Genomic DNA, 43,436 nt, shown 5'->3' with positions numbered 1-43,436 from the left:
GCGGCCGCGGCCTCGCTGCGGATCGTGCGCAGGCGGGCGCGGGTCTGCGGGGTCACCTGCTCGACGGCGCGTGCGTGCAGGGCGCGCATGGCCTGGTCGAACCGCTGGTCGCGATCGGCCGCGGGGTGAAGCTGGGGGCCCGCTGTGGGTCGTGCGTTCGGGGTCGTCATCGCCATTCCTCCAATTGCCGCTGCAGGGCTTCGCGCGCGCGCGACAGATGGGTTTTCACCGCGCCTTCGCTGCACCCCATCGCCCGCGCGGTCGTGGCGACGTCGAGTTCTTCCAGGATCCGCAGGCTGAAGGCCTCGCGTTGCCTGCGCGGCAGCCCGGTCAGCGCCTCGCTCAGGCGCGCATAGGCTTCGCGGCCGTCGTGAGTGCGCTGCGGATCCGGGCCGTCGTCGGCCCAGTCCAGCGGTGCGTCGTCCTCGCGCGCGGCCGGCGCCAGCCAGCGCAGGCGGAAGGTCCGCCGGCGCTGGATGTCGACGATCCGGCTGCGCAGGATGCTCCAGAACAACGGGGTCCATTCCGAGGCCGGGCGCTCGCGGTAGGCCAGCATCTTCATCATCGCGTCCTGGACCGCGTCGAGGGCGTCCTCGCGGTGGCGCAGGCCGAGCTCGGCGAAGCGGAACGCCCGCGTGCCCAGCCCGGCGAGGAAGGCCTCGATGGTCGCCGGCAAGCGCGCGGCCGGCTCCGGCGGCCCGTCTCCGGGCAGCGGCGGCATGTCCTGGACCCGTGGATCGGCATCGATGCTCACGGTGTCCAGCATACGGGCGCCTGGCGGCTGCAACACCTGGACGGCTCCTCAGTGCGCCGCGGCCCGGGGGCGCGCGCTGGGGTCGGACGGGGTCGGCATGGGGATTCCTGTGCGGTGGAATGTGCATTGCTTACGGAATCCGGCAACGCCCCGGGGCCGGATCGGTTGACAACGCTGGCGCCGCATTCACGGGCGGTTATGATGCGGCAGACATCGCATGGGGAAAGAACGGATGAGCGACGGGTTCGTGGCGCTGTACATCTTCATGCTGGCGGGCATCGCCGGCCACGTGATCATCTCGCGGGTGCCGGTGATCCTGCACACACCGCTGATGTCGGGTTCCAACTTCATTCACGGCATCGTCCTGATCGGCGCGATCATCGTGCTGGGGCATGCCGAGACCACCCTGGAAAAGGCCATCGGCTTCGTCGCCGTGCTGCTCGGCGCCGGCAACGCGGCCGGCGGCTACGTGGTGACCGAACGCATGCTGGAGATGTTCAAGTCCAGCAAGAAGGCGGGTGGCGCATGAGCGGATGGTCGTTTGACAGCGGGATCCGCGACTCGGGGCTCGGGACTCGATATCCGAAGCCGAAGTTCCGGAGGGTCGCGGCGCCCTCGGCGCTGCTGCGAGTCCCCAGGGCCCAGTCTCTGGTTCCGGCGGAGGCGATCGCATGATCTGGCTGGGTATCTTGGTCAAGTGCAGTTACCTGGTCGCCGCCACCCTGTTCCTGCTGGGCCTGCAGCGCATGGCCTCGCCGGTCACCGCGCGCAGCGGCATCCGCTGGGCCGGCGCGGGCATGGTCATCGCGACCGTGGCGACCTTCTTCCAGCCCGACTTGCACAACATGGGGCTGATCCTGCTCGCGGTCGGCATCGGCACCGCGCTGGCCTGGGTCTCGGGCAAGAAGGTCGCGATCACCGACATGCCGCAGATGGTCGCGCTGTACAACGGCATGGGCGGCGGTTCGGCGGCGGCGATCGGCGCGGTCGAGCTGTTGCGCCTGTCGGCGCGGCTGCCGGCCGAGCCCTTGCACGCGCAGATCGAACGCGGCGTGATCGAAATGCAGACGCCGAACATCGCCCTGGTGCTGGCGGTGGTCGGCGCGGCGATCGGCGCGGTGTCGCTGTCGGGTTCGGTGATCGCCTGGGCCAAGCTCGACGGGCGCCTGGACAAGCGCGTGGTGTTCCCCGGCCAGCAGATCTTCAACGGCCTGATCGCGTTGGCGATGGTGGCCTGCGGCATCGCCGCGGTGATGACCCTCAACGTGCCGGTGATCGTCGCCTTCTTCGTCCTGGCCCTGCTGCTCGGGGTGCTGATGACCCTGCCGATCGGCGGCGCCGACATGCCGGTGGTGATCTCGCTCTATAACGCCTTCACCGGCCTGGCCGTGGCCTTCGAGGGTTACGTGCTCGGCAACGAAGCGCTGATCATCGCCGGCACCATGGTCGGCGCGGCCGGCATGCTGCTGACGCGTTTGATGGCCAAGGCGATGAACCGGCCGATCAGCGGCGTGCTGTTCTCCAACTTCGGCGGTGGCGGCCAGGCGCAGGAAATCAGCGGCACCCAGAAGCCGATCGAGGCCGGCGATGTCGCCGCGATGATGGCCTTCGCCGAACGCGTGGTGATCGTGCCGGGCTACGGCCTGGCGGTGGCGCAGGCGCAGCACAAGATCTGGGAACTGACCCAGAAGCTGACCGAGCGCGGGGTCAAGGTGAAGTTCGCGATTCATCCGGTCGCCGGCCGCATGCCCGGCCACATGAACGTGCTGCTCGCCGAAGCCGGCGTGCCCTACGACATGATCGCCGACATGGACGACATCAACCCCGAATTCGCCAACACCGACGTGTCGCTGGTGATCGGCGCCAACGACGTGGTCAACCCGGTCGCCAAGACCGACCCGTCCTCGCCGATCTACGGCATGCCGATCCTGGACGTGGTCAATTCCAGGAATACGATCGTGATCAAGCGCGGCAAGGGCACGGGTTTTGCAGGCATCGAAAACGCGTTGTTCTACGCCGACAACACCCGGATGCTGTACGGCGACGGCGCGGAAATGGCCAGTGCGCTGGTCTCGGAGCTGAAGGCGCTCGACGGCGGGCATTGAGTCCGCCGGCAGTGGCGTGGCTGATGGCCGCGGTGGCCATGCGGGTGGCTGTGCCGGGGTTTTGATCGGTTCTTCGCTCTGTTCTGCCGCTACGCTGTCTGGTTCTCGCCTCTGTAGGAGCGACGTGAGTCGCGACCGCGGGACGCGCAAAGATGACAAGGCCGCCGTCATCCACCGAAGCGGCGCGCCTTCGCCAGGGTAGGAGCGGCGCGAGCCGCGACCGCATCTCTCAACCTGCCTCGTATCCGCAAGGCCCTTGTAGGAGCGACGTAAGTCGCGACCAAGGGACTTGCAGAGGCGACAAGGCCGCCGCCGTTCGTCGAAGCGACGGACTTTCGCAGGGTAGGAGCGGCGCGAGCCGCGACTGCGCAGCTTCGGTCTCGCGGCGTTTCGTGGCCGCAGCCCTGTAGGAGCGACGTGAGTCGCGACCACGAACGCGCATAGACAACGAAGCCGTCGCTATTCGTAGAAGCGGCATGCTTTCGCCAGGGGTAGGAGCGGCGCAAGCCGCGACATCGCTGTGGCGGCCTTACGGCGCGTCGTTCATCGAACGAGATCAAGATCAAGATCAAACCCAAAGCTTCCGCCACTAAAGCGGCGGGTTACTTTCTTTTGTCATAAGCAACAAAAGAAAGGTAACCAAAGAAAATGCATTTCCTTGAATCAAGGGCCCGCGCGTTCGATGCATCCGCGGTGATTTTTCATACGGGACATCCCTGTCCCGATGAAAAACGGCGCGCATCCTTGCGCGCCGCCCTCCGGATCTTCTATGGCCGTCGCTAGCGCGAGGCGACGCACAGCAAGGCTCACGCCAAAGCCAAGCCAGAAGCCACGGTCGCGGTCGCGGTCAGAGGCTAGATCAGGGTGCAGAGACAGAGGCGAAAAGACCTTGCGGTGCCGCTGGGTGACGGCCGGTCTCGATGCGCTTCCGATTCCAACGCGCTGCTTTCAGTCCCGTCTGGCCGGCGCAGGTTCAGCCGCCGAATCCTCGCGCCAGCGGCTGAACACCTGGTCATTGTCTTTCTGGCTGGCATGGCAGGCGGCGCAACCGTCGCGCTGCGCCGTGCGCAGGCGGTCGCGGCGTTCGCCGGCGGCGAATTCGGCGTAGCCCCAGCCGCCGGTGGCGGCGAAGCGCGCGCTGTCCTTGACCATCACGTCGATATGCCGGCGCGTTCCCTGGTCGATGGTGGCGTCGCCGTTGTCGCGTGTTTCGAACAGGTCGTAGACCAGCACCGAACCGTCGGCGAAGCGCCCGCTGCGATAGCCGTCGAGCGCTATGGCATTCGCGTAGATATGGTGCAGTCCGCCGAAGCGAGGGTAGGCGGCATGGCCGGAAGTGATCAGGCCGCTCTTGATGTGGGTCCAGCGCGAATAGCCTACCGGGAACGGGAGCGCGTGCGGGTCGGGGGCCGTCGCCGCGATGCGGGCGGGATCCGCCTTGTTCGGATCGGCGCCGGCGAATCCGCCGGCGGCGAGCGCGCCGCTCGCCGCAACCAGCGCGACGGCGGCGACCCACAGCGCCGTACGGCCCGGACGCAGGGCTTCAGCGGCCACGTGCGGTGCCGCCCGGTTGCAAGGCGCGGCCCACGCACCAGGCGATCGGCCAGGCCACGAAGCAGACGTGGACCAGGATACTGAGCACGATCCACAGCACGTCCTTCGGGATGCCGCCGCCCCCGGCGCGCGACAGCGGCACGACGATGAAATTCATCGCCACGAACAGCCACAGGCCGTACAGGGTCGACGACAGCCACGGCCGGCGCAGCATCCAGCTCAACTTGGTCGCGGCATAGGCGTAGACCGCGGCCATGATCAGTGCGATCAAATAATGCAGGGTCAGCCCGAGCGCCGCGGTCGAGGCGCCGCCGGCCAACGCCGCGTCGCGCCCGATCAGGCCAGAGGCGACGCTATGCAGGATGCGTTGCGCCGGCACTCCGGCGGTGATGCCCCAGTAGGTGATGGCGTAGACGATGTCGAGCGTGGCCGCGATCAGGCCGCCGGTCAGCGTCCAGAGCGGCAACGATCGCGCGGTGCGGTGGGCAGGGGTCATTGCGCAGGGTCCTGGCGGAGTGAGCGGGTCGGCGCTGCGAAGAACGCAGCGTCCGACATCGATGCAGGGTAGCGGGCGGTGCGGCGCAGCATCGGCTGCGCCGCGTGGCGCGGCGGCTAGGCGGCGGCGCGCGCGAGTTGCCGGTCGAGGCGCCGTGCCTGCGTGGCGGTGAGGCCGAACGAATTCTTGAAGGCGCGGCAGAACGCGCTCTGACTCTCGAAGCCCAGGGCCTCGGTGATCTCGCACACCGGCATGCGGGTTTCGCGGACCATTCGCCAGGCGCGGTCCGAGCGCAGGCGCGAGGCGAATTCGGTCGGCGTTTCGTCGAACACCTCGCGATAGATCCGGATCAGGTGGCAGGGCGAGTAGTTGGCGCTGCGCGCGAGCCGGTTGAGATCGAGGCGGATCTCCGGGTGGCGCCGGATCAGGTGCTGCACGCGCAGCAGCCTCAGCAGGGTCTGCTGGCGCCGGCGCTGGGTGCGGCCGCTGCAGCGCGGCAGCCGCGTCTGCAGATCGCGCTGTTGATCGATCAGCAGCGCGCACAGCGTGCGCAACAGCGCGTCGCCATTGGCGCCGAGCGCGCTCGGCGCGCCGACTCCGGTCTCGGCGGGCTGCGCGGCGAGCCGCGCCAGCCGCACCATCAGCCGTTGCGCGTCGCGCGGCGCCGGGCCCTCCCAGGGGAACAACTCTTCGGTGGTGTTGTCGGCGCCGGTCTGCAGATAACCGCGCCAGGCGGTATCCGGGCCGCACAGGCACAACCACCAGCACGGCAGGCGCGCACTGGTGCGCAAGCGGCCGTCGCGCCAGATCTGCAGGTGGCCGGGTTCGAGTTCCCACATGCTGTCGGCGGCTTCCAGGCGCAGCGGTCCGCGCAACGGCAGCCACAGCGACAGCCAGCCGGCCGGCAGGTCGAGCTGGACGGCGCGTCCGGAGGCCCGGACCAGGTGCAGGGCCGGCCGTGCGGCCGACTGCGACAGGTCGAGATGCTCGGCGAAATGAATCCGGTGATGTTGCAGGTTCATGCGACCCTCGTCCGGGAGGCGTGGCGGGCAGGCGCCACGTTCGTTGGCTCCTAAGCTAGCCATCCCTGGCCTGCATCTGGAGGGCCAATAATCCCGGCTTCGAAGGAGCCAATCGGCGCCGCCCGCCTGCGAGCGCCAACGCCGTCACGGAACGCGTTGCGCCCAGGTAGGCGGGCGCATGTGCCGATCTGCACCAAGTCGCTGTCCGGCCCTCGCAACTGGCCCATTGGCTTGGCAATATCGGCCGCACAGGCGGCCCGAGGGGGCCAATCCGGAGCCGCGAATGTACCTGCCGCTCGATGGCCGAGGACCGTTGCACGGGCAATTGGTCCGCTCGCTCAAGGACGCGGTGATGACCGGGCGGCTGCCGTCCGGACTGCGGTTTCCACCGACCCGGCTGCTGGCCCAGCAGCTCGGGGTGTCCCGCAATACCGTGTTGGCCGCTTACGAGCAACTGCGCGCCGAAGGCTTCATGCAGGCGCGGGTCGGCTCCGGCAGTTATGTCGCCATGCCCGGCGCGCCGGTGCAGCCGCGTTCGGAACCGCCGCAGCGGGTCGCGCCGCAGAGCGCCTATGCCCGGCGCCTGCGCCGCTACCACGACCACGCCCAGATGCCGGGCCGGCGGGTGCCCGGCGCCTTGCACAGCTTCCAGTACGGGGTGCCTTTCACCAATCCGCTGCTGACCTCGGCCTGGGCGCGGGCGCTGTCGCACGCGGCGGTCTATACCCAGCCGCATTACCCGACCGCGCAGGGCCTGCCGGCCTTGCGCGCGGCGGTCTGCGAATACCTGTCGTTGCGCCGCGGCGTGCAGGCGCGGCCCGAGGACATCGTGATCGTCACCGGCACCCAGCAGGCGGTCAGCCTGACTGCGCGCGTGGTGCTCGACGAAGGCGACGAGGTGGTGATCGAAGAGCCGCAGTACTTCGCCGTGCGCGAAGCCCTGCAGATCCATGGCGCTCGGCTGCTGCCGGTGCCGGTGGACGGCGAGGGCCTGCGCACGGATCTGCTGCCGGAGCGGCCGCCGCGGCTGATCTGCGTGACCCCGTCGCACCAGTTCCCGACCGGCGCGCTGATGTCGCTGGCGCGCCGGCGCGCCTTGCTCGACTACGCCTGCCGCCACGATTGCTGGATCTTCGAGGACGATTACGACGGCGAATTCCGCTACGACGCGCAACCGCACGCGGCCCTGTGCGGCCTCGACGACAGCCGCCGGGTGATCTACACCGGCACCTTCTCGAAAGTGCTGTTTCCTTCGCTGCGCCTGGGCTACATCGTCGCGCCGCCGGGTTTGCGCGACGACCTGATCAGCGCCAAGTGGGTCGACGATTTCGGCTCGCCGGCGATCGAGCAGGCCGCACTGGCCCACTTCCTCGCCGATGGCGGGTTCGAACGCCATCTGCGCCGGACCGCGAAGACCTTGAAACAACGCCGCGACGTCCTGCTGAACGCCCTGCGCCGCCTGGCGGGCGACGCCATCGACATCGACGATTCCCACGCCGGCATGCACTTGGTCGTGTGGCTGCGCGAACGCAGCGTCGCCCAGGGCGAGGCCTTCATCGCCTATGCGCAGAGCCGGGGATTGGGGCTGTACTCGATCGTCCCGTACTACTTCCAGCCGCCCGCCTGCGCGGGCTTGCTGCTCGGCTTCGGCGCGATGTCGGTGGCCGAGATCGAAGAAGCCGCGCGCGTGTTCGCCCTGTGTTTGAGCGAGATGGATTGGGCGAGCGTGGGGTAGGGAAGTGGCCGTCCCGGTCGGCGATGCGATTGCATCCGCCGGCGTTTGTGCATCGTTTTGCCCCTTTGCCCTTTGCCCTTTGCTTTTGTCTTTGCTGTGCGTCGCCTAGCACTTGCGAAGGCAATAGAAGACCCGAAGGGCGGCGCGCAGGGATGCGCGCCGTTTTTCATCGGGACAGGGATGTCCCGTATGAAAATCCCTGCGTTGGCATCGCTCGTGCGGGCCTGTGATTCAAAACAAAAGCATTTTTCTTTGGTGACTTTCTTTTGGGGCTTTGGCCAAAAGAAAGTTACCCGCCGCTTTAGTGGCGGAAGCTCTTATCGTTTGATCTTGACCTTGCCTCTCAAGAAGCTATAAGCAAGTGCAGAGCTTCCGCCCCCTAAAGGGTGCGGGTAACTTTCTTTTGGCCAAAGCCCCAAAAGAAAGTCACCAAAGAAAAGGGCTTTTCCTTGACGAAGCTCCCCTGCGAGCACGCAGCTTGCGCTGGGATTTTCCGATAAGACGTCCCTGTCCTATCGGAAAACGCCGCACGTCCTGTGCGGCGCCCTCCGGGTCTCCACTTGACCGGCAAAGCGGCAAAGCAGATCAAAACCCCGGCAACGGCAACGGCGTCGTGGTTGAGATAGATGCCCATCCCGGCCGGCGATGGCGGCTGAACGAACGCAGTCGGCTTGTGACCGTAGGAAATCCAGTAGGACGCCGCTCCTACCCCGGTAGCGTCGCTGCTTGCTGTGGCTGTGCGTTGTTTGGCACTAGCGAAGGCAATCGAAGACCCGGAGGGCGGCGCGCAAGGATGCGCGCCGTTTTTCATCGGGACAGGGATGTCCCGTATGAAAAATCCCTGCGTCGGCATCGAACGTGCGGGCCTGTGATTCAAAGAAAAGCATTTTTCTTTGGTTACCTTTCTTTTGTTGCTTATGACAAAAGAAAGTAACCCGCCGCTTTAGTGGCGGAAGCTCTTGGCGTTTGATCTTGATCTTGATCTTGATCTTGCATGAGCGTTGCGCCGCAAGACCGAAACAACGTGGTCGCGGCTTGTGACCGTAGGAAGTCCAGTAGGACGCCGCTCCTACCCTGCGACGGCACGCTACTTCGATGAGCAACATCGGTGTTGCGTTTCTGCGCGTCCCGCGGTCGCGGCTCACGCCGCTCCTACAGTGGCGGATTCGCAACCTCTTACTTCACCCCAGGCAGAGCTGCGGCCTCGAAGGCCGAGCAGAATTCCGGTGAAAGGACGAATCCCCAGACAGCCAGGGAAGCCGAAGCTCAGCGCGAAGCCACCACCGCCACCACCGCGGCGGCGGCCAGCCAGGCCAGGTCGGTGCCGGTGTTGGCGAGCTGGATCAGGGTCCAGGCGAAGTGCGGGCCCAGCTTGGGCGCGGCCTCCAAGGGGTCGAGCCCCAGCATGGCGCCGACCTGGGACGAGGCGATGCCCCAGTTGGCCACCACCACGATCACCGCGGTCGCGGACAGGCCCAGCGCGGCCCGGCGCGCGCCAGGGCGCCAGCCGCCCAGGCGCAGCATCCAGGCGATGTCGAGCGCCCCGATCACCGCCATCCAGCTGAACTGATGGTCGTAGGCGACCGAGAACAGCACCCAGAACGCGGCGAAACCGAAGGTGCCGAGCAACAGCAGCAGCCACGAGAACGGGGTGACGCGGCGTTCGTGGCGGTCGGCCGAGGCTGGGCTGCGCTGTTCGGTCGGGTGGGCGACGGTCATGGGCGGAACACTGTGGGCGGGGCAAGCCCTACAGCATAGCGGTCCCAGGCCGGTAGAATGGTGCGACTTGTGCTGCGGCACGGCATCCCCATCTTTCCGCCATGTATTCCCGCAGCAGCGAACCCGTCCGTTTCGAGCGCGATTGCGCCGTCGTCCTGGTGCCCCAGGGCGACCAGGTCACCCTGCCCGCGGGCAGCGTCGGCTATATCACCCAGGCCCTGGGCGGCAGCTACACCGTTTTCGTCGAGGGCAACCTGTTCCGCATCGCCGGCCGCGACGCCGACGCGATCGGCAAGGAGCCGCCGGAACCGCTGGAATTGCCCGAAGGCGCCGACGACGAAGCGGTCGAGCAACTGGTCTGGCGCCAGTTGCGCACCTGCTTCGACCCGGAGATCCCGATCAACGTGGTCGAGCTCGGCCTGGTCTACGAGGCTACCGTCAAGCACCGCGACGACGGCGAGCGCATGGTCGAAGTGCGCATGACCCTGACCGCGCCGGCTTGCGGCATGGGCGACATTCTGGTCGACGACGTACGCGCCAAGCTCGAGATGATCCCGACCGTGGCCGAAGCCGATGTCGAGCTGGTGTTCGACCCGCCGTGGAACCGCAACATGATGTCCGAGGCCGCCCGGCTCGAAACCGGCATGCTCTGAGGCGGTATGCCCTGAGCCGGCATGCCCATAGCCAGAATGCCCATGGCCGGAATGCCCTGAGCGCGACGGCAGCCTGACGCTGCCGCCCGCATCGCGCGTCGCCGGCGCCCGCCGGCGCGCTTCCCGACTACCTGAATGAGCTGAACCGAACACGCTGAACCGATCGGCCGAAGTCGTCGTCGGCGTGTCTCGTCGCGTCCGTTCGCCTGGTCACCCATCGCGTGGCTGCGATCCGCGCAGGACCCGTCCGCGCTTCCGGCCGCCGGGCCGCATGCGGCGGCGCACTGTCGGAATGCGTGACAGAAGGCACGGACGGAGCCCGGTTAATTGGCTTGCGCCGGCTTGAACGCACATTTGCCCAGCGCTTAGCGTGATACCGCGGACCGAGTCACAGCGAGTCCGTACACAAACAGCGCGGACGCTGTCGCGGACAGACGAAGGAATGGGTTCGGGCAGACCACCGCGCGTTGACGCCGTCCTTCGGCACTTCGTTTTTGGGGGTTTCATCCATGTCCGATCGTTCCATGCGCGCGATGCGCAAGCACGCGCTCGCCGCCGCCACCGCGACCGCTCTGTCCTGCGTCGCGATGTCCGCCTTCGCCGCCGACCGCATCAACCTCGCCGCCCTGGCCAACGAAAGCCAGGACGAATTCATCGTCAAATACCGCGACGGCAGCGCCCAGCGCAGCAACCCCGCCACCCTGGAGCGTTCGCTGAGCAGCGCCGCGACCGGGTTCGCCGGCAAGGGCAAGGCCCTCGGCCTCAAGCACCTGCGCCGCACCGCGCTCGGTTCGGACGTGGTCCGCGCCGGCCGCAAGCTCGACCGCGTCGAAGCCGAATCGCTGATGCGCCAGATCGCCGCCGACCCGAACGTCGAATACGTCGAGCCGAACGCGCGCATGTATCCGACCGCCACCCCGAACGACACCCGTTTCGGCGAGCAGTGGGGCTACACCGATGCCGACGCCGGCATCAACGCCACCACCGCCTGGGACGTCAGCACCGGCACCGGCGTGGTCGTGGCCGTGATCGACACCGGCATCGTCAGCCACAGCGACCTCAACGCCAACATCCTGCCCGGCTACGACTTCGTCAGCGACGCCACCGCCGCGCGCGACGGCAACGGCCGCGATTCCGACCCGAGCGATCAGGGCGACTGGTTCGTCGCCGGCGAGTGCGGGCGCAACTACAACAGCAATTCGAGCTGGCACGGCACCCACGTCGCCGGCACCGTCGCCGCGGTGACCAACAACGCCAAGGGCGTGGCCGGCACGGCCTACAACGCCAAGGTCGTGCCGGTGCGCGTGCTCGCCAAGTGCGGCGGCAGCCTGGCCGACATCGCAGACGCCATCACCTGGGCCTCGGGCGGCACCGTCTCCGGCGTGCCGGCCAACGCCAATCCGGCCGAAGTCATCAACATGAGCCTCGGCGGCGCCGGCGCCTGCGGTTCGACCTACCAGGCCGCGATCAACGGCGCCGTCTCGCGCGGCACCACCGTCGTGGTCGCCGCCGGCAACAACAACGGCAATGCCGCCGACGCGCGTCCGGCCAACTGCACCGGCGTGATCACCGTCGGCGCGGTCGACAGCGCCGGCGCGCGTTCGGTGTGGAGCAGCACGCAGAAGTCGAATTACGGTTCGGTGGTCGACATCGCCGCCCCGGGTTCCAACATCCTGTCGACGCTCAACGCCGGCACGACCACCCCGGGCGCGGAAAGCTATGCGTCCTACGGCGGTACCTCGATGGCGACGCCGCACGTCGCCGGCGTGGTCGCACTGCTGCAGGCCAAGGCGACGACGCCGAAGACTCCGGCCGAGATCGAGACCCTGCTCAAGAACACCGCGCGCGCCTTCCCGCAGACGCCCGACCAGCCGATCGGCGTGGGCATCGTCAACGCCAAGGCGGCGCTGGACGCGCTGGGCGGCACCCCGAACCCGGGAACCCAGACCTACAGCAACGGCACCGACTACAACATCCCGGACAACAACACGACCGGCGTGTCGAGCAGCATCGTGGTGTCGGGCCGCACCGGCAATGCGCCGAGCAACGCCTCGGTGACGGTCAACATCGTCCACCCGTACAAGGGCGACCTGAAGGTCGACCTGATCGCGCCGGACGGCTCGGTCTACACCATCCACAACCGCAGCGGCGGCAGTGCCGACAACGTCAGCGGCACGTTTACCGTGAACCTGTCGAGCGAAGCGCTCAACGGCACCTGGAAGCTGCGTGCGGTCGATGCCGCGGCGGCCGATGTCGGCCGCATCGACACCTGGAGCATCACGTTCTGATCGACCGCCGAGGCGCGGTACCGGCCCAGGCAAATCGACCCCGGCTTCGGCCGGGGTTTTTTTTGCGTTCTCGCGCGCAGGAGGCGCACAGGCGGGTTGCGCGGCCGACGATCGCCGTGGCGCCTGTGAATCCAGCGCGACGACGCCCGGCAAGCGCAACGACACGGCCCCGCCGCGAGGCCGGGCCGGCCGTGCAACAAGATGTGTCCGCTGCCGCGTTTTCGCGCCTGGGGTAGGGGGATTTTGCGTTTCTGCGTTGTGACGCCGATTGCATAAGCGAGTAGCAAATGCGTGATTCGCTTCACTTTTATGGCGCAAATGGGCAGCGCCAAAGCCTTGTCGTCGCGTCCGCGCAATCGCTAGCGTGAGTAGACCGATCGCATCGGCTTTCGCCGGAGGCGCTTCGCGAACAAGTCCGGGTACCGCGGCGTCCTCGTCGCCGCCGCGGTCCACCGGACGACTCCGCCGCATTGCGGCCACTTCAGTTTAGGGGTTCTCAACAGATGTCCGTTCGTTCGAATCGCGTACACGCCCTTGCCGCCGCCACCGCCCTGGTGCTGGCCTCGACCGTCGCCGGGTCGGCTATCGCCGCCGAGCGCGTCAACCTCAGCGGCCTGCAGACCGCCGCCAAGTTCGACCGCTTCATCGTCAAGTTCAGCGACGGCAGCGTCGAGCGCCGCAGCGCGGCGAGCGTGCAGAGCGCGCTCAGCACCGCCGCGACCGCCTCGGCCGGCAAGGTCAAGGGCAAGGCCGCGCTCGGCCTGAAGCACCTGCGCCGCACCGCCATCGGCGCCGACGTCGTGCGCGCCGACCGTGCGCTGGACCGCGCCGAAGCCGAATCGCTGATGCGCCAGATCGCCGCCGACCCGAACGTGGAATTCGTCGAAGTCGACGTGCGCCGCCATGCCCTGCTGACCCCGAACGACACCCACTACGGCCTGCAGTACGGCTTCAACGGCACCAACGGCGGCATGCGCGTCGACCAAGCCTGGGACGTCTCCACCGGCAGCGGCGCGGTGGTTGCCGTGCTCGACACCGGCATCACCCCGCACAGCGATCTCAATGCCAACATCCTGCCGGGCTACGACTTCATCAGCGACACCTTCGTCTCGCGCGACGGCGACGGCCGCGATTCCAACCCCAACGACGAAGGCGACTGGAACAACGCCACCGAGTGCGACCAGCCCGGTTACGACGTCGACGCCAGCAATTCGAGCTGGCACGGCACCCACGTCGCCGGCACCGTCGCCGCGGTGACCAACAACGCCAAGGGTGTCGCGGGCACCGCGTTCAACGCCAAGGTCGTGCCGGTGCGCGTGCTCGGCCGCTGCGGCGGTTACGACTCCGACATCTCCGACGCCATCGTCTGGGCGTCGGGCGGCAGCGTGTCGGGCATTCCGGCCAACGCCAATCCGGCCGAGGTGATCAACCTCAGCCTCGGCGGCGGCGGCGCCTGCCCGAGCAGCTACCAGACCGCGATCAACGGTGCGGTCGGCCGCGGCACCACCATCGTGGTGGCCGCCGGCAACGAAAGCGCGAACGTCTCGACCTCGACGCCGGCCAACTGCGCCAACGTCATCGCGGTCGCCGCGACGACTTCGACCGGCGCCAAAGCGGGCTTCTCGAACTACGGCACCGGCATCGACGTGTCGGCGCCGGGCGACCAGATCGCCTCGACCCACAATGGCGGCACCACCACCCAGGGCGCCGAGCAGTACGTGTACATGAGCGGCACCTCGATGGCCTCGCCGCACGTCGCCGGCGTGGTCGCGCTGCTGCAGTCGAAGGCGACCACGCCGAAGACCCCGGCCGAAATCGAAACCCTGCTCAAGAACACCGCGCGCGCTCTGCCCGGCGCCTGCTCGGGCGGCTGCGGCGCCGGCATCGTCAATGCCAAGGCCGCGCTCGACGCGCTCGGCGGCACCCCGCCGACCGGCGTGCAGACCTACACCAACGGCACCGACGTCGCCATTCCCGACAACGCCACGGTCGAAAGCAGCATCGTGGTGTCGGGCCGCACCGGCAACGCGCCGAGCACCGCTTCGATCTCGGTCAACATCGTCCACACCTACAAGGGCGACCTGAAGGTCGATCTGGTCGCGCCGGACGGCACCCTGTACAACCTCCACAACCGCACCGGCTCGGGCACCGACAACGTCATCGGCACCTTCACCAAGAACCTGTCGAGCGAGCTGCTCAACGGCACCTGGAAGCTGCGCGTCAACGACAACGCCTCGCAGGACACCGGCCGCATCGACACCTGGAGCATCACGTTCTAAGCCCGCCGGCAGGCCGCCCGTGCGGCCCGCCGTCGTTCAGAACCCCGGTTTCGACCGGGGTTCTTTTTTTAGGGGGCGCGCGCGGTCACCGAGGTGAACGCAGGCCGACTTGCGGCTTTGCGCGATGGCACGCTCACGTGCGCCGACGAACGCGGGGAGTAAGCTCGGCCTGTCGCCGGCTGCGGGCCGCGACCGTTCGCGATGCGCCCCGGGCGTCAACGGACCGCACCGCAACGCGCTCGCTAACCCCGGGCCCCAGGCTCATGCGTTCCATCGATACCCGCTTACAGGAGAAGCCCGCATGCCGTTCCCGATCCGTACCCTGTGGCTGTCGTCCACGGCCTTGTTCCTCTCCATTGCGATGACCGCCTGCATGGCCTCCAGCACCACTCCCGACAATGCGCCCGGCGCCAAGCCGCAAGCGAATTCCGAGGTCAATCCGGAAGTGAATCCGAACCCCAGGCGGGCGCCGGCCCAGGTCGGCGAACCTGCCGGCGGCGGTCCGTTCGCGCAATTCATCGTCAAGTACCGCGACGACAGCACGCCGCTCAAGCAGCAGGCCACGGTGCAGACGCGCTTGAACCAGACCGCGCAGCGCCTGCAAGGCGTGGCCGGCAAGAGCGGCGCGCCGACCCTGACCTGGAAGCATCGCATGGGCATCAACGCCGACGTGTTCAGCGTCAGCCCGGCGCTCGATCGCGCCGGCGCGCAGCGCCTGATGCAGGCCTTCGCCGCCGATCCGGACGTGCAGTTCATCGAGCCCGACAACCACATCGCGCTGGACCCGATCATCCGCGCGCCCGAGGCCATCGAGAAATAAGCGAACGAGAGAAGTCGTCGAGAGAAGCCGCCGGGACGCCTGCAAGGCTGCAAGAAATTCATTGACGCAGGCCACGTAATCTTCGCTGCGAAGCACAACGACCCCGGATTTTTTCCGGGGTTTTTTGTTGCGCGAACGGCGCCGCGAGGCGTAGGTTTTCGCGCGCCGGATTGCGCGGATTTCGCGCGCGCGGAAGAGTTTTCCGATGCATGACCTGCATCACGAACGGTGCGCTCTAATCGAACGCCGAAGCATTGCCGCGGCGGTGCGCGAACCGTTAGCGTCGGAATGCGGATGCAGCGACGAATCGATCCGCATTCCAGCTACGCAATGCCAGACCGGACACGATGGTAAGCAGCGCCGCCGAACAGGCCGTCGCCTCCCACGATGTTCCGGCGACCACCTTTCGGCCGCGTCTGCGGCTTCCATCTTCGGGGGTTCCACCAATGACCAATCCGTCCCGCAGCCGCGCCCGTGCGCGCGGTCTGAACACCGTTCGTCTCGCCGTACTCGCTTCCGCGATCGCCGCAATGCCGGCGTTCGCCGCACAGCCCTTGTTCGTCGGCGACGCCACCCCGCGCGCCGGCATCGCCGGCAGCCAGGGCTCGTCCGCCCTCAACCGCGCGCAAAGCCTGGCCGCCGCGCCGGCCACCGCCTCGCTGCGGCTCAAGCGCGCCGATCCGGCGGTGGTCAGCGCGCAGACCCGCGAGATCGAGCTGCAGCTCGGCGGCCACCTGGTCAATGCCGTGCTCGACAACGCCCGTGAGACCCGGGGCGGCAGCATCGTCTGGATGGGTCATCTGCGCGGCACCGGCAAGGCCGTCGCCCGCACCGCACGCGAAGTGCGCAGCGACGAACGCAACTCGGTCGCCCTGGTGCGCCGCGGCAACGGCGTCACCGGCAACGTCCGCGTCGACGGCCAGCTGTATCGTATCCGTCCGCTCGCCGACGGCAGCCACGCGGTGATCGAGGTCGACGAAAGCCGTATGCCGCCGGACCATGCCGCCGACTACAACGAGGCGAACCTGCCGCAGATCGACATGCGCGCGGCGGCGATGCAGGCTACCCGCAGCGGCGGCGGCCTGGTCGGCCCGGCCGCGACCGAACCGGGCGCCACCGCCACCATCCGCGTCCAGGTGGTCGCGACCAACGATGCGGTGACCGCCTATGGCGGCGACATGGAGGCCTTGATCGAACTGGCCGTGGCCGAAAGCAACCAGGGCTACGTCAATTCCAACGTCGGCATCAACATGGTGCTGGCCAACTACCGCACCGTGCAATACACCTCGGTCGGCGACGGTCACGCCACCGACGTGGACCGCTTCGAAGGCACCAACGACGGCTACATGGACGATATCCATGCCAGCCGCGATACCAACGCGGCCGACGTCAACGTGCTGGTGATCAACGACGACAGCAACTGCGGCCGCGCCGCCGCGATCGGCTCGAACGCCGCCACCGCGTTCGCGACCGTGCACTACGATTGCGCGACCGGCTACTACAGCTTCGCCCACGAAATCGGCCACCTGCTGTCGGCTCGCCACAACCCGCAGAACGACCCGAACACGCAGCCTTACGCCTACGGCCACGGCTACCAGTACATGCCCGCGCAGGGCGCGCGCTGGCGCACGATCATGGCCTACCAGTGCCCGGGCACGGCCTGTACCCGCCTGAACTACTGGTCTAACCCGGACATCACCTACGGCGGCGTGGCGATGGGCACGGCCGACGTGAGCCACAACCAGCGCGTGCTGGTGCAGACCAAGGCGGCGATGGCGGCATTCCGCGCCGACCCGGGCGCCAACGTCGCCCCGGTGGCGAACTTCAGCTCCAGCGCCAGTGGCCTGACCGTGAACTTCAGCGACAGCTCCAGCGACAGCGACGGCAGCATCGCCTCGCGCAGCTGGAGCTTCGGCGACGGCACCAGCTCGACCGCGACCAACCCGAGCAAGACCTACACCGCGGCCGGCACTTACAGCGTCGTGCTGACCGTCACCGACGACGACGGCGCCACCCACAGCAAGACCGCCTCGGTCACCGTCAGCGCCAGCGGCGTGCAGATCTACAGCAACGGCACCGACGTCGCCATTCCGGACAACAACGCCGCCGGCGCCAGCAGCAGCATCGCCGTGTCGGGGCGCAGCGGCAACGCACCGGGCAACGCCAGCATCTCGGTCAACATCGTCCACCCGTACAAGGGCGATCTGATCGTCGACCTGATCGCGCCGGACGGCTCGGTCTACAACATCCATAACCGCAGCGGCGGCAGCGCCGACAACGTCAGCGGCAGCTTCATCAAGAACCTGTCGAGCGAGCCGCTCAACGGCACCTGGAAGTTGCGCGCAGCCGACCGCGCCTCGCAGGACGTCGGCCGCATCGACAGCTGGAGCATCACCTTCTAAGCCCAGCGTTCCGATTTCACTGAAGTTTTCTGCTTGATTTTTCTCCTCAAGTTTTAGATGCAGGTTTGCGCTTCGCGTTTTGAGGAACCTCCCTCGGAGGGACCTCGTGCACGGGGGAGCCCGGTTCAAGGACCGGGCTCCTGAAACACCGGCGGGCTTAGGGGAGCCCGCTTTCCGCTCGACGCCGCTCCGGAACGGCCGCGACGAGCTGCGATCCGGACGCGGACCGCAGCCCGCTGCGGACGCGCCCGCCGCCGCTTGGTCCTTCGCCTCGAAGGGCCGGGCGGACCGGTCGGCCGGGCCGCGCTGCGGACCTCGCCACCACGTCGTCCTTCCCAACATGGAGCAAGCAATGAAACGACTGACCGCTTCCCTAGCCCTGCTCGCACTGTCGATCGGCAGCGCACTCGCCGCCCCGACCCAGCGTCCGGCGGCTTTCGACAACGCCCGACTCTCGCGCATCGACCGCGTCGCCCTGCGCAGCATGCCGGCCGTGGACGTCGCCAAGCTGCGCGCGGAAGATCTCAAGCGCGGCCGCAACGAAGCGCCGCGCTTCGCCACCGCCTTGCCGGTGGACATGAACACCCTCAACAGCGGCACCTGGGAAGATCTCGACGCCGACCACGCGGTCTGGCGCACGCGCATCGAGTCCAAGAACGCGCTGACCCTGAACTTCCATTTCGACCAGTTCAAGCTGCCCGCCGGCGCGCGCATGCTGATCTATCCGGCCGATCAGGCGCCGGGCTCCAGCGCCGCGCGCGTGCGCAGCTTCACTGCGGCCGACAACAACGATTTCAACGAACTGTGGACGCCGGTGGTGATCGGCGATGAAGCGGTGATCGAAGTGGTGGTGCCGCGCGCCAAGGTCGGCGAGCTCAAGCTGCACCTGGCCGCGGTCAACCACGATTACAAGGGCTTCGGCCGGCTCGCGCGCGACGCCGCGCTGGAGCAGGCTACCGGCGTGTCGGGCAGCTGCAACATCGACGTGGTCTGCCCCGAAGGCAACGGCCACCGCGACGTGATCCGTTCGGTCGCGGCCTATTCGAAGCAGGGCACGATGTGGTGCACCGGCTCGCTGGTCAACAACACTGCCAACGACAAGAAGATGTACTTCCTGACCGCGAACCACTGCGGCATGACCACTGCGGCCATCGCGTCGAGCATGGTGGTGTATTGGAATTACCAAAACTCGACCTGCCGCGCGCCGGGCTCGGCTTCCAGCGGCGCCAACGGCGACGGCTCGCTGTCGCAGTCGCAGACCGGCGCGGTGGTGCGCGCGACCAACGCCGCGTCCGACTTCACCCTGCTCGAACTCAACACCGCCGCCAACCCGGCCTTCAACCTGTTCTGGGCCGGCTGGGACCGCCGCGACCAGAACTTCGGCGGCGCGACCGCGATCCACCATCCCAACGTGGCCGAGAAGCGCATCAGCCATTCGACCACCGCGACCCAGATCAGCGGCTACAACGGCGCCAGCGGCACCACCCACCTGCACGTGTTCTGGCAGGCCAGCGGCGGCGTGACCGAGCCGGGTTCCTCGGGTTCGCCGATTTACAGCCCGGAAAAGCGCGTGCTGGGCCAACTGCACGGCGGCCCGTCGAGCTGCTCGGCGACCGGCGCCAACCGCAGCGACTACTACGGCCGCATCTTCACCTCCTGGACCGGCGGCGGTTCGGCCGCGACGCGCCTGAGCAACTGGCTCGATGCCGCCGGCACCGGCGCCCAGTTCATCGACGGCCTCGATTCCAGCGGCACGCCGGCCAACACCCCGCCGGTGGCGAACTTCAGCTCGAGCGCGAGCGGGTTGACCGTGAGTTTCACCGACAGCTCCAGCGACAGCGACGGCAGCATCGCCTCGCGCAGCTGGAACTTCGGCGACGGCACCAGCTCGACCGCGACCAACCCGTCCAAGACCTACAGCGCCGCCGGTACCTACACCGTCAGCCTGACCGTCACCGACGACGATGGCGCCACCCACACCAAGACCGCCTCGGTCACGGTCGGCACCGGCGGCGCCCAGACCTATACCAACGGCACCGACGTGGCCATCACCGACAACGCCACGGTCGAAAGCTCGATCGTCGTGTCCGGCCGCAGCGGCAACGCGCCGGCCAGCACGCCCGTCGCGGTCAACATCGTCCACACCTACAAGGGCGATCTGAAGGTCGACCTGGTCGCGCCGGACGGCACCCTCTACAACATCCACAACCGCACTGGCGGCAGCGCCGACAACGTCAGCGGCACCTTCACCAAGAACCTGTCGAGCGAGCCGCTCAACGGCACCTGGAAGCTGCGCGTCAACGACAATGCCAGCGCCGACACCGGCCGCATCGACAGCTGGAGCATCACGTTCTGATCGGCTGAGGCATCGCCGGTCCACATCGTGGCGATGCGTGTACGGAAACCCCGGCTTCGGCCGGGGTTTTCGTTTGGGGTACATGGCGCCGAGCGTGCGTATCCGACCGCGTCGAACACCGCCGCTTGGGTGCCCGATGGCACGGCCACGGGGCGGTTGGGATGGGGCGGGTGAGCTGCGCTCGCGCTGGAACAGCGTCGTCGGGTCGGCGCGGGAGGCCAGCTCATAGCGCCATTGCGCCGGAGTTCCCGGCGTTCGTGTCGTGCATTGCATCATGAACGCGTACGGGTTCTCAGTTTCCATTTCCGCTCGCGCACACCGATTTCAATCGAAACAAATCTTGGTTGTATGCGTGACGCGAGGCACGGATGCGATGTCGACTGGGCGGGTTTGCGTCTTGTTGTGCGCGACGCGTGTGCCTCAGAGTCGCGCCGTGGTCGTAGCGGCACGCTAGCAATACGCACCACGCGTCGTAGAAATAACGCACGCTCAGGGGAAGCCTGCGGCCTTGCTGCATCAAACGCTGGAGCATCCAGTTTCCCATCGCCTGACCCCGTCGCCATCGCCATCGTCGAACACACCGGCCCAGCCGGCGTCGCGGTCTTGCCTCTACTACGGACGGAGAGACTCATGAAACGACTTTATGGTTCCCTGCTGTTGCTCGGACTGTCGATCAGTGCCGCACTTGCCGCACCGGCCACGCGCCCGGCGGCCTTCGATCACGCCAACATCTCGCGCCTGGACAAGATCGCGCTGCGCGCGATGCCGGCGGTGGACGTCGCCAAGTTGCGCGCGGAAGACCGCGTGCGCGAGGCGCGCAACGAGATTCCGCGCTTCGCCGCCTCGCTCGACGTCGACATGACGCCGCTGAACTCCGGCGTGTGGGAAAAGCTCGACGAGGACCACCTCATCTGGCGCCAGCGCGTGCGTTCGGACAAGGCCTTGTCGCTGAATTTCGGCTTCACCGAATATCACATGCCCGCCGGGGGCCGTCTGCTGGTCTATCCGGCGACCCAGACCGCGGGCGGCGACCGCAGCCTGATCCGCGAATACACCGATCGCGACAATAATCCGGCCGGCCAGTTGTGGACGGCGATCGTCCCCGGCGAAGAGTCGGTCATCGAAGTGGTGGTGCCGGCGGCCAAGGCCGGCGAGCTCAAGCTCAAGCTGACCAAGGTCGGCCACGACTACGTCGGTTTCGGACCGCTTTCGCGCCGCCTCGCCGCGGCCGCCAGCGGCGAAAAGGGCGTCTCGGGCGCCTGCAACATCGACGTGGTCTGCCCCGAGGGCGACGGCCGCCGCGACATCATCCGCTCGGTCGCGGCCTACTCGAAGAACGGTTCGCTGGCTTGCACCGGCTCGCTGGTCAACAACACCGCCAACGACAAGAAGATGTACTTCCTGACCGCGCACCATTGCGGCATGGGCACGGCGTCGACCGCAGCCAGCATCGTGGTGTACTGGAACTACCAGAACTCGACCTGCCGTCCGCCGAACACGCCCGCCAGCGGCGCCAACGGCGACGGCTCGATGGCCAACACCCAGTCCGGTTCGACCTACAAGGCGACCTACGCGACCTCCGACTTCACCCTGCTCGAACTGAACACGCCGGCGAACCCCGCGTTCAATCTGTTCTGGGCCGGCTGGGACCGCCGCGACCAGAACTATCCGGGCGCCATCGGCATCCATCACCCGAACGTGGCCGAAAAGCGCATCAGCAACTCGACCGAGCCGACCTCGTTCGTGGCCTGGGGCGGCGGCGCCGGCACCACCCATCTGCGCGTGCAGTGGCAGCCGACCGGCGGCGTGACCGAACCGGGTTCCTCGGGTTCGCCGATCTACAGCCCGGAAAAGCGCGTGCTCGGCCAGTTGCACGGCGGCCCGTCGAGCTGCAGCGCCACCGGCACCAACCGCAGCGACTACTACGGCCGCGTGTTCACCTCGTGGACCGGCGGCGGCACGGCGGATTCGCGCCTGAGCAACTGGCTCGACCCGGCCAACACCGGTGCGCAGTTCATCGACGGCCTGGATTCGGGCGGCGGCACGCCGAACAATCCGCCGGTGGCGAACTTCACCTCGTCGGTCAGCGGGCTCACCGCGACCTTCACCGACAGCTCCAGCGACAGCGACGGCAGCATCGCTTCGCGTAGCTGGAACTTCGGCGACGGCACCACCTCGACCGCGACCAACCCGTCCAAGACCTACAGCGCCGCCGGTACCTACACCGTCACGCTGACCGTCACCGACGACGATGGCGCGACCAACACCAAGACCGGTACGGTCACGGTGTCGGGCGGCCCGGGTGCGCAGACCTACACCAACGAGACCGACGTGGCGATCAGCGACAACGCCACCGTGGAAAGCTCGATCACCGTGTCCGGCCGCAGCGGCAACGGCTCGGCGACCACGCCGATCCAGGTGACGATCTACCACACCTACAAGAGCGACCTGAAGGTCGACCTGGTGGCGCCGGACGGCACGGTCTACAACATCCACAACCGCACCGGCGGCAGCGCCGACAACGTCATCGGCACCTTCACCAAGAACCTGTCGAGCGAACCGCTCAACGGTACGTGGAAGCTGCGCGTCAACGACAATGCGACCCTGGACACCGGCCGCATCGACAAGTGGAGCATCACGTTCTGATCCGCCGACGCCGCGCGCCGTAACGGCGCGCGGCGTTTCTGCGCGAAAGCAGGCGCCCTCGGCGCAGGCGTCGCCCGGCCGCGACGGCGGCGCAGCATGACCTTGCCGCCTCATGCGCTCCAAGCCATCGCCTCATCGACGCGCGATGCATCGCCGCCGATCACTGCGCCGTTCTGCCGTACGCATCACGAAAGCGCGGCATCGCCGCGACAGGGGACGCTTGTCAGCCCGCGTGCCGCGTACCCAGCATGGTGGCCGCACCCACCGCTTCGCTGTCCAACGTACCGGTACATGGAGAGTTTCCCAATGCGCTTCCAATACGCCGCGCTGCCCCTGTTGCTGGCCCTGTCCGCCGGCGCCAAGGCGGCCGATGACCTGCCAGTGTTCGTCACCGCCAAATACACCAACAGCGCGCAGTTGCAACGCATCGCGTCGCGCTTCCAGCATCTGATCGTCGACCGCGAGGCCAAGACCGTCCGCGTCGAGGCCATGCCCGAGGACCTGGCCGCGCTGAGCCGCGCCGGCTTCAAGTACGAGGTCGACCGCGAGGCGACCGAAAAGCTGCAGCGGCTGCAGATTGCGCTGCAGAGTTCCTCGCTCGGCATCAAGAGCATTCCCGGCTACGCCTGCTACCGCACGGTCGAGGAAACCTATACGACCATGGACCAGCTGGCCGCGAGCAAGCCGCAGCTGGCGCGCGTGACCAACATCGGGCCCAGCTGGCAGAAGACCCAGAATGCCGGCACCGGCTACGAGATGAAGGTGCTCAAGCTGACCAACTCGGCGACCGACGCCGCGCTGCCGAACAAGCCGACCCTGGTGCTGTTCGGTTCGATCCACGCGCGCGAGTACACCCCGGCCGAGACCGTCACCCGTTTCGCCGAATGGCTGGCCAACGGCTACGGCAGCAACGACGAGGCGACCTGGCTGCTCGACAATTTCGCCTTCCAGTTCGTGCTGCAGGCCAATCCCGACGGCCGCAAGAAGGCCGAAGCCGGCTCGTCCTGGCGCAAGAACGTCAACAACAGCAACGGCGCCTGCAGCGCCTCGTCGATCGGCGTCGACCTCAACCGCAACTTCCCCTATCACTGGAACAGCGCCGCCGGCGGCTCCAGCGGCAACGCCTGCGCCGAAACCTATCGCGGCCCGCTCGCCGCCTCGGAACCGGAAACCCAGAACCTGATGCGCCTGGTCGCCGGCACCCGCAACAGCAGCGGCGTGTACACCGGCGGCATCTTCCCCGACCGCCGTCCCGACGACGTCAACACCGCAGCGCCCGAGGATTACCAGGGCATCTTCATGGACATCCACAGCGCCGCCCAGCTGGTGCTGTGGTCGTGGGGCGACACCAGCAACCCCGCGCCGAACAGCGCGGCCTTGCGCGCGCTCGGCCGGCGCATCGCCTTCCACAACAACTACCGTCCGCAGCAGTCCGATGAGCTCTATGCCACCGACGGCACCACAGACGACACCATGTACGGCCTGCTCGGCGTGCCGGCGTACACCATTGAGCTCGGCGTGTCGTTCTTCGAGAGCTGCAGCACCTTCCAGGGCACGACCCTGCCGGACAACCTGAAGTCGCTGCGCTACGCGGCGCGCAGCCTGTGGGCGCCGTACAAACTGCCGTCCGGGCCCGACACCACCGCGCTCAGCCTGTCCGCGACGACGGTGCCGGCCGGCACCCCGGTCACCCTGACCGCGACCGTCGACGACAGCGTGTTCAACCAGAGCAACGGCACCGAAGCGGTGCAGAACATCGCCTCGGCGCGGGCCTATCTCGACGCGCCGCCATGGGCCGCCGGCGCGGTGTCGTATCCGCTCAGCGCCAGCGACGGCAGCTTCAACAGCAGCCGCGAAGCGGTGACCGCAAGCATCCCGACCAACGGCCTGGCCGACGGCGTGCACACCTTGTACGTGCAGGGCACCGACGCCGCCGGCAAACCGGGCACGCCGAATGCGGTGCGCTTCACCGTCGGCGGCACCGGCCCGGGCAACACGCCGCCGGTAGCGAACTTCACCTCGTCGGTCAGCGGCCTGACCGCGAGCTTCACCGACACCTCCAGCGACAGCGACGGCAGCATCGTCGCGCGCAGCTGGAACTTCGGCGACGGCACCACCTCGACCGCGACCAGCCCGAGCAAGACCTATGCCGCGTCCGGCACCTATAGCGTCACCCTGACGGTCACCGACGACGACAACGCCAGCCACAGCAAGACTGCGTCGGTCACCGTCGGCGGGGGCGGCGGCACCCAGACCTACAGCAACGGCACCGACGTGCAGATCCCCGACAACGCCACGGTCGAGAGCAGCATCGTGGTATCCGGCCGCACCGGCAACGCACCCGGCGACGCGTCGGTGGCGGTCAACATCCTGCACACCTACAAGAGCGATCTGAAGGTCGACCTCGTCGCGCCGGACGGCACTCTCTACAACATCCACAATCGCAGCGGCGGCAGCGCCGACAACGTCGTCGGCACCTTCGTCAAGAACCTGTCGAGCGAGCCGCTCAACGGCACCTGGAAGCTGCGCGTCAACGACAACGCCACGCAGGACACCGGCCGTATCGACAGCTGGAGCATCACCTTCTGATCGTTTTAAGCGCGTAGGAAGGCGATACCACGCATCCCCGGCTTCGCCCGGGGATGCGCGTTTGTGCGGACAGCGTTCATGCGGCGGGGTTCGGCGCTGCCGCATGCCGCGTCGCACGGCGACGTGTCCGACCTGCGTGCCGGCGAGGTTTTCCATCGCCGAAACAGTGAAAATTCCGCGGTTTTCCTATCGGATTGGCCATGCGCACGTGCACGGTAAGCGGTTACTGCGCGTATGCATGACCGAGGTCACGAACGCGAATGTGCGCTCGAACAGGTTGTCGCTTGTCGGTCATGTCCGATCGCGCATAGGGTCGAATCCCGGGCGTATCGGAACGTTTCCCCCCGCACCGTTCGGCGCCGCTTTCACGCGCAGCAAACTCTCGCGACGTCCCGCATTCTGCGCGGCCGTCATCCCAGTCCATCGCGTCCCCGCGCCGATGCCGCCCGCATCCGGCCGGGCGGCGCCGAACAGGAGCGCCTTCCGTGAACAAGCACCTAGCCCCGTTGCCCGCCTTGCTCGCCCTCGCATTGTCCGCCGCCCTCGCACCGGCGATGGCGCAGACGCACAGCCACGACCACGCGCGTCCGGCCGATGCCACCGATAATCCGTTCCAGCCGGTGTTCATCGTCACCTCGCGCGAAACCTTCGATGCCGGCGTGCAGACCCTGGCGCGCAGCGCCACCGGCGTCAGCAACCCGGCCGGCGTCAAGCTGGTGGTGGCCGAACTCAAGACCCATCAGCTCGCCGACGTGACCCGGCATGTCCACGAGAAGGAAAAGCGCTGCGGCGGTTTCGTCGCGTTCGACACCCGCGAAGAGGCCGAAGCCTTCGTGCGCAGCGAACGCAGCGTCGAAGCGATGAACACCAAGTTCGCCACCTACACCATCGACAACCAGGCCACGGTCACGCCGTGGCTGAGCCAGGTCGCCGAAGCCAACATCCGCGGCACCATCAGTCACCTGTCGACGCAGTATCCGAACCGCTACTACGCCTCGACCCACGGCCGCACCTCGGCGACCTGGATCAAGGACACCTGGGCCGGCCTGGCCAACGGCCGCAGCGACGTCACCGCCGAGCTCTACACCGGTTGCACCACCTGTTCGACCCAACCCTCGGCGATCCTGACCATCCAGGGCAGCGAACTGCCGAACGAAGTGGTCGTGCTGGGCGCGCACCTGGATTCGATCTCCAGCAGCGGCAGCGGCGATTCGATGAACGCACCGGGCGCCGACGACGACGCCTCCGGCATCGCCACCCTGACCGAAGTGCTGCGCGTGGCGATGGCGAGCGGCTACAAGCCCAAGCGCACGATCAAGTTCATGGGCTACGCCGCCGAGGAAGTCGGCCTGCGCGGCTCCAAGGCGATCGCCACCGATTTCAAGAACCGCGGCGTCAACGTGGTCGGCGTGCTGCAGTTGGACATGACCAACTACCGCACCAGCGGCGCGCCGGCGGTGCGCCTGGTCAGCGATTATTCGAACTCCAGCCTGCAGCAGTTCCTGCGCGACCTGTACACGACTTACCTCGGCGGCACCGTCGGCAGCTACACCTGCGGCTACGGCTGCTCCGACCACGCCTCGTGGACCTCGGCCGGCTTCCCCGCGGCGATCTACTTCGAGGGCGGCACCTCCAGCGGCGGTTACTTCGGCTCCATCCACACGCCCAACGACACCCTCGCCAACATGGGCGGGTCGGCCGCCAACAGCGTGCCCTTCGCCAAGCTCGGCCTGGCCTTCCTTGGCGAACTCGGCAAGACCGCCGGCACCGGTCCGGGCCCTGGGCCGGGGACCCAGACCTATACCAACGGCACCGACTACGCGATCAACGACAACGCCACCGTCGACAGCCCGATCACCGTGTCCGGCCGCACCGGCAACGCACCGGCCAGCGCCTCGGTGTCGGTCAACATCATCCATACCTATCGCGGCGACATTAAGGTCGACCTGGTCGCCCCGGACGGCTCGCTCTACAACATCAGCAACCGCGCCGGCGGCAGCGCCGACAACCTCAGCGGCACCTTCACCTTCAACCTGTCCAGCGAACCGCTCAACGGCACCTGGAAGCTGCGGGTGAACGACAACGCCAACAACGACGTCGGCCGCATCGACACCTGGAGCATCACGTTCTGACGATAGCCCCGCACGAGGGAAGGGGACGGGTTCCGCGAGGGGCCCGTTTCCTTTGCGGCGGTCGATAGCGAAGGCCGGCGAACAGTCCGTCCGGCCCGGCACCGACCGGCGCGCGTCGGCGCCGGCTCCGGCCGGGCTGCGCCTCAGGCGGTTTTCGGGGAAGCGCGCTTAACGCGTGCAGCTCTCGCTGGCTTCGAGGACGCCGCGTTGGCTGATGCGCCAATGGGTGACCGTGCCGAGCGCGTCGGTCTCGAAGGTCAACTGGCTGTGCTTAGCCTGCGGTGCGGCGACTTCGATGAAGGCCGAGCCTTCGAAGGTCGGGTTCGGGACCTGTTTGGTCTGGCCGGCATAGGCCTGGTTGATCTCGGCGATGCTCATGCCGACGCGGCCGCCGCCCGGGGCGATGGCCTTGGGGTCGTAGACATCGATGCCGGCGAGTTGGTCGCCGGCCATCAGGAAGGCGTACTGGTGGGTGACCGCGCCGCGCACCGGATAGAGCAGGTGGCAGGTCGCGTCCGGGCGCTGATCGCGGTTGTCCTTCATTTCGCCGCCCCAGGCCTGGCGGACGCTTGCGCCGTCGGCGCCGAACCTGGCGGTGACGGTGCCGGCCTGGTCGCTGCCGTTGAAGCCGTCGTAGCCGATCGCATCGCTGCGCAGTATGCGTTCGGGGGGCAACAGCGGGTTGGCCGACGCCGCGGGCGATGCGGCGGGGGCCTGGCCGGTGCCGTTCCTGGCCGCCGGGGTGGGGTCCGCGTTGCCGGCGGGTTGCTGACAAGCGGCCAGGGCCGACACCGCCAGGGCCAGAACGAGTACGCGCATCGCGATCACCATTGCTATCGGGCAGCCTCCAATCCTAACTCGGTCCTAACCCGATCCCGATCGAGCCCATGCATCGAGCCCATGCATCGAGCCGATGCATCGAGCCGATGCATGGGCCGGCGGACGCCGCAGCGCAGCGGGCGCGCGGCGCACGGCTTCTCTCTCAGATCGCTTCGAAGCGGTTCGCGTCGACGTTCTTGCGGACCTTGCCCGGATCCCAGATGCGGCCGTTCATGGCGATGTACACGCCCGGCGGCAGCGACTGCACCGCGCCGACCGCGGTGCCGATGTTGAACTCGGCGTCGGAGCCGCGGAACCGCGCCGGATTCAGCGCGCCGGTCATGACGATGGTCTTGTTCGGGATGGTCGCCAGCACCTTGGCCGTCTCGACCATGCTGTCGGTGCCGTGGGTCACCAACACGTGCTGCGCGTCCTGCGCGGCGATCGCGGCGCGGATCAGCTCGCGGTCGCCGGCGTTGATGTGCAGCGAGTCCTTGCGGATGATCGGAATCACGCTGTAACGGAAGGCCACGCCGAGCTCGTCGAGAATGCGGCCGATCTGCGGTTCGCCGATCTGGTAGTCCGACTTGTCGTCGAAATAGATCTTGTCGATCGTGCCGCCGGTGGTGACGATGCAGAGCTGGTCCATCGTGGGTAAGGTCGCGAGGTCGGGGAGACGGAGATTATAGGCCCAGCGCCGCGGCCGGGCTTATGCGGCCGTGGCCGGACGCCGCCGGCCCGACTCGGGCGGCCCTCTAATCAGGCCGCCTTACTTAGGACTCCGGCCGAACCGCGCCCGGATGCCGGGCAGGTTGGCGGCGAACACGACGGTCACCGCCAGGGCGAGTTCGATCCAGCCCTGCAGGCGCTCCGGCGGCCGCGACCACGCGACCATGACTCCGTGGCTGAACCAGCCCAGCGCCAGCACGCCGGCCCAATAGGCGGCGTGGCGGTTCTGCCTCCACACGCCGATCGCGAGCAGCAGCGGCGGCACCACGAACACCACCAGGGTCGCGGCCAGATGCCGCTGCGACAGCATCCACGCCGCGTACAGCGCGCTCAGGGCCAGCAAGGCCAGCAGCAGGACCAGATTGGAGCGGGGGCGCGGCGAAGCGACGCTCATCGGCTCACCTTGGCGACCAACTCGGCGACGCGGCGTCCGAGCGCACGCGCCAGCACGGCCTCGTCGTCGCTGAGCTGCGGGTCGTCCTGGGGCCCGGCGACGTGGCTGGCGCCATAGGGGCTGCCGCCGCCGCGGGTGGTGCTGAGCAAGGGCTCGGTATAAGGAATGCCGACGATCACGCAGCCGTGGTGCAGCAGCGGCACCATCATCGTCAGCAGGGTCGACTCCTGGCCGCCGTGCTGGCTCGCGGTGGAAGTGAACACGCCGGCCGGCTTGCCGACCAGGGCGCCGCTGGCCCATTCGGCGCCGAGCCCGTCGAGCCAGTGCTTGACCGGTGCGGCCATGTTGCCGAACCGGGTCGGGCTGCCGAGCACGAGCCCGGCGCATTCGGCCAGGTCGCGCGCTTCGACGTAGGGCGCGCCGTCCTCGGGCACCGGCGGCGCGGCGGTCTGGGTGATCGCGGCCACCGGCGGCACGCTGCGCACGCGCGCGACGATGCCGTCGACCTCGCCGATCCCGCGCGCGATCTGCCGCGCCAGCCGCGCCACCGACCCGCCGCGGCTGTAATAGAGCACCAGAACTTCGGTCATCGATCTCTCCTGTTGCCGGCAAGGATAGAGGATGAGGCGAGGGCGGTTGGGGGTTTGGCGAACCAGGGCGGCTGGGGAGCGTTGCGGTCGGGCGCCTTGTCTGGTGCCGCTCCGGCAAGCGCCCCTCGCCCCGAGCCTCTTCCACAAGGGGGAGGGGGATGCCCTGGATCCCCGCCTGCGCGGGGATGACTGGCCATGGCGTGTGCAGGCCACCTCATCTCGACGGTTGTCGCGGCGGTCGGTCGCTCCTGTGCCGCCTCGTGCGAACGCAGGTCGCTCGATGCCCTGCGCTCAAGCTGATGCCCATGCCCCCGTGACGCCCCATCGGTTACCCTGCGCCGGATGGAACCTTTGGACTCGATCTATCGCTGGAGCGACCGGGTGCGCGACCGCGCCCGCGCCGGCACGTTCTTCCGCTTCCTGGCCCGCCGCTTTCTCGACGACAACCTGTTCCAGGCCGCCGGCGCGCTGTCCTATACCACCGTGTTCGCATTGGTGCCGCTGTCGATGGTGGTGTTCGGGGTGTTGTCGGCGTTCCCGATGTTCGGCGAATGGAGCGACCGGCTCAGCGACTACATCTTCTCCAACTTCGTGCCCTCGGCGGCGCGTTCGGTGGAGAGCTACCTCAAGCAGTTCTCGGCCAATGCCGGCCAGCTGACCACCGCCGGCGTGATCGCCCTGGTGGTGTCGCTGTTGATCACCCTCAACGGCGTCGAGTCGGCGTTCAACCGGATCTGGCGCATCCATTCGCCGCGCCCGCGCCTGGGCCGTTTCCTGGTGTATTGGACGGTGCTGACGCTCGGCGCGCTGATCGCCGCGGCCAGCCTGGCGATTTCGGCGCGCTTCTTCGCCATGGACGTGTTCTCGACCCAGCCCGGGCGCTGGCTCGAAAGCCTGTTGCTGCGCGTCGCGCCGATGCTGCTGGAATGGCTGGCTTTCGCCGCGATCTACCGGGTCGTGCCGCACCGGACGATCAAATGGCGGCACGCCGTCGCCGGCGCCTTCCTGGCGATGGTGCTGTTCGAGACGGTCAAGGGCGGCATCGGCCTGTACCTGGGCAATTTCGGCTCCTACTCGAAAATCTACGGCACCCTGGCGTTCGTGCCGATCTTCCTGTTGTGGATCTACCTGAGCTGGATCGCGGTGCTGCTCGGCGCGTCGTTGGCCTCATCGATTTCGGCGTTCCGCTATCAGCCGGCCTCGATGCGCCTGCCGCTGGGTTTCGAGATGTACGGCCTGCTGCGCCTGCTCGCCCGGTTCAACGAAGCGCGCAAGCGCGGCCGCGGCCTGCACATCGACGACATCCAGCAACTGGAGCCGATGCTGACCGATTCGCTGGTCCAGCAGATGCTCGAGCAACTCGGCGAGATCAGCGTGGTGCGCCGCGCCGAGAACGGCGAATGGCTGCTCGCGCGCGATCTCGACGAACTGACCCTCGGCGAGCTGTACGAAGCCTGCAACCTGCGCATCCCGATCGCCGAGGCGATGCTGCCCTGCCGCGACGACTCGCTGGGCCAGTCCGCGGTCGCGGCGATGGACGAATTGCGCGTGCCCCTGCGCGCGCTGATGAAACGACGCGTGTCCAGTATTCACGCCGAAAAGGAAGGAACATGATCCCGAGTCATCCGAAACCCGCGCTGCGTCCGCTGTTGGCGCTGGCGCTCGCCGCCGCCGTATTGACGCTCGGCGCCTGCGATAGATCGCAGACGCCGGCCGCCGACACCACGCCGGCGACGACGAGCGACGCCAAACCCGCGCCGGCTGCAGACGCCAAGCCTGCCGACGCCGAGCCGGCCGATGCCAAGCCGGCCGATGCCAAGCCCGTCGATGCCGCGACCGACATGCCCGAGCTGCGCATCGCGACCATCGACGGCAAGACCTACGACCTGGCCGAGCGCCGCGGCCGTTGGGTGGTGGTGAATTTCTGGGCGACCTGGTGCGCGCCCTGCATCAAGGAAATGCCCGAGTTGTCGGCGCTGGACACCATGCGCGACCACATCGAGGTGGTCGGCCTGGCCTACGAGGAGATCGAGCTCGCCGACATGCAGGCCTTCCTCAAGAAGCACCCGGTGTCGTACCCGATCGCGATCCTCGACGTGGCCGACCCGCCGAAGGCCTTCGACACTCCGCGCGGCTTGCCGATGACCTATCTGATCGGGCCCGACGGCAAGGTCGCAGAGAAATTCCTCGGCCCGGTCGACGCCAAGAAGATCGAGGCCGCGATCGCCAAGGCCTCGGCCCAGGTCGCCGTGCCGAGGGCATGAGCGCGGCGCGTTTCTTCGTTGCCGGCAGGGTCCAGGGCGTGTGGTTCCGCGCCTCGACCCGCGAGCAGGCGCTCGCGCTCGGCTTGCGCGGCTACGCCAATAATCTCGCCGACGGCCGGGTCGAAGTGCTCGCGGTCGGCGACGAGGCCGCGGTGGCGCGTCTGGCCGACTGGCTGGGCCACGGCCCGGCCCAGGCGCGCGTCGACCGCTTGATCCGCGAGCCGGCGCGCGAAGACGAAGCCGGCGACGGTTTCGTTTGCGGTTGAGCTGCGCAGGCCGTCGCTGAGCGATAGCCGCCCGGATCGGATTACAACGCGCCCGGCGTCGCCATCAAGCGGCCGTTGCGCCATTCGCGCTGCTCGCTGACGTGGCCGCGGCGCGCCAGGTATTCGACGATCGAACGCACCGTCACCACCGGGTAGTCGCCGGCGAGGCGGGTGCCGATCGGGTGATCGCCGAAAGCGACATTGGCGCTGAACAAGCCGCCGAGCACCCGCTTGGAATAGGGGATCTGGACGCGATCGGGACGATACCCGTCGTCGAGCGCGGCGCGGTAGGCCTCGCGCCGATGCACGACCGCGGAGGCGTCCGCGAGGGTGGCGGCGAGCAGCTCCAGCACCCAGGCGGTGGAGTTCTGGTACTCGGCGCTGCCGGGGCGTGCGATGAGGTTGTAGCGGGGCTGATGCAGGTTGCGGCCCGGCAGGCCGCGCAGGCGCGCGGCGAGGCGTTCGGCCTGGGCCGGTTGCAGCCAGACGATGCGCGCGTCCTGGTTGACCAGGTCGTCGGCGAAGAAATTGACCAGGCCTTGGGCGTACAGGCCGGAGCGGTCGCTGCCGCATTCGTTGAGCAGATGCACCGCGGTCCAGCGGCCGGCGGCATGGTCGCGCACGACGAAACCGACATGGCTGTAGACCAGGCCCTGCGCCGACAGGTCGGTGCCGACCCGGGCGACCAGCGCGGCGGGTGCGTCGCGTTGCTCGAGCGCGGCGGCGACGGTCAGCGCGGTTTGCGCCGCCGCCGCCAGTTTCTGCGGGGTGACGGCCTGGTTCTCGCAGCGAGTGCCCGCACGTCCCTGTGCAGGCAACACTCCCAGTACCACCACCGCCAACGCGACCATCAGCGTCCTGCAGGTCGCGAATCCGTAGGAGCCCATCACGGCGCGTTGAGCGCTCATGCGCCGATCCGCTCGCTGTGCAGCAGCGCGCGGGCGCGTTCGTTGGGGATGAAGCACAACGCGCCGCCATCGGCGCCGCTGAGCAGCCAGCCGCCGGCGACCGCCGACACGGTAAGGGCCTCGCCGACCCGGAGGCCGAGCCGCTTGGCCGCCTGCGCCGACAGCGTCACCGCGAACGAGGTGCCGATGCCGACCGCCGAGATGGTCAGCGTCACGCCCTCGGCGCTGGCCTCGACGCCGGCGACCGAGAAGGCCGCGCCGGCCGACAGGGCCCGTGCCGTCGCGGCCGGCACCTCGACCGAGGCGTTGAGGCTGAGTTCGGACTGACGGCTGAGGCCGTCGGACTGCGCCGCCGCAAAGGCCGGCGTCCCTGCCGGCAGGCCAGCCGCGGCCGAAACGGACAGGGCGAGGGTCAGCAACCGGTTCGCAATCCTTGGCATCTCGCACCGTCTCGTGAAGGTCCGGGGCCAGCCTCGGCCGGGTGCGCGGCGGATGCAACAATCATCGACAAAGTGTCTCGGAATTCGCCATGCAGTAGCGTATTTTGATACGCATGGCGATTTCCATCGAACTGATCGACGGCCTGAAGCGCTTCCTGCGCGCCCAGGACCTGACCTACCGCGACCTGGCTGTGCGCCTGAGGCTCAGCGAAGCGGCGGTCAAGCGGATGTTCTCGCGGCGGGCGATGAGCCTGCAGCGGCTGGAGCAGATCTGCGACGTGCTCGATATCGGCCTGGCCGAACTCAGCGCCGAGGCCGGCCGCGGCCGCGCGCCGATGGCCACGCTCAGCGAAGAGCAGGAGCAGGCCCTGGTCGACGATCCGGCCATGCTGCTGGCCTTGTTCCTGACCTTGAACCGCTGGAAGCAGGCCGACGTGCAGGCGCATTTCACCTTCGACGACGTCAAGTGGACGGCCTTGCTGGTGCGCCTGGACCGGCTCGGCATCATCGAGCTGATGCCCGGCAACCGCGGCCGGCCGTTGACCGCGCGCAATTTCCGCTGGCGCGCCGACGGCCCGATGGAGCGGCACTTCCGCTTGCGCATGCTCGGCGACTATTTCGCCGACCCTTTCGACGGCGAACAGGACGTGCTGTTGCTACTGAGCGGCGCGCTCAGCATCGCCGGTATCCGTCAACTCAAGCAGCGCCTGGGGGAAGTCGCGCGCGAGTTCGACGCCCTGTTGGCGCGCGATGCCTCCCTGAGTGCCCAAGAGCGCGTCGGCGTGAGTCTGGTGCTGGCACAGAAGCCTTGGTTGCTGCAGTTGTTCCAGCCGTATCGGCGATCGCAGGGCGATTGAGGGGCGCGGTGGTCGTGCGCCGGTTTCGCGCAGTCATCGGGTAATCCCTTTAGGAGCGGCGTGAGTCGCGACCGCAGAAGCGCACGGGTAGCCGGGCTGTCGTCAGCAGCCGGAGCGGCGTGTCATCGCCAGGGTAGGAGCGACGCAAGTCGCGACCACGCTGTCTACCGTTGCGGCGCTTCTTGCCGTCGGACTTTGAAGCAACATCAACATCCAAAGCTTCCGTCCGCTGGCGCGGCCGGGTTACTTTCTTTTGCTGGCCCAAAAGAAAGCTAACCAAAGAAAAGGCCTTCCTTGACAGAGCTCCCCTGCGAGTTCGCAGCTGTCGCCGGGATTTTCCGATAAGACGTCCCTGTCTTATCGGAAAACGCCGCACGTCCTGTGCGGCGCCCTTTGGGTCTACGGTCGCATCGCGAGTTCGGCATTGCGCCAAGCTTTAACAGAAACAGCAACAGCAACAGCCGCCGCCGGAGGCTTCTACCCTGCGATAGGCGATGATTCGATCAGTGGCAGGCTCTGTCTCTCTGCGCGTTCCGTGGTCGCGGCTCACGCCGCTCCTACAGGGATGGCGGCGACGTGCTGCTAACTTGGCCTTGGTCTTTTGCTGTTGCTGTGCGCTGCTGCGAATTAGCGAAGGCCAAAGAAGACCCGGAGGGCGGCCCGCAGGGATGCGGGCCGTTTTTCATCGGGACAGGGATGTCCCGTATGAAAAATCACTGCGTCAGCGTCGAACGCGCGGGCTCGTGATTCAAAACAAAGCATTTTTCTTTGGTTACCTTTCTTTTGTTGCTTTAGACAAAAGAAAGTAACCCGCCGCTTTAGTGGCGGAAGCTTTGCACTTGATCTTGATCTTCCACCACGAAAGGAATGCGTCGCAAGACCGCCACATCGATGTCGCGGCTCGCGCCGCTCCTACCCTGACCAGGCCACGGCCAGAATCGGCGCGATAGTGCGAGGTCGCGGTCGCGACTCACGTCGCTCCTACAGGAGATGGTTCCGCCACACTCGGATTTTCGATTGGTTGGCTTTGGCTATTGCTGTGCGCCGCCGCGAACTAGCGAAGGCCAAAGAAGACCCGGAGGGCGGCCCGCAGGGATGCGGGCCGTTTTTCATCGGGACAGGGATGTCCCGTATGAAAAATCACCGCGGATGCACCGCTCGTGCGGGCCTGTGATTCAAAACAAAGCATTTTTCTTTGGTTACCTTTCTTTTGTTGCTTATGACAAAAGAAAGTAACCCGCCGCTTTAGTGGCGGAAGCTTTGCACTTGATCTTGATCTTCCACCACTAAAGGAATGCGCCGCAAGACCGCCACATCGATGTCGCGGCTCGCGCCGCTCCTACCCTGACCAGGCCACGGCCAGAATCGGCGCGATAGTGCGAGGTCGCGGTCGCGACTTCGTCGCTCCTACACAAAGCCTAAACCGGCGAAGCCAGACAGAAGCACTGCGGTCGCGACTTGCGTCGCTCCTACAGACGAAATATCCGCATGGAATCGGGCCGCCGCGAGCATCCGCCGCGCCCGCGCGAACGACTCAACCCTCGGCTCAACCCTTCTTGCCCGCCCGAATCGGCTTCAACATCCCGTATTTCTCTTTCGACGGTTTGCCCTTGAGCGGCTCGAATTCGAGCTTCGTCGGCGGGAGATCGGTGTCCGGCAGGCGCGACAGCAGGTCGCGGATCAGGGTCAACCGGCCCTGGCGCTGATCGTTGAAATCGACCAGGGTCCACGGCGCATGTCGGCTGTGGGTAGCCTTGAGCATGGCCTCGCGGGCACGGGTGTAGTCGTCGTAGTGATGACGCGCCTGCAGGTCGATCGGCGACAGCTTCCAGCGCTTGAGCGGGTCGTCGAGGCGTTCGGCGAAGCGCTCTTCCTGCTGCTCCTGGTCGCAGCACAGCCAGTACTTGAACAGCAGGATGCCGTCGTCGACCAGCAGCTTCTCGAACACCGGCGCCTGCTGCAGGAAAGCCTTGACCTGTTCGGGCTTGGCGAAGCCCATGACCTGCTCGACACCGGCGCGGTTGTACCAGCTGCGGTCGAACAGGCTGATCTCGCCCGCGGCCGGCAGATGCGGCACGTAGCGCTGGAAATACCACTGGCCGCTTTCGCGCTCGCTGGGCTTGGACAGGGCGACGATGTGGCATTGGCGCGGATTGAGGTGCTCGGACAAGGCGCCGATCGCCCCGCCCTTGCCGGCGGTGTCGCGGCCTTCCAGCAGCACCACCACGCGGCGGCCGCTGCGCTGCAGCCAGCGCGCCATCGCCACCAGTTCTAGTTGCAGGGCTTCCAGTTGCGTCTCGTAGTCCTTGCGCTTGAGTTTGCTCATCGCTTGGTCTTCCTGGCAGTGCTCGTGCGCGGTGCGGCGCTGCGTTTGGTGCCGGCCAGGCCGGTGGCGACTTCGAGCAAGGCGCCCTGCTGGCGCGTGTTGAGCGCGCGATACGCGGCGAGCAGGTCGTGCTCGCCCTGGGTGCGGGCCGGGTCGAGTGTGCTCGCGAGTTCCGACAGCAGCGCGCCGGCCGGCACGCCGAAGGCGCGCGCCAGGGCGTCTAACTGGTCCTTGCCGGGCAGCTTGTCGCCGCGCAGCCAGGCGCTGACCGTGGCCACGCCGGCGCGCGGAATCGCGGTGGCGATGTCGGTGGCGTTGAGGCCGCGAGCCTTGGCCAACAGACGCAGGGTGGTGTCGAGCGGCATGCCGATCACTCCTTGAGGCGGGGACGCAGGGTGGCGAGGTTGCAGGGGCGGGTGCGCGCGTCGAGCTGGGCGCTGACGATCTTCTCCCAGGCGGTGCGGCAGGCCGAGGTCGAGCCCGGCAGGCAGAACACGAAGGTTGCGTTGGCCAAGCCGGCGAAGGCGCGCGATTGCAGGGTCGAGGTGCCGATTTCGTCGTAGCTGATCGCGCGGAACAGCTCGCCGAAGCCGGGCATTTCCTTGTCGAGCAAAGGCAGCAGGGCCTCGGGGGTGGAGTCGCGACCGGTGAAGCCGGTGCCGCCGGTGACCAGGATGCCGTCGATGCCGTCGTCGGCGATCCACTGCGACACCGCGGCGCGCAGCTTATAGCGGTCGTCGGGCAGCAGCCTGCGCTCGGCGAGGCGATGGCCGGCCTGGGTGAGGGATTGGACGAGATAGTCGCCGGAACTGTCTTCGGCCAGGGTGCGCGAGTCCGAAACGGTCAGCACGCACAGCGAGAGGGGGATGAAATCGCGTTCTGCGGTCATGCGCGCAGCCTAGCGCAAACCGGGTGGAGGCGGGTCAAGCCGGCACCCACGCCGGCGCATCGGCGGGCCGGTCGAGCGCGCCGCATTCGCTGCGTCAGCGCGCCGGCCCGCGCAGCGCCGCGGGCGCTTCGCCCTTGCGCTGCCTGCGCGCCATCGCCATGGTCATCGCGGCGAAATCGACGGCGAAGGCGTCCATGTCGAACAGGCCGCTGTCGCCGCGGCGCGCGGCGAGTTCGGCGCGCAGGGCCTGCAGCGCGGCCGGGTCGTTGCCGAGCGCGACCGCGCGGGCGACGAAGGCCCCGTCGTCGGCGACGTTCATCGATTCCAGGCCGAGGTGATGATTGAGGCTGCCAGCCACGCGCGCGGCGAAGGTCGCACCGGGCCGGGTCAGCACCGGGCAACCGGCCCAGATCGCATCGGAGGCGGTGGTGTGAGCGTTGTAGGGATCGGTGTCGAGGAACAGGTCGGCATGGCGCAGCCGCGCCAGATAGTCGGCATGCGGCTGCTTGCGCATGAACACCAGGCGCTCGGGCGCGATGCCCTGGCGGGTCGCGAAATCGCGCAGGCGCTGGTCGGCGCGGCCCGGGCCGGACAACAGCCACAGCACGCTGCCGGGCACGCCGCGCAGCACCGCCAGGGCGCGGGCGACGCTGCGCGGATTGAGCTTGTAGCTGTTGTTGAAGCAGCAAAACACCACGCCGCGGTCGGGCAGGCCGCAATCGCCGCGGCTCGGCGGCGCGGCCGCTTCGCGGGTGGTGTCGGACGGTTGGAAGCAACGCGGCAGCCAGGCCACGGTCTCGCTGAAATCGGCGCCGAGCGCTTCCGGCAGCACGTAGCGGTCGGCCAGTACGTAATCGATCCACGGCGCCGCCGATGTGCCCGGATAGGCGAGCCAGTTGACCTGCACCGGGGCCGGCCGCATCGCCAGGACTTCCGGCGCGCCGCCGCCGCCCCAGCCGCGCAGGTCGAACAGCACGTCGATGCCGGCGCGGCGGATGGCCGCGGCGACCTGGGCGTGCGGTTGCATGGCGACGTCGTGCAGGGCGGTGGCCGCGGCATGCAGGCGGCGGCGGATGGCGCTGTCGTCGTCGCGGTTGAGCGCGAACAGATGCAGATCGATGCCGCCGCGCCGGCGCAGCGCTTCGAACAGAGCGACTGTCAGCAGGCCGGTCGGGTGGGCGCCGAAGCCGTTGGAAAGAAAACCGGCCCGGATCGGCGCCGAGGCGTCTTTGTGCGGCGCCGGCGGCAACGGCCGCACGCTGGCGGCGATCACGCTGGCGCGCAGTGCGGCGCAGCGGCGTTGCTCGGCGGCGCTGGCGTCCTCGCTGAGGAAGGCGAAGGGCTCGACCGAGGCCAGGCCGCGTGCGACCGCGTCGCGGACCTGGCCGGCGAGGGCGTCGAGATCGCGCCAGTCGCACAGCTTGCGCCGCCATGCCAGCAAATAGGCCGCCAGCTGCGGTTCGCGCGGCGCGAGGGCATAGGCATGGGTATAGGCTTCGAGCGCGCCCTCGGCATCGCCGACGTCCTCGAGCGCATGCGCCAGCCACACCGCGATGCCCGGATGCTGCGGCGCGTTGCGCGCGGCGGCGCGCAGGCTGGTCACGGCGTCGTCGCGGCGGCCCTGCATCCACTGCGCCCGGCCCAGCCGCGCGAGCGCCTCGGGATGCCCCGGACGCAGGCCCAGGGCGCGCCGCGCCGCCGCTTCGCCGCCGCGCGCATCGCCGGCATCGAGTTCGTGCTCGGCCAGCATGATCCAGGCCATGGCGTCGCCGGGATTGCGCTGCAGCGCGTGGCGCAGCGCCGGGCGCGGGTCGTTCATGGCGCGAGTGCCTTGATCGCAGCGGATAGGCCGGGTGTCGGCATGCAAGCGTGGCCCATGGTGCGGTCAGGCCGCATCGAGCGGCAGGTGATAGCGCAGGGTGCCGTCGTAGCGCTGCCAGCCCACCCGGTCGTACAGCGCCTGGGCACTGAGGTTGTCGTGGTCGGTTTCCAATTCCAGCCGCGCCGCGCCGTCGGCGCGGGCGAAGCCGGTGGCGGCGTCGAGCAGGGCCTGGGCGACGCCGCGCCGGCGCGAGGCCGGATCGACGAACAGATCGTTGAGCACCCAGACCCGCGCGGCGCGCACCGAGGAGAAGGTCGGGTACAACTGGGTGAAGCCGGCGCCATCGGCGCCGTCGAGCGTCGCGAGCAGCACGACCGAGTCGCCGCGGCCGAGGCGCTCGCCGATGAAGGCACGCGAGACGCTTTCGTCGTGGCGCTGTGTGTAGAAGTGCCGGTAATGATCGAACAGCCGGGCCAGCAGATCGAGATCGTCGAGAGTTGCGCGGCGAACTGAGAGGCTCATGGCGGGCGATCCGGCGGGAGAGGTCGGATTATGGCCGTTGGACGCGCGCGGCGTCATGACGGCGTGGCGCGACTTCGACGAATCGCGCAGCGGCGCACAAGGCGCGGGCGTGGCGCAGGCTTTGGCTCAGCTCGTCGGCGCTATATGGCTCCATTCGGCGCGGCGGCCTGCGCGGCGGAGTGGGGCTTCGGTTTGAGAACGGCTGCAGAGCGGGCTCTCGCCTGGCCCTCTCCCGCGAGCGGGCCTCAGCCCGCCGACAAGCGCGCCAGTTCGTCGGCCTGGTGCTCGTGGATCAGCCGCCCGATCAAGCCGTCCAGATCGCCGGCGACGATGTTGGGCAGGTCGTACAGGGTCAGGCCTTCGACCCGGTGGTCGGTGATGCGGCCCTGCGGGAAGTTGTAGGTGCGGATGCGCTGGCTGCGGTCGCCGCTGCCGACCTGCAGGCGCCGGTCCTGGGCCTGCGCGGCCGCGGCCTTCGCCGCCGCGGCGTCGGCGAGCATCGCCTGCAGGCGCTTGAGCGCCTTGTCGCGATTCGCGTGCTGGCTGCGCTCGGTCTGGTTCTCCACCACCACGCCGCTCGGAATGTGGGTGATGCGGATCGCCGACTCGGTCTTGTTGACGTGCTGTCCGCCCGCGCCCGAGGAGCGGAAGGTGTCGACTTTCAGGTCGGCCGGATTGATCTCGATCGGTTCGCCTTCCGGCTCGACCGCGATGATCGCCACGGTCGCCGCCGAGGTGTGGATGCGGCCCTGCGATTCGGTTTCGGGCACGCGCTGGACGCGGTGGGTGCCGGATTCGAACTTGAGCTTCGAGTACGCGCCGCGGCCTTCGACGCGGGCGATGATTTCCTTGTAGCCGCCGTGCTCGCCGGGATTGGACGACTCGACCTCGACCTTCCAGCCCTGGCGCTCGGCGTAGCGCGCATACATGCGGAACAGGTCGCCGGCGAAGATCGCCGCTTCGTCGCCGCCGGTGCCGGCGCGCACTTCCAGGTACAGGTCGCCTTCGTCGCGCGCGTCCTTCGGAATCAGATGAGCCAGCAGTTCGACGTCGAGCTGCTCCAGGCGCGCCTGCGCCGCGGCGATTTCCTCGTCGGCCAGTTCGCGCAGCTCCGGATCGTTGCGCATCGCCTCGGCGGCGGCGAGGTCGGCCTTGGCCCGCGCTTCCTCGGCCAGCGCCACGGCGACCGGTTCGAGCTGGGCGAATTCGCGCGAAAGCTTGCGGAACCGGTCGTTGTCGCCGATCACGCCGGGGTCGGCGAGCAGGCGCTCGAGTTCTTCGCGGCGTTCGGCGAGGGCTTCGAGCTTGCGGCGTAGGGTAGGCGACATTCGGGCGGGGCTCGGGACTGGGGGGCGGGACTCGTAACGGCAACAGCGAAGCAGGGCGCTCGTGGCGCGTCGCTAACGGTCGTCGTTCGATTCCGTATCGCCGGCCCCGGTTTTGCCGGCCCTGGCTTCGGGCCCCGAGTCCCCGATCCCGAGTCCGGCTGCCGGAAACAACTTGTCCGCGGCCCGCGCCAGCTCCGGGTTGCCGGTCAGCGCGGCTTCGCGCAGGGCCACGGTCGGGGCGTGCAGCAGGCGGTTGGTCAGCGTGTGGGCGAGGAAGTTCAGCACCTCGGCCGGGTCCTGGCCGGCGCCCAGCTGCTGGCGCGCCTTCGCCAGCACTTCCTCGCGCGCGGCGTCGCCGTGGTCGCGCAGGCGCTTGATCGGGGCGGTGCGCGTGCTCGCGGCCAGGGTCTCGACGAAGCGGGCGACCTGCAGCTCGACGATGGCCTCGGCTTCGGTGGCGGCTTCGCGGCGGCTGCGGCGGTTGTCTTCGATCGCGCGTTCCAGGTCGTCGACGGTGTACAGGAACACGTCCTTGAGCTCGGCCACGTCGGCGGCGATGTCGCGCGGCACGGCCAGGTCGAGCAGCAGCATCGGCCGGTGCTTGCGGGTGGCGAGCGCGGCGGCGACCTGGGCGCGGTGCAGGATCGGTTCGCGGCTCGCGGTCGCCGACAGCACGATGTCGGCTTCGCCCAGGTGGCGTTCGAGCTCGCTCAGCGGCAGCGCCACGCCGCCGTGGCGGGTGGCGAGGTCCTGGGCGTGGGCGAGAGTGCGGTTGGCGATCAGCAGGCGCCTGGCCTTGGCCTGGACCAGATGCCGCGCGGCCAGTTCGACGGTTTCGCCGGCGCCGACCAGGAGCACGGTCGAGTCTTCCAGGCGCGCGAACGATTCCTGCGCCAGGCGCACCGCGGCCGAGGCGACCGACACCGGGTTGGCGCCGATGCGGGTATCGGTGCGCGCGCGCTTGGCGGTGGAGAAGGCCTGCTGGAACAAGCGGTCGAGCTGGCTGCCCAGGGTGCCGGCGGCGCGCGCGGTCGCCCAGGCGTCCTTGACCTGGCCGAGGATCTGCGGCTCGCCGAGCACCAGCGAGTCGAGCCCGGTCGCGACCCGGAACAGGTGGCGCACGGCGTCGGCATCGCGATGACGATAGAGGTAGGCGTGCAGATCGCCGGCGTCGTCCGGGTGGGTGGCCAGCCAGTCGGCGAGCGCGCGGCCGTCGTCGTCGGCGACCGCGTAAAGCTCGGTGCGGTTGCAGGTCGACAGCAGGGCCACCTCGCGCACCGGGGCGAGCGCGCGCAGGGCGTCGAGCGCGGCGGCGACGGCCTCGCCGGAAAACGCCACGCGCTCGCGCAGGCTGACCGGCGCGGTCTGATGGTTGATGCCTAGGACGAACAGACTCATCGGTGGGCGCGCCTGGATCCCGGGCGGCGGACGCAGTAAACCGCCGTCGCGGCGACGCTGAAAAGTTTCATCTGGCGGCGTGCGTCGCGGGACATCGGTTCAGGTGCTTGCGATAAGCTGCGGGCTGCTGAAGGCCGCCATTCTACCGGCCCACTGGTCCCGACGTGGTTCTCTACGATTCGATTTGCTCGATCGGTCCAATAGATGGCAACGATGAGCGCAGCGAAGGCCCGACCGAGGCCGTGCGCAGCGCCGGCGCCGAGGCCGGTTCGCGCCGGATTCTGCGCGGCGCCGCGCTGGCCCTGGCCCTGAGCGGCTGGCTCGGCGGCGCGGC

General features: G+C 68.2%; 35 protein-coding genes and 1 pseudogene. 17 read left to right on the top strand and 19 right to left on the bottom strand.

All coding sequences use genetic code 11. The features are described from left to right. Positions 1 to 166: 166 nt before the first annotated feature. A complete protein-coding gene (locus tag ACSAMQ_RS09090; RefSeq protein ID WP_435395337.1) occupies positions 167 to 721 on the bottom strand; it encodes an RNA polymerase sigma factor in 555 nt (184 codons plus the stop codon). A gap of 265 nt (positions 722 to 986) precedes the next feature. On the opposite strand from ACSAMQ_RS09090, the gene ACSAMQ_RS09085 reads away from it, so the two are divergent. Together ACSAMQ_RS09085 and ACSAMQ_RS09080 are read left to right on the top strand one after the other, a co-directional pair. Beyond that, on the top strand, positions 987 to 1,283 hold the full coding sequence (locus ACSAMQ_RS09085; RefSeq protein ID WP_435395335.1) for an NAD(P) transhydrogenase subunit alpha: 297 nt from the start codon (positions 987 to 989) through the stop codon (positions 1,281 to 1,283). 142 nt (positions 1,284 to 1,425) lie between these two features. Continuing rightward, the gene (locus tag ACSAMQ_RS09080; RefSeq protein ID WP_435395334.1) at positions 1,426 to 2,859 is read left to right on the top strand and encodes an NAD(P)(+) transhydrogenase (Re/Si-specific) subunit beta; all 1,434 of its coding nucleotides are present in this window, start codon (positions 1,426 to 1,428) and stop codon (positions 2,857 to 2,859) included. Positions 2,860 to 3,807: 948 nt separating this feature from the next. On the opposite strand, the gene ACSAMQ_RS09075 is transcribed toward ACSAMQ_RS09080, so the two are convergent. The 3 genes from ACSAMQ_RS09075 to ACSAMQ_RS09065 form a co-directional block, all read right to left on the bottom strand. Beyond that, a complete protein-coding gene (locus tag ACSAMQ_RS09075; protein ID WP_435395333.1) occupies positions 3,808 to 4,413 on the bottom strand; it encodes a cytochrome P460 family protein in 606 nt (201 codons plus the stop codon). Next, the gene (locus tag ACSAMQ_RS09070) at positions 4,403 to 4,909 is read right to left on the bottom strand and encodes a hypothetical protein (protein ID WP_435395332.1); all 507 of its coding nucleotides are present in this window, start codon (positions 4,907 to 4,909) and stop codon (positions 4,403 to 4,405) included. The genes ACSAMQ_RS09075 and ACSAMQ_RS09070 overlap by 11 nt, the downstream gene beginning before the upstream one ends. 116 nt (positions 4,910 to 5,025) lie before the next feature. Then, positions 5,026 to 5,931, bottom strand: a complete 906-nt coding sequence (locus ACSAMQ_RS09065; RefSeq protein WP_435395331.1) for a helix-turn-helix domain-containing protein — start codon at positions 5,929 to 5,931, stop codon at positions 5,026 to 5,028. 283 nt (positions 5,932 to 6,214) lie between these two features. Here ACSAMQ_RS09065 and ACSAMQ_RS09060 point away from each other — a divergent pair, with 283 nt between their 5' ends. After that, the gene (locus ACSAMQ_RS09060; RefSeq protein WP_435395330.1) at positions 6,215 to 7,666 is read left to right on the top strand and encodes a PLP-dependent aminotransferase family protein; all 1,452 of its coding nucleotides are present in this window, start codon (positions 6,215 to 6,217) and stop codon (positions 7,664 to 7,666) included. Positions 7,667 to 8,418: 752 nt separating this feature from the next. Here the strand turns inward: ACSAMQ_RS09060 and ACSAMQ_RS09055 are convergent. After that, entirely contained in the window at positions 8,419 to 8,772 is a 354-nt protein-coding gene (locus ACSAMQ_RS09055; RefSeq protein WP_435395329.1) for a hypothetical protein, read from the bottom strand. 160 nt (positions 8,773 to 8,932) lie between these two features. Beyond that, positions 8,933 to 9,385 carry a hypothetical protein gene (locus tag ACSAMQ_RS09050; RefSeq protein ID WP_435395328.1) on the bottom strand — a complete coding sequence of 151 codons (453 nt, stop codon included), beginning with the start codon at positions 9,383 to 9,385 and terminating at the stop codon, positions 8,933 to 8,935. Between the two features lie 101 nt (positions 9,386 to 9,486). On the opposite strand from ACSAMQ_RS09050, the gene sufT reads away from it, so the two are divergent. The 10 genes and pseudogenes from sufT to ACSAMQ_RS09000 all read left to right on the top strand — a co-directional run bounded on the left by sufT (position 9,487) and on the right by ACSAMQ_RS09000 (position 27,550). After that, positions 9,487 to 10,038, top strand: a complete 552-nt coding sequence (gene sufT, locus ACSAMQ_RS09045; RefSeq protein WP_435395327.1) for a putative Fe-S cluster assembly protein SufT — start codon at positions 9,487 to 9,489, stop codon at positions 10,036 to 10,038. Positions 10,039 to 10,547: 509 nt separating this feature from the next. Then, positions 10,548 to 12,326 carry a S8 family serine peptidase gene (locus ACSAMQ_RS09040; RefSeq protein WP_435395326.1) on the top strand — a complete coding sequence of 593 codons (1,779 nt, stop codon included), beginning with the start codon at positions 10,548 to 10,550 and terminating at the stop codon, positions 12,324 to 12,326. Positions 12,327 to 12,829: 503 nt separating this feature from the next. After that, a complete protein-coding gene (locus tag ACSAMQ_RS09035) occupies positions 12,830 to 14,605 on the top strand; it encodes a S8 family peptidase (protein ID WP_435395325.1) in 1,776 nt (591 codons plus the stop codon). A 301-nt stretch (positions 14,606 to 14,906) separates the two neighbouring features. Continuing rightward, positions 14,907 to 15,425 (top strand): hypothetical protein, encoded by a 519-nt coding sequence (locus tag ACSAMQ_RS09030; protein WP_435395324.1) that lies wholly within the window; start codon positions 14,907 to 14,909, stop codon positions 15,423 to 15,425. 446 nt (positions 15,426 to 15,871) lie between these two features. After that, positions 15,872 to 17,212: pseudogene (locus tag ACSAMQ_RS09025) on the top strand (M12 family metallo-peptidase); the annotation flags it as partial. Continuing rightward, positions 17,198 to 17,827, top strand: a complete 630-nt coding sequence (locus tag ACSAMQ_RS09020; protein WP_435395336.1) for a PKD domain-containing protein — start codon at positions 17,198 to 17,200, stop codon at positions 17,825 to 17,827. The pseudogene ACSAMQ_RS09025 and the gene ACSAMQ_RS09020, both read left to right, overlap by 15 nt. A gap of 352 nt (positions 17,828 to 18,179) precedes the next feature. Then, positions 18,180 to 20,183: a proprotein convertase P-domain-containing protein gene (locus ACSAMQ_RS09015; RefSeq protein ID WP_435395323.1), complete on the top strand. Its 2,004-nt coding sequence runs from the start codon at positions 18,180 to 18,182 to the stop codon at positions 20,181 to 20,183. Between the two features lie 630 nt (positions 20,184 to 20,813). Beyond that, the gene (locus tag ACSAMQ_RS09010; protein ID WP_435395322.1) at positions 20,814 to 22,829 is read left to right on the top strand and encodes a PKD domain-containing protein; all 2,016 of its coding nucleotides are present in this window, start codon (positions 20,814 to 20,816) and stop codon (positions 22,827 to 22,829) included. Positions 22,830 to 23,135: 306 nt separating this feature from the next. Then, positions 23,136 to 25,418 (top strand): M14 family zinc carboxypeptidase, encoded by a 2,283-nt coding sequence (locus ACSAMQ_RS09005; RefSeq protein ID WP_435395321.1) that lies wholly within the window; start codon positions 23,136 to 23,138, stop codon positions 25,416 to 25,418. 485 nt (positions 25,419 to 25,903) lie between these two features. Further along, the gene (locus ACSAMQ_RS09000; protein WP_435395320.1) at positions 25,904 to 27,550 is read left to right on the top strand and encodes a M20/M25/M40 family metallo-hydrolase; all 1,647 of its coding nucleotides are present in this window, start codon (positions 25,904 to 25,906) and stop codon (positions 27,548 to 27,550) included. 168 nt (positions 27,551 to 27,718) lie between these two features. On the opposite strand, the gene ACSAMQ_RS08995 is transcribed toward ACSAMQ_RS09000, so the two are convergent. The 4 genes from ACSAMQ_RS08995 to wrbA form a co-directional block, all read right to left on the bottom strand. Then, on the bottom strand, positions 27,719 to 28,369 hold the full coding sequence (locus tag ACSAMQ_RS08995) for a hypothetical protein (protein ID WP_435395319.1): 651 nt from the start codon (positions 28,367 to 28,369) through the stop codon (positions 27,719 to 27,721). Between the two features lie 163 nt (positions 28,370 to 28,532). Beyond that, positions 28,533 to 29,018, bottom strand: coding sequence for an asparaginase domain-containing protein (locus tag ACSAMQ_RS08990; protein WP_435395318.1), 486 nt, complete (start codon positions 29,016 to 29,018; stop codon positions 28,533 to 28,535). Between the two features lie 120 nt (positions 29,019 to 29,138). Further along, the gene (locus tag ACSAMQ_RS08985) at positions 29,139 to 29,492 is read right to left on the bottom strand and encodes a DUF2069 domain-containing protein (RefSeq protein ID WP_435395317.1); all 354 of its coding nucleotides are present in this window, start codon (positions 29,490 to 29,492) and stop codon (positions 29,139 to 29,141) included. Next, the gene (gene wrbA / locus ACSAMQ_RS08980; protein ID WP_435395316.1) at positions 29,489 to 30,082 is read right to left on the bottom strand and encodes an NAD(P)H:quinone oxidoreductase; all 594 of its coding nucleotides are present in this window, start codon (positions 30,080 to 30,082) and stop codon (positions 29,489 to 29,491) included. Before wrbA ends, ACSAMQ_RS08985 begins: the two co-directional genes overlap by 4 nt. A gap of 342 nt (positions 30,083 to 30,424) precedes the next feature. On the opposite strand from wrbA, the gene ACSAMQ_RS08975 reads away from it, so the two are divergent. Genes ACSAMQ_RS08975 through ACSAMQ_RS08965 form a run of 3 tightly spaced genes read left to right on the top strand, consistent with a single transcriptional unit; the run spans position 30,425 to position 32,612 of the window. After that, a complete protein-coding gene (locus ACSAMQ_RS08975) occupies positions 30,425 to 31,696 on the top strand; it encodes a YihY family inner membrane protein (protein ID WP_435395315.1) in 1,272 nt (423 codons plus the stop codon). Then, entirely contained in the window at positions 31,693 to 32,346 is a 654-nt protein-coding gene (locus tag ACSAMQ_RS08970; protein ID WP_435395314.1) for a TlpA family protein disulfide reductase, read from the top strand. Before ACSAMQ_RS08975 ends, ACSAMQ_RS08970 begins: the two co-directional genes overlap by 4 nt. Continuing rightward, complete coding sequence (locus tag ACSAMQ_RS08965; protein ID WP_435395313.1) at positions 32,343 to 32,612, top strand: acylphosphatase; 270 nt, start codon at positions 32,343 to 32,345, stop codon at positions 32,610 to 32,612. The genes ACSAMQ_RS08970 and ACSAMQ_RS08965 overlap by 4 nt, the downstream gene beginning before the upstream one ends. A gap of 41 nt (positions 32,613 to 32,653) precedes the next feature. Here the strand turns inward: ACSAMQ_RS08965 and ACSAMQ_RS08960 are convergent, their stop codons facing one another. Further along, entirely contained in the window at positions 32,654 to 33,520 is an 867-nt protein-coding gene (locus ACSAMQ_RS08960; protein ID WP_435395312.1) for a DUF2145 domain-containing protein, read from the bottom strand. Further along, entirely contained in the window at positions 33,517 to 33,960 is a 444-nt protein-coding gene (locus tag ACSAMQ_RS08955; RefSeq protein WP_435395311.1) for an AbrB/MazE/SpoVT family DNA-binding domain-containing protein, read from the bottom strand. Before ACSAMQ_RS08955 ends, ACSAMQ_RS08960 begins: the two co-directional genes overlap by 4 nt. A gap of 113 nt (positions 33,961 to 34,073) precedes the next feature. Here ACSAMQ_RS08955 and ACSAMQ_RS08950 point away from each other — a divergent pair, with 113 nt between their 5' ends. Further along, complete coding sequence (locus ACSAMQ_RS08950) at positions 34,074 to 34,817, top strand: helix-turn-helix domain-containing protein (protein WP_435395310.1); 744 nt, start codon at positions 34,074 to 34,076, stop codon at positions 34,815 to 34,817. Positions 34,818 to 36,363: 1,546 nt separating this feature from the next. Here the strand turns inward: ACSAMQ_RS08950 and ppk2 are convergent. The 7 genes from ppk2 to hemA form a co-directional block, all read right to left on the bottom strand. Continuing rightward, positions 36,364 to 37,143, bottom strand: coding sequence for a polyphosphate kinase 2 (gene ppk2 / locus ACSAMQ_RS08945; RefSeq protein ID WP_435395309.1), 780 nt, complete (start codon positions 37,141 to 37,143; stop codon positions 36,364 to 36,366). Further along, positions 37,140 to 37,508 (bottom strand): helix-turn-helix domain-containing protein, encoded by a 369-nt coding sequence (locus tag ACSAMQ_RS08940; RefSeq protein WP_435395308.1) that lies wholly within the window; start codon positions 37,506 to 37,508, stop codon positions 37,140 to 37,142. Before ACSAMQ_RS08940 ends, ppk2 begins: the two co-directional genes overlap by 4 nt. A gap of 5 nt (positions 37,509 to 37,513) precedes the next feature. Further along, entirely contained in the window at positions 37,514 to 38,032 is a 519-nt protein-coding gene (moaB, locus tag ACSAMQ_RS08935) for a molybdenum cofactor biosynthesis protein B (RefSeq protein WP_435395307.1), read from the bottom strand. Positions 38,033 to 38,126: 94 nt separating this feature from the next. Further along, complete coding sequence (locus tag ACSAMQ_RS08930; RefSeq protein ID WP_435395306.1) at positions 38,127 to 39,851, bottom strand: tetratricopeptide repeat protein; 1,725 nt, start codon at positions 39,849 to 39,851, stop codon at positions 38,127 to 38,129. A gap of 66 nt (positions 39,852 to 39,917) precedes the next feature. Further along, positions 39,918 to 40,376, bottom strand: a complete 459-nt coding sequence (locus ACSAMQ_RS08925; protein ID WP_435395305.1) for a GNAT family N-acetyltransferase — start codon at positions 40,374 to 40,376, stop codon at positions 39,918 to 39,920. 245 nt (positions 40,377 to 40,621) lie between these two features. Further along, positions 40,622 to 41,704, bottom strand: coding sequence for a peptide chain release factor 1 (prfA, locus tag ACSAMQ_RS08920; RefSeq protein WP_435395304.1), 1,083 nt, complete (start codon positions 41,702 to 41,704; stop codon positions 40,622 to 40,624). A gap of 72 nt (positions 41,705 to 41,776) precedes the next feature. Further along, positions 41,777 to 43,102, bottom strand: coding sequence for a glutamyl-tRNA reductase (gene hemA, locus ACSAMQ_RS08915; protein WP_435395303.1), 1,326 nt, complete (start codon positions 43,100 to 43,102; stop codon positions 41,777 to 41,779). Positions 43,103 to 43,436: the final 334 nt, after the last annotated feature.

Source organism: Lysobacter sp. 1R34A, assembly GCF_051217035.1.
Lineage (GTDB): Bacteria > Pseudomonadota > Gammaproteobacteria > Xanthomonadales > Xanthomonadaceae > Lysobacter.
The sequence above is the reverse complement of the archived record's forward strand: the minus strand, read 5'-3'. Positions and strand labels throughout refer to the sequence as shown.

Coding starts and splice junctions, on each gene's coding strand:
- ACSAMQ_RS09010 (WP_435395322.1), top strand. CDS start 20,814: ATGAAACGACTTTATGGTTCCCTGCTGTTGCTCGGACTGTCGATCAGT.
- ACSAMQ_RS09070 (WP_435395332.1), bottom strand. CDS start 4,909: ATGACCCCTGCCCACCGCACCGCGCGATCGTTGCCGCTCTGGACGCTG.
- ACSAMQ_RS09060 (WP_435395330.1), top strand. CDS start 6,215: ATGTACCTGCCGCTCGATGGCCGAGGACCGTTGCACGGGCAATTGGTC.
- ACSAMQ_RS08970 (WP_435395314.1), top strand. CDS start 31,693: ATGATCCCGAGTCATCCGAAACCCGCGCTGCGTCCGCTGTTGGCGCTG.
- ACSAMQ_RS08975 (WP_435395315.1), top strand. CDS start 30,425: ATGGAACCTTTGGACTCGATCTATCGCTGGAGCGACCGGGTGCGCGAC.
- ACSAMQ_RS08955 (WP_435395311.1), bottom strand. CDS start 33,960: ATGCCAAGGATTGCGAACCGGTTGCTGACCCTCGCCCTGTCCGTTTCG.
- ACSAMQ_RS09090 (WP_435395337.1), bottom strand. CDS start 721: ATGCCGCCGCTGCCCGGAGACGGGCCGCCGGAGCCGGCCGCGCGCTTG.
- moaB (WP_435395307.1), bottom strand. CDS start 38,032: ATGACCGCAGAACGCGATTTCATCCCCCTCTCGCTGTGCGTGCTGACC.
- ACSAMQ_RS08960 (WP_435395312.1), bottom strand. CDS start 33,520: ATGAGCGCTCAACGCGCCGTGATGGGCTCCTACGGATTCGCGACCTGC.
- ACSAMQ_RS09080 (WP_435395334.1), top strand. CDS start 1,426: ATGATCTGGCTGGGTATCTTGGTCAAGTGCAGTTACCTGGTCGCCGCC.
- ACSAMQ_RS09030 (WP_435395324.1), top strand. CDS start 14,907: ATGCCGTTCCCGATCCGTACCCTGTGGCTGTCGTCCACGGCCTTGTTC.
- ACSAMQ_RS08930 (WP_435395306.1), bottom strand. CDS start 39,851: ATGAACGACCCGCGCCCGGCGCTGCGCCACGCGCTGCAGCGCAATCCC.
- ACSAMQ_RS08940 (WP_435395308.1), bottom strand. CDS start 37,508: ATGCCGCTCGACACCACCCTGCGTCTGTTGGCCAAGGCTCGCGGCCTC.
- ACSAMQ_RS09050 (WP_435395328.1), bottom strand. CDS start 9,385: ATGACCGTCGCCCACCCGACCGAACAGCGCAGCCCAGCCTCGGCCGAC.
- ppk2 (WP_435395309.1), bottom strand. CDS start 37,143: ATGAGCAAACTCAAGCGCAAGGACTACGAGACGCAACTGGAAGCCCTG.
- ACSAMQ_RS09085 (WP_435395335.1), top strand. CDS start 987: ATGAGCGACGGGTTCGTGGCGCTGTACATCTTCATGCTGGCGGGCATC.
- hemA (WP_435395303.1), bottom strand. CDS start 43,102: ATGAGTCTGTTCGTCCTAGGCATCAACCATCAGACCGCGCCGGTCAGC.
- sufT (WP_435395327.1), top strand. CDS start 9,487: ATGTATTCCCGCAGCAGCGAACCCGTCCGTTTCGAGCGCGATTGCGCC.
- ACSAMQ_RS08925 (WP_435395305.1), bottom strand. CDS start 40,376: ATGAGCCTCTCAGTTCGCCGCGCAACTCTCGACGATCTCGATCTGCTG.
- ACSAMQ_RS09015 (WP_435395323.1), top strand. CDS start 18,180: ATGAAACGACTGACCGCTTCCCTAGCCCTGCTCGCACTGTCGATCGGC.
- ACSAMQ_RS09005 (WP_435395321.1), top strand. CDS start 23,136: ATGCGCTTCCAATACGCCGCGCTGCCCCTGTTGCTGGCCCTGTCCGCC.
- wrbA (WP_435395316.1), bottom strand. CDS start 30,082: ATGACCGAAGTTCTGGTGCTCTATTACAGCCGCGGCGGGTCGGTGGCG.
- ACSAMQ_RS08950 (WP_435395310.1), top strand. CDS start 34,074: ATGGCGATTTCCATCGAACTGATCGACGGCCTGAAGCGCTTCCTGCGC.
- ACSAMQ_RS09020 (WP_435395336.1), top strand. CDS start 17,198: ATGGCGGCATTCCGCGCCGACCCGGGCGCCAACGTCGCCCCGGTGGCG.
- ACSAMQ_RS09035 (WP_435395325.1), top strand. CDS start 12,830: ATGTCCGTTCGTTCGAATCGCGTACACGCCCTTGCCGCCGCCACCGCC.
- ACSAMQ_RS08995 (WP_435395319.1), bottom strand. CDS start 28,369: ATGCGCGTACTCGTTCTGGCCCTGGCGGTGTCGGCCCTGGCCGCTTGT.
- ACSAMQ_RS09055 (WP_435395329.1), bottom strand. CDS start 8,772: ATGTTGCTCATCGAAGTAGCGTGCCGTCGCAGGGTAGGAGCGGCGTCC.
- ACSAMQ_RS08985 (WP_435395317.1), bottom strand. CDS start 29,492: ATGAGCGTCGCTTCGCCGCGCCCCCGCTCCAATCTGGTCCTGCTGCTG.
- ACSAMQ_RS08990 (WP_435395318.1), bottom strand. CDS start 29,018: ATGGACCAGCTCTGCATCGTCACCACCGGCGGCACGATCGACAAGATC.
- ACSAMQ_RS08965 (WP_435395313.1), top strand. CDS start 32,343: ATGAGCGCGGCGCGTTTCTTCGTTGCCGGCAGGGTCCAGGGCGTGTGG.
- prfA (WP_435395304.1), bottom strand. CDS start 41,704: ATGTCGCCTACCCTACGCCGCAAGCTCGAAGCCCTCGCCGAACGCCGC.
- ACSAMQ_RS09040 (WP_435395326.1), top strand. CDS start 10,548: ATGTCCGATCGTTCCATGCGCGCGATGCGCAAGCACGCGCTCGCCGCC.
- ACSAMQ_RS09065 (WP_435395331.1), bottom strand. CDS start 5,931: ATGAACCTGCAACATCACCGGATTCATTTCGCCGAGCATCTCGACCTG.